Source organism: Arthrobacter sp. 10N43, assembly GCF_056394525.1.
Window position 1 is genome coordinate 342,165 of record NZ_JBFTIA010000002.1, and the last position, 55,911, is coordinate 398,075.

At 66.7% G+C, this 55,911-nt stretch carries 55 protein-coding genes, 1 pseudogene and 1 riboswitch (2 of these 57 running past the window's edge); of the genes and pseudogenes, 36 read left to right on the plus strand and 20 right to left on the minus strand.

Annotated elements, in window-relative coordinates; genetic code table 11:
- From AC1DDO_RS04170 to AC1DDO_RS04200, 7 genes are all read left to right on the plus strand, one after another.
- Window positions 1–134, plus strand: partial view of a mycoredoxin gene (locus AC1DDO_RS04170; RefSeq protein ID WP_011692168.1) — the 3' portion only. Its footprint begins 124 nt before the window's first position; only the last 134 of its 258 coding nucleotides appear in the window; its start codon lies beyond the left edge, outside the window; its stop codon occupies window positions 132–134.
- A 120-nt stretch (window positions 135–254) separates the two neighbouring features.
- The gene (locus AC1DDO_RS04175) at window positions 255–1,340 is read left to right on the plus strand and encodes an S-(hydroxymethyl)mycothiol dehydrogenase (RefSeq protein WP_476971474.1); all 1,086 of its coding nucleotides are present in this window, start codon (window positions 255–257) and stop codon (window positions 1,338–1,340) included.
- Entirely contained in the window at window positions 1,337–1,996 is a 660-nt protein-coding gene (locus AC1DDO_RS04180) for an MBL fold metallo-hydrolase (protein WP_476971475.1), read from the plus strand. Before AC1DDO_RS04175 ends, AC1DDO_RS04180 begins: the two co-directional genes overlap by 4 nt.
- A 100-nt stretch (window positions 1,997–2,096) precedes the next feature.
- Complete coding sequence (locus tag AC1DDO_RS04185; RefSeq protein ID WP_476971476.1) at window positions 2,097–2,597, plus strand: DinB family protein; 501 nt, start codon at window positions 2,097–2,099, stop codon at window positions 2,595–2,597.
- A 606-nt stretch (window positions 2,598–3,203) separates the two neighbouring features.
- On the plus strand, window positions 3,204–3,569 hold the full coding sequence (locus AC1DDO_RS04190) for a hypothetical protein (RefSeq protein WP_476971477.1): 366 nt from the start codon (window positions 3,204–3,206) through the stop codon (window positions 3,567–3,569).
- Between the two features lie 459 nt (window positions 3,570–4,028).
- Complete coding sequence (locus AC1DDO_RS04195) at window positions 4,029–4,787, plus strand: VOC family protein (protein WP_476971478.1); 759 nt, start codon at window positions 4,029–4,031, stop codon at window positions 4,785–4,787.
- Window positions 4,788–4,846: 59 nt separating this feature from the next.
- Window positions 4,847–6,289 (plus strand): AAA family ATPase, encoded by a 1,443-nt coding sequence (locus tag AC1DDO_RS04200; protein ID WP_476971479.1) that lies wholly within the window; start codon window positions 4,847–4,849, stop codon window positions 6,287–6,289.
- A gap of 61 nt (window positions 6,290–6,350) precedes the next feature.
- Here AC1DDO_RS04200 and AC1DDO_RS04205 read toward each other — a convergent pair whose 3' ends face one another.
- Together AC1DDO_RS04205 and AC1DDO_RS04210 are read right to left on the minus strand one after the other, a co-directional pair.
- Window positions 6,351–7,139 carry a GNAT family N-acetyltransferase gene (locus tag AC1DDO_RS04205; RefSeq protein WP_476869537.1) on the minus strand — a complete coding sequence of 263 codons (789 nt, stop codon included), beginning with the start codon at window positions 7,137–7,139 and terminating at the stop codon, window positions 6,351–6,353.
- Window positions 7,140–7,226: 87 nt separating this feature from the next.
- Window positions 7,227–7,715: a hypothetical protein gene (locus AC1DDO_RS04210; protein WP_476971480.1), complete on the minus strand. Its 489-nt coding sequence runs from the start codon at window positions 7,713–7,715 to the stop codon at window positions 7,227–7,229.
- A 432-nt stretch (window positions 7,716–8,147) separates the two neighbouring features.
- Here AC1DDO_RS04210 and AC1DDO_RS04215 point away from each other — a divergent pair.
- A pseudogene (locus tag AC1DDO_RS04215) lies at window positions 8,148–8,474 on the plus strand (alpha/beta hydrolase-fold protein); the annotation flags it as partial.
- On the opposite strand, the gene AC1DDO_RS04220 reads toward AC1DDO_RS04215, so the two are convergent.
- Entirely contained in the window at window positions 8,358–11,261 is a 2,904-nt protein-coding gene (locus AC1DDO_RS04220; protein WP_476971481.1) for an AMP-binding protein, read from the minus strand. The pseudogene AC1DDO_RS04215 and the gene AC1DDO_RS04220 sit on opposite strands and share 117 nt — an antisense overlap.
- Before the next feature lie 180 nt (window positions 11,262–11,441).
- Here AC1DDO_RS04220 and efeO point away from each other — a divergent pair, with 180 nt between their 5' ends.
- From efeO to AC1DDO_RS04235, 3 genes are read left to right on the plus strand one after another with little or no spacing between them, the layout of a single operon-like run.
- Entirely contained in the window at window positions 11,442–12,662 is a 1,221-nt protein-coding gene (gene efeO / locus AC1DDO_RS04225; protein ID WP_476971482.1) for an iron uptake system protein EfeO, read from the plus strand.
- Window positions 12,659–14,032: an iron uptake transporter deferrochelatase/peroxidase subunit gene (gene efeB / locus AC1DDO_RS04230; RefSeq protein WP_476971483.1), complete on the plus strand. Its 1,374-nt coding sequence runs from the start codon at window positions 12,659–12,661 to the stop codon at window positions 14,030–14,032. The genes efeO and efeB overlap by 4 nt, the downstream gene beginning before the upstream one ends.
- A complete protein-coding gene (locus tag AC1DDO_RS04235) occupies window positions 14,029–14,700 on the plus strand; it encodes a hypothetical protein (RefSeq protein ID WP_476971484.1) in 672 nt (223 codons plus the stop codon). The genes efeB and AC1DDO_RS04235 overlap by 4 nt, the downstream gene beginning before the upstream one ends.
- Before the next feature lie 18 nt (window positions 14,701–14,718).
- Here the strand turns inward: AC1DDO_RS04235 and AC1DDO_RS04240 are convergent, their stop codons facing one another.
- Both AC1DDO_RS04240 and AC1DDO_RS04245 read right to left on the minus strand, forming a co-directional pair.
- Complete coding sequence (locus AC1DDO_RS04240; protein ID WP_476971485.1) at window positions 14,719–15,252, minus strand: N-acetyltransferase family protein; 534 nt, start codon at window positions 15,250–15,252, stop codon at window positions 14,719–14,721.
- Between the two features lie 23 nt (window positions 15,253–15,275).
- Window positions 15,276–15,536 carry a hypothetical protein gene (locus AC1DDO_RS04245; protein WP_476869755.1) on the minus strand — a complete coding sequence of 87 codons (261 nt, stop codon included), beginning with the start codon at window positions 15,534–15,536 and terminating at the stop codon, window positions 15,276–15,278.
- A 154-nt stretch (window positions 15,537–15,690) separates the two neighbouring features.
- On the opposite strand from AC1DDO_RS04245, the gene AC1DDO_RS04250 reads away from it, so the two are divergent.
- From AC1DDO_RS04250 to AC1DDO_RS04260, 3 genes are all read left to right on the plus strand, one after another.
- Window positions 15,691–15,867: a hypothetical protein gene (locus AC1DDO_RS04250; protein ID WP_476971486.1), complete on the plus strand. Its 177-nt coding sequence runs from the start codon at window positions 15,691–15,693 to the stop codon at window positions 15,865–15,867.
- 48 nt (window positions 15,868–15,915) lie between these two features.
- Entirely contained in the window at window positions 15,916–16,086 is a 171-nt protein-coding gene (locus tag AC1DDO_RS04255) for a hypothetical protein (protein ID WP_476869756.1), read from the plus strand.
- A gap of 130 nt (window positions 16,087–16,216) precedes the next feature.
- On the plus strand, window positions 16,217–16,924 hold the full coding sequence (locus tag AC1DDO_RS04260; RefSeq protein ID WP_476869757.1) for a hypothetical protein: 708 nt from the start codon (window positions 16,217–16,219) through the stop codon (window positions 16,922–16,924).
- 30 nt (window positions 16,925–16,954) lie between these two features.
- Here AC1DDO_RS04260 and AC1DDO_RS04265 read toward each other — a convergent pair whose 3' ends face one another.
- The 3 genes from AC1DDO_RS04265 to AC1DDO_RS04275 form a co-directional block, all read right to left on the minus strand.
- Window positions 16,955–17,869, minus strand: coding sequence for a helix-turn-helix transcriptional regulator (locus AC1DDO_RS04265; protein WP_476971487.1), 915 nt, complete (start codon window positions 17,867–17,869; stop codon window positions 16,955–16,957).
- A gap of 105 nt (window positions 17,870–17,974) precedes the next feature.
- Window positions 17,975–19,300 carry a carboxylesterase family protein gene (locus AC1DDO_RS04270; RefSeq protein ID WP_476869759.1) on the minus strand — a complete coding sequence of 442 codons (1,326 nt, stop codon included), beginning with the start codon at window positions 19,298–19,300 and terminating at the stop codon, window positions 17,975–17,977.
- A gap of 6 nt (window positions 19,301–19,306) precedes the next feature.
- On the minus strand, window positions 19,307–20,014 hold the full coding sequence (locus AC1DDO_RS04275; RefSeq protein ID WP_476869760.1) for a FadR/GntR family transcriptional regulator: 708 nt from the start codon (window positions 20,012–20,014) through the stop codon (window positions 19,307–19,309).
- A gap of 145 nt (window positions 20,015–20,159) precedes the next feature.
- Here AC1DDO_RS04275 and AC1DDO_RS04280 point away from each other — a divergent pair, with 145 nt between their 5' ends.
- Window positions 20,160–21,413, plus strand: a complete 1,254-nt coding sequence (locus AC1DDO_RS04280) for a CaiB/BaiF CoA transferase family protein (protein WP_476869761.1) — start codon at window positions 20,160–20,162, stop codon at window positions 21,411–21,413.
- Window positions 21,407–22,987: a carboxyl transferase domain-containing protein gene (locus AC1DDO_RS04285; RefSeq protein WP_476869762.1), complete on the plus strand. Its 1,581-nt coding sequence runs from the start codon at window positions 21,407–21,409 to the stop codon at window positions 22,985–22,987. The genes AC1DDO_RS04280 and AC1DDO_RS04285 overlap by 7 nt, the downstream gene beginning before the upstream one ends.
- A gap of 40 nt (window positions 22,988–23,027) precedes the next feature.
- Here the strand turns inward: AC1DDO_RS04285 and AC1DDO_RS04290 are convergent, their stop codons facing one another.
- Together AC1DDO_RS04290 and AC1DDO_RS04295 are read right to left on the minus strand one after the other, a co-directional pair.
- Window positions 23,028–24,464 (minus strand): MFS transporter, encoded by a 1,437-nt coding sequence (locus AC1DDO_RS04290; RefSeq protein WP_476869763.1) that lies wholly within the window; start codon window positions 24,462–24,464, stop codon window positions 23,028–23,030.
- Window positions 24,465–24,627: 163 nt separating this feature from the next.
- Window positions 24,628–25,374, minus strand: a complete 747-nt coding sequence (locus AC1DDO_RS04295; RefSeq protein WP_476869764.1) for a lipoate--protein ligase family protein — start codon at window positions 25,372–25,374, stop codon at window positions 24,628–24,630.
- 16 nt (window positions 25,375–25,390) lie between these two features.
- Between AC1DDO_RS04295 and AC1DDO_RS04300 the strand changes: the two genes are divergently transcribed.
- Window positions 25,391–25,780: a DUF2177 family protein gene (locus AC1DDO_RS04300; RefSeq protein WP_476869765.1), complete on the plus strand. Its 390-nt coding sequence runs from the start codon at window positions 25,391–25,393 to the stop codon at window positions 25,778–25,780.
- A gap of 83 nt (window positions 25,781–25,863) precedes the next feature.
- On the opposite strand, the gene AC1DDO_RS04305 is transcribed toward AC1DDO_RS04300, so the two are convergent.
- Entirely contained in the window at window positions 25,864–26,667 is an 804-nt protein-coding gene (locus AC1DDO_RS04305) for a thioesterase family protein (RefSeq protein ID WP_476869766.1), read from the minus strand.
- A gap of 210 nt (window positions 26,668–26,877) precedes the next feature.
- On the opposite strand from AC1DDO_RS04305, the gene AC1DDO_RS04310 reads away from it, so the two are divergent.
- The 3 genes from AC1DDO_RS04310 (at window position 26,878) to AC1DDO_RS04320 (ending at window position 30,155) form a co-directional block, all read left to right on the plus strand.
- Window positions 26,878–27,585 (plus strand): endonuclease/exonuclease/phosphatase family protein, encoded by a 708-nt coding sequence (locus AC1DDO_RS04310; protein ID WP_441408885.1) that lies wholly within the window; start codon window positions 26,878–26,880, stop codon window positions 27,583–27,585.
- A gap of 102 nt (window positions 27,586–27,687) precedes the next feature.
- The gene (locus AC1DDO_RS04315) at window positions 27,688–28,947 is read left to right on the plus strand and encodes an alkaline phosphatase family protein (RefSeq protein WP_476971488.1); all 1,260 of its coding nucleotides are present in this window, start codon (window positions 27,688–27,690) and stop codon (window positions 28,945–28,947) included.
- Window positions 28,944–30,155, plus strand: coding sequence for an alkaline phosphatase family protein (locus AC1DDO_RS04320; RefSeq protein ID WP_476971489.1), 1,212 nt, complete (start codon window positions 28,944–28,946; stop codon window positions 30,153–30,155). Before AC1DDO_RS04315 ends, AC1DDO_RS04320 begins: the two co-directional genes overlap by 4 nt.
- Before the next feature lie 38 nt (window positions 30,156–30,193).
- On the opposite strand, the gene AC1DDO_RS04325 is transcribed toward AC1DDO_RS04320, so the two are convergent.
- From AC1DDO_RS04325 to AC1DDO_RS04335, 3 genes are all read right to left on the minus strand, one after another.
- Window positions 30,194–31,135, minus strand: a complete 942-nt coding sequence (locus tag AC1DDO_RS04325) for an alkaline phosphatase family protein (RefSeq protein WP_476869661.1) — start codon at window positions 31,133–31,135, stop codon at window positions 30,194–30,196.
- 381 nt (window positions 31,136–31,516) lie between these two features.
- Window positions 31,517–31,984: an SRPBCC family protein gene (locus AC1DDO_RS04330; RefSeq protein ID WP_476971490.1), complete on the minus strand. Its 468-nt coding sequence runs from the start codon at window positions 31,982–31,984 to the stop codon at window positions 31,517–31,519.
- Window positions 31,985–32,034: 50 nt separating this feature from the next.
- Window positions 32,035–32,232 carry a YegP family protein gene (locus AC1DDO_RS04335; RefSeq protein ID WP_441408846.1) on the minus strand — a complete coding sequence of 66 codons (198 nt, stop codon included), beginning with the start codon at window positions 32,230–32,232 and terminating at the stop codon, window positions 32,035–32,037.
- 198 nt (window positions 32,233–32,430) lie between these two features.
- On the opposite strand from AC1DDO_RS04335, the gene AC1DDO_RS04340 reads away from it, so the two are divergent.
- Window positions 32,431–33,885: a DUF5129 domain-containing protein gene (locus tag AC1DDO_RS04340; RefSeq protein ID WP_476869663.1), complete on the plus strand. Its 1,455-nt coding sequence runs from the start codon at window positions 32,431–32,433 to the stop codon at window positions 33,883–33,885.
- Here AC1DDO_RS04340 and AC1DDO_RS04345 read toward each other — a convergent pair.
- Complete coding sequence (locus AC1DDO_RS04345; RefSeq protein WP_441408844.1) at window positions 33,882–34,076, minus strand: DUF1918 domain-containing protein; 195 nt, start codon at window positions 34,074–34,076, stop codon at window positions 33,882–33,884. The two genes, AC1DDO_RS04340 and AC1DDO_RS04345, sit on opposite strands and share 4 nt — an antisense overlap.
- Before the next feature lie 296 nt (window positions 34,077–34,372).
- On the opposite strand from AC1DDO_RS04345, the gene AC1DDO_RS04350 reads away from it, so the two are divergent.
- The 4 genes from AC1DDO_RS04350 to AC1DDO_RS04365 are packed head-to-tail and all read left to right on the plus strand — an operon-like array spanning window position 34,373 to window position 42,146.
- Window positions 34,373–37,585: an efflux RND transporter permease subunit gene (locus AC1DDO_RS04350; RefSeq protein WP_476869664.1), complete on the plus strand. Its 3,213-nt coding sequence runs from the start codon at window positions 34,373–34,375 to the stop codon at window positions 37,583–37,585.
- A complete protein-coding gene (locus AC1DDO_RS04355; RefSeq protein WP_476869665.1) occupies window positions 37,582–38,049 on the plus strand; it encodes a hypothetical protein in 468 nt (155 codons plus the stop codon). The genes AC1DDO_RS04350 and AC1DDO_RS04355 overlap by 4 nt, the downstream gene beginning before the upstream one ends.
- Window position 38,050: 1 nt before the next feature.
- Window positions 38,051–41,191, plus strand: coding sequence for an efflux RND transporter permease subunit (locus AC1DDO_RS04360; RefSeq protein ID WP_476971491.1), 3,141 nt, complete (start codon window positions 38,051–38,053; stop codon window positions 41,189–41,191).
- Window positions 41,192–41,234: 43 nt separating this feature from the next.
- Entirely contained in the window at window positions 41,235–42,146 is a 912-nt protein-coding gene (locus AC1DDO_RS04365) for a hypothetical protein (RefSeq protein ID WP_476971492.1), read from the plus strand.
- A 15-nt stretch (window positions 42,147–42,161) separates the two neighbouring features.
- Here AC1DDO_RS04365 and AC1DDO_RS04370 read toward each other — a convergent pair whose 3' ends face one another.
- A complete protein-coding gene (locus tag AC1DDO_RS04370) occupies window positions 42,162–42,914 on the minus strand; it encodes a serine hydrolase (protein WP_476971493.1) in 753 nt (250 codons plus the stop codon).
- A 594-nt stretch (window positions 42,915–43,508) separates the two neighbouring features.
- Here AC1DDO_RS04370 and AC1DDO_RS04375 point away from each other — a divergent pair.
- The 5 genes from AC1DDO_RS04375 to AC1DDO_RS04395 all read left to right on the plus strand — a co-directional run bounded on the left by AC1DDO_RS04375 (window position 43,509) and on the right by AC1DDO_RS04395 (window position 47,452).
- Window positions 43,509–44,066, plus strand: a complete 558-nt coding sequence (locus tag AC1DDO_RS04375) for a dihydrofolate reductase family protein (protein WP_476869669.1) — start codon at window positions 43,509–43,511, stop codon at window positions 44,064–44,066.
- Between the two features lie 99 nt (window positions 44,067–44,165).
- Window positions 44,166–45,023, plus strand: a complete 858-nt coding sequence (locus AC1DDO_RS04380) for a phosphatase PAP2 family protein (RefSeq protein ID WP_476971494.1) — start codon at window positions 44,166–44,168, stop codon at window positions 45,021–45,023.
- Window positions 45,024–45,025: 2 nt separating this feature from the next.
- Window positions 45,026–45,769 carry a DedA family protein gene (locus AC1DDO_RS04385; RefSeq protein WP_476971495.1) on the plus strand — a complete coding sequence of 248 codons (744 nt, stop codon included), beginning with the start codon at window positions 45,026–45,028 and terminating at the stop codon, window positions 45,767–45,769.
- A 5-nt stretch (window positions 45,770–45,774) separates the two neighbouring features.
- On the plus strand, window positions 45,775–46,452 hold the full coding sequence (locus AC1DDO_RS04390; protein WP_476971496.1) for a response regulator transcription factor: 678 nt from the start codon (window positions 45,775–45,777) through the stop codon (window positions 46,450–46,452).
- On the plus strand, window positions 46,445–47,452 hold the full coding sequence (locus tag AC1DDO_RS04395; protein ID WP_476869673.1) for a sensor histidine kinase: 1,008 nt from the start codon (window positions 46,445–46,447) through the stop codon (window positions 47,450–47,452). The genes AC1DDO_RS04390 and AC1DDO_RS04395 overlap by 8 nt, the downstream gene beginning before the upstream one ends.
- A 177-nt stretch (window positions 47,453–47,629) precedes the next feature.
- On the opposite strand, the gene AC1DDO_RS04400 is transcribed toward AC1DDO_RS04395, so the two are convergent.
- A complete protein-coding gene (locus AC1DDO_RS04400) occupies window positions 47,630–48,304 on the minus strand; it encodes a hypothetical protein (RefSeq protein WP_476971497.1) in 675 nt (224 codons plus the stop codon).
- 4 nt (window positions 48,305–48,308) lie between these two features.
- Window positions 48,309–48,508, minus strand: a riboswitch (cyclic di-AMP (ydaO/yuaA leader).
- A gap of 173 nt (window positions 48,509–48,681) precedes the next feature.
- Here AC1DDO_RS04400 and AC1DDO_RS04405 point away from each other — a divergent pair.
- Together AC1DDO_RS04405 and AC1DDO_RS04410 are read left to right on the plus strand one after the other, a co-directional pair.
- Window positions 48,682–48,960 carry a hypothetical protein gene (locus AC1DDO_RS04405; RefSeq protein WP_476971498.1) on the plus strand — a complete coding sequence of 93 codons (279 nt, stop codon included), beginning with the start codon at window positions 48,682–48,684 and terminating at the stop codon, window positions 48,958–48,960.
- On the plus strand, window positions 48,957–50,180 hold the full coding sequence (locus AC1DDO_RS04410) for a cation:proton antiporter (protein ID WP_476971499.1): 1,224 nt from the start codon (window positions 48,957–48,959) through the stop codon (window positions 50,178–50,180). Before AC1DDO_RS04405 ends, AC1DDO_RS04410 begins: the two co-directional genes overlap by 4 nt.
- Window positions 50,181–50,248: 68 nt before the next feature.
- Here the strand turns inward: AC1DDO_RS04410 and AC1DDO_RS04415 are convergent, their stop codons facing one another.
- A complete protein-coding gene (locus AC1DDO_RS04415) occupies window positions 50,249–50,941 on the minus strand; it encodes a DNA alkylation repair protein (protein WP_476971500.1) in 693 nt (230 codons plus the stop codon).
- A 125-nt stretch (window positions 50,942–51,066) separates the two neighbouring features.
- Between AC1DDO_RS04415 and AC1DDO_RS04420 the strand changes: the two genes are divergently transcribed.
- From AC1DDO_RS04420 to AC1DDO_RS04430, 3 genes are all read left to right on the plus strand, one after another.
- Window positions 51,067–51,684 carry a DUF4430 domain-containing protein gene (locus tag AC1DDO_RS04420; RefSeq protein WP_476971501.1) on the plus strand — a complete coding sequence of 206 codons (618 nt, stop codon included), beginning with the start codon at window positions 51,067–51,069 and terminating at the stop codon, window positions 51,682–51,684.
- A gap of 336 nt (window positions 51,685–52,020) precedes the next feature.
- Window positions 52,021–52,818 carry an esterase/lipase family protein gene (locus AC1DDO_RS04425; protein ID WP_476971560.1) on the plus strand — a complete coding sequence of 266 codons (798 nt, stop codon included), beginning with the start codon at window positions 52,021–52,023 and terminating at the stop codon, window positions 52,816–52,818.
- Window positions 52,819–53,122: 304 nt separating this feature from the next.
- Complete coding sequence (locus tag AC1DDO_RS04430) at window positions 53,123–54,223, plus strand: glycoside hydrolase family 16 protein (protein ID WP_476971502.1); 1,101 nt, start codon at window positions 53,123–53,125, stop codon at window positions 54,221–54,223.
- 86 nt (window positions 54,224–54,309) lie between these two features.
- On the opposite strand, the gene AC1DDO_RS04435 is transcribed toward AC1DDO_RS04430, so the two are convergent.
- Window positions 54,310–54,963 carry an aspartate/glutamate racemase family protein gene (locus AC1DDO_RS04435; RefSeq protein WP_476869411.1) on the minus strand — a complete coding sequence of 218 codons (654 nt, stop codon included), beginning with the start codon at window positions 54,961–54,963 and terminating at the stop codon, window positions 54,310–54,312.
- A 283-nt stretch (window positions 54,964–55,246) separates the two neighbouring features.
- Here AC1DDO_RS04435 and AC1DDO_RS04440 point away from each other — a divergent pair, with 283 nt between their 5' ends.
- Window positions 55,247–55,567, plus strand: a complete 321-nt coding sequence (locus tag AC1DDO_RS04440) for a hypothetical protein (RefSeq protein WP_476869410.1) — start codon at window positions 55,247–55,249, stop codon at window positions 55,565–55,567.
- Window positions 55,568–55,576: 9 nt separating this feature from the next.
- Here the strand turns inward: AC1DDO_RS04440 and AC1DDO_RS04445 are convergent, their stop codons facing one another.
- A protein-coding gene (locus AC1DDO_RS04445; RefSeq protein ID WP_476971503.1) for a glycoside hydrolase family 16 protein crosses the window boundary here: on the minus strand, window positions 55,577–55,911 show its 3' end. It continues 511 nt past the right edge of the window; 335 of the gene's 846 nt are visible here — the last part of the coding sequence; the start codon falls outside the window, past its right edge; it ends in the stop codon at window positions 55,577–55,579.

The following is a 55,911-nucleotide window of genomic DNA, read 5'->3' on the forward strand; positions in this document are numbered from 1 at the left end:
AAGTCGAAGGCACCGCCGATCTCGTCGAGCAGCTCAACGGCGGCAACCGCACCGTCCCCACGGTGCTGTTCCCGGACGGCACCGCCGCCACCAACCCCTCTGCAGCAGAGGTCAAGAGCCGGCTCGCGGCCTAGTCCCTGCCTGTAACCAAGACACCAAACCACGACGGCGCGGCCTCCCAAGGGCCGCGCCGCCGCCCGTTGTGCCAGTAAGTTGTGCGAGAAATCCGCGTCCAGAGCAGAGGAGCTTGTTTCATGGTCCATAAAGTCAAAGCAGCAGTAGTCCGTTCCAAGAATGCCGACGTCACCCTGGAGACGATCCTGGTGCCGGACCCGGGCCCCGGCGAGGCACTCGTTGACATCCTGACCTGCGGCGTCTGCCACACAGATCTGCACTACAAGCAGGGCGCCATCAACGACGACTTCCCGTTCCTGCTCGGCCACGAAGCCACCGGCGTTGTCAGTGCGGTGGGGCCGGACGTCACGGACGTCGCCCCCGGCGACCGCGTGGTGCTGAACTGGCGTGCCGTCTGCGGCGAGTGCCGGGCCTGCCGCCGCGGTGAGCCTCAGTACTGCTTCAACACCCACAACGCAACCCAGAAGATGACGCTGGAGGACGGCACGGAGCTGGCCCCCGCACTTGGCATCGGCGCCTTCGCCGAAAAGACCCTCGTTGCCGCAGGCCAGTGCACCAAGGTGGACCCCGCCGCCGACCCCGCCGCCGTCGGACTGCTCGGCTGCGGCGTCATGGCAGGCATCGGCGCGGCAATCAACACCGGCAACGTCCAGCGCGGCGATTCGGTTGCCGTGATCGGCTGCGGCGGAGTGGGCGTGGCGGCCGTCGCCGGCGCAGCGCTTGCCGGCGCCACCACGGTGATCGCCGTCGACATCGATGCCAAGAAGCTCCAGCGCGCCAAGGACCTCGGCGCCACCCACACGGTGGACTCCTCGGCCGTCGACCCCGTCGAGGCGATCCGCAAGCTGACCGGCGGCTTCGGCGCCGATGTGGTGATCGACGCCGTCGGCCGCCCGGAAACGTACAAGCAGGCCTTCTACGCCCGTGACCTCGCCGGCACCGTGGTCCTGGTGGGCGTCCCGAGCCCCGAAATGACGCTGGAGTTGCCCTTGCTGGACGTGTTCGGCCGCGGCGGCTCGCTGAAGTCCTCCTGGTACGGCGACTGCCTGCCCTCGCGGGACTTCCCCATGCTCATCAGCCTCTACCGGCAGGGCAAGCTGGACCTGGACGCCTTCGTGACCGAGCGGATCACGATCGAGCAGATCGAGGAAGCGTTCGGCAAGATGCATGCCGGCTCGGTGCTGCGCTCGGTGGTGGAACTGTGAGCCTCCGGATCGACCGGCTGGTCACCTCCGGAACGTTTTCGCTCGACGGCGGGACCTGGGACGTGGACAACAACGTCTGGATCATCGGCGACGACACCGAATGCGTCATCATCGACCCCGCCCACGATCCCGTTGCGGTGGCCGCCGCCGTCGCGGGCAGGACGGTCAAGGCGATCCTGCTAACGCACGGCCATGATGACCACATCCGCGCCGTGGGCGAGGTCCGGACGCTCGTGGACGCGCCCGTTTACCTGCACCGGGCGGACTGGATGCTCTGGGAGCAGGTGTTCCCCGGCACCGCGCCGGACCACGCCATTGCCGACGGCGACACGTTCGACGTCGCCGGTGCCGGGCTGGTGGCACTCCACACCCCCGGTCATTCCCCCGGCTCCGTGTGCTTCCTGACCGGGTTCGAGGGCTCCGGGAACGAGGGCACCGGGTTGGAAAACACCGTGTTCAGCGGCGACACGCTGTTCAAGGGCGGTCCGGGAGCGACCGGACGTTCCTTCAGCGACTTTCCCACCATTATCGAATCCATCCGGAACCGGCTCCTGCCGTTGCCCGCGGACACGGTGGTCCGCACCGGCCACGGTGATCCGACGACGATCGGTGAAGAGGCCGGCCACCTCGAGGACTGGATCGCGCGGGGACACTGACGGCTCCTCATTCCGCCGGACCGGATTCGTGGGGACCTGGACCGCACTGGCGTGTCCGGGTCCCCCGATACCCGGCCGCCGGGTACTAGGCTGTGGGGCCATGAGACCAAACCCCAGCATGGAACCCGCAACCTTCACCGCAGACATGCGGACCCAGTTCGACGCGTTCCTCGATGAGCACCGTGCAGATCTGCTCGCCTGCCTCGACGGACTGACCGAACAGGAGGCCCGGGCGTCCCTGGTGCCGTCAAGAACCACCCTCCTGGGACTTCTCAAGCACGCCACCGTCGTGGAAAAGGTCTGGTTTGACGAGGCCATCACGTGCAGGACGCGGCAGGAAATCGGTATCCCGGCCACTCCGGATGAATCGTTCATCCTCGAAGAGGGCGACACCATCGCCGGTCTACAGGCCACCTACGTCCAGGCCTGCGAGGATTCACGCCGTCAGGCTGCTTCCCTCGACCTGGACGACCTGGTCAGGGGCAACAGGCGCGGTCCGCTGCCCCTGCGCTGGGTCTACCTGCACATGCTCCGGGAACTCGCCCAGCACTGCGGCCACGCGGACATCCTGCGCGAGCAGATCCTCGCCGCGCGCTCCTGACGGTGCCAAATCGCGGTTCCCGGAATGTCCCTACACGTTTGCCCGGCGGGTGCAGGTTTAGCGCGGATGCGGCCCACCCCCGATGCGTTTTCACAGGGTCGCATCCGCGCTGGTCTATGGGAGCCCCGGATCGGGGCTGTTGCCCTGCCTGCCTGGGCGGCAGCGTCCGCGCAAGGAACCGGGCAGGCCGGCCGCAGTGGGGGTGCTGGAGCCTGGGACTGGGCCTGGGACTGGGAGCAGGGCGACGGCACTGCGGGCGGCCAGTCGGACGGCAGCAACCGCCAGCAAGCCGGCGCCGGGGCTGACTGTGACATCGGTTCTGGTGGGCATGGGGCTGGGACTCCCGCAACGAAAAGGGCGGCCGCTTCCTGACCAAATTCAGGGTATCAATCGCGTTTGCCGCATGAAAGGAAAAGAGAGTAACAATTCATATGCAACTATTCCGTCGACACTTACCTGAGTTCCCGCAATCCGTTCCAGTGTGAGTGGACCAAACCCTGCGTGTGGATTACCAGCCGTTTGAGACTGCGCCGTGTAGGCTCCGGACTCAGAAACTTTAATGGCCGAAGTGACCCTGGACCACTACCCGTTGCGAGCGTGATTTCGGTGAGGAACGACATACATCCGGTGCTCTCCATCGGGATGATCGTGGGTGGCCAGACGCCAGAAAGTAAAATCTGGACAGAGACGATCCAACGCCTCAGCATTGCCGTGCGGGAGATCAGGGGTGAAATTGACTCCAGCCTTCGGATCAACATTGAGTTCCATATCCCGGGACCCATTCTCACTCCAGAATTTGAGGGCGTTCGAACCGGATACTTCAGCAGGAAAGCCGGGGTTCTCAAGGTCCAAGTTGCGGTGCCGGCAGTCCCTCCTTCAGATCCCTACGCGCACGCCGTCAAGTCAATGCGGGACGCTGTCCGCAAGAGGTCCTCGGCACGCTATTTCGTGCCTGGAGAATACTCCGGGTAGTATCGCCGGATTTCTTGAACGGTCCTGCCGGCCTCAATCATTTGCTCAACGGAGATCATGCTCCGGACTTCCTCGTCGGAGGACTTGGTGCTGTTCCAAGGACCCATTGTCCGGTAGCAGAAGTCGTTCGGATCGCTCAGCCTCGCCTCGTTGTAGCACTCGGGATGCTCAAGTCCGCCAGAGGCAGTGTCAACAGGACTGGAAGTTGAAGAACCGAAGACAGAAGACAACCCCAGCGCGAGCAGTGGTGTGAGCGAAACAGCTCCAATTCCAATTTTTATTCGCTTATTCATGGTCCCCCCAATTGGCCATATTGTTTTGCGAGCCTACCGTACTGGTCCATGAGCTCTCCACGAGCGGAGAAACCCATGGGACTTGCCCCGGTTCGGTCTTGCCTCAATGCGCCGGCCTGGGAAACAATGTTTCCGCCTAGTCCGGCCCGCCGAAAGGGTTTGATCAATGACAGTGCGAGATATCTCTTCAATCGGCGCGCCTTGCTGGGTCGACGCCTGGCAGCCCGATCCCCGGGCGGCCAAAGAATTCTATGGTTCGCTCTTCGGCTGGAGTTTTGACGAGCCGACGCCGATGCCGGCCGGTCTCGACGGCGACTATTACGCCGCGCGCTTGCGCGGGAAGCTGGTGGCGGGCATCGGGCAGGCGCCGCCGCAGTCGCCGGCGGGGTGGATCACCCACGTGCGGGTCGACGACGTCGGGGAAACCCTGACTCGTGCCGAACGGGCTGGAGGCAAGCGCCTGGAGCCGTTTGATGCCGGCCCGGGCGACCAAATTGCTGTGCTCACCGATGCCACCGGCGTCCCGTTCTGCCTGCGGCAGGCGGGCGGGAACGACGGCGCCGAGCTGGCCAATGAGCCGAACTGCTGGGCCATGAGCTCCCTTCACACCACAGATCCCGAGCGTGCCCAGGCATTCTATGGCGCACTGTTCGGCTGGGAAGTCGATTCGGGGACCGACGCGCCTTTCTCGCGGTGGCTCCGCAAGGGCCGGGTCGTGGCCGTTGTGGCGGCCACAGACGGCCTCGCGGTTCCGCCGCATTGGAGCGTCAATTTCGCCGTCCACGACGCGGACGCCATCGCCCGGCACGCCGTCGCTCTCGGTGGCGGCATCTTGATGGCGCCCACGGACACACCGGGATTTCGCAGCGCCGTGATCAGTGACCCGCAAGGCGGCGTCATCGCGGTCAGCGCCACCACCGGCTGACTCTGGTCTTGCCGTTCATAGGCGTCAGCACCCCAAGACGGTACTGGTAGGGTCAGCCCATGGATGAAATTTTGGGGAAGTTCATCGACAATTTCGCGCGTCTGGTGGAGCTCGCACAGTCCGGGCAGCATCGGGTGCAGCCGGGAACCCAGCTGCTGACCACGCTCACCGACCATTTGGGGGTCCAGGCAGAATCAGTGGCTGTGGTGGTGGAGGAAATTCCGCCGCATCGGTTCGTGGACTCGGACATCCTTATGGAAGAGCTCGCCGCAGAGGACCCCGAGTTCCGGCTCGTGGGCATCGGCGGAGGAGACCAACGGCACCATCATTCGCTGAGCGACATGCTGCAGCAGTCCCAGCTATATCCTCAATACCCGCTGTCCCAGCCGGACTACACCAACCTCGCTGTCGGCCCGGACCAGCAGCGGCAGGCCGTGGCACTGGGACTATGGCTATTCAGCCACGAAGGCAGTCCACTCGCGGTGCTGCAGCGGGACGCCAACCCACGGTATGGCCGACAGTCAGCGTCCCTCGAGGTCTTGGCCGGCGCCACCGATCAGGCCGCACGCTTCCTCTCGGAGTTCCGCCGTCGTATGCAGCACCGCAGCGTACTTAAGGGGCAGGTCATTTCGTTGGTGATGGGCGAGTATGGTCCTAGCGCGGCCGGGGTGACCTTTCACCCCCGGCCGGCCCTTGCCGCGTCCGATGTCATCCTGCCCGATGGGCTGCTGGGGAAAGTGTCGGACCACGCCCTAGGTATCGCCGAGCACCGGGACTCGCTGGACAAGTACGGCCAGCACCTCAAACGCGGGATCCTGCTCTACGGCAGGCCGGGGACCGGAAAGACCCACACGGTGCGGTATTTGTTGAGTCGAAGCGAAGATGTCACCGCAATCCTCCTTTCGGGGGGATCGCTCGCCAGGATCTCAGAAGCCGCCACCATGGCCCGGGCCCTGCAGCCGTCCATCGTCGTTCTGGAGGACTGTGATCTCATCGCCGAGGACCGCAGCTTCGGGCACGGACCCCAGCCGCTGCTGTTCGAGGTGCTGGACGCCATGGACGGTTTGGCCAGCGACGCCGACGTGGCGTTCGTCCTCACCACCAACCGCGTGGACATGCTCGAACGTGCCCTCGCACAGCGTCCCGGACGTGTGGACCTGGCCGTGGAAATCCCCCTGCCGGCCCAGGCGGAGCGGGTCTCGCTGATCAAACTGTATGCCCGCGGTATTCCCTTCACCCCGGACGCAATTGACGATGCCGCGGCCCGCACCGACGGCACCACTGCCTCGTTCGCGCGCGAACTCGTCCGCCGGGCGGTGGTTGCCGGCGCGTTGGAAGGCGCGCCCGTGGCGGACCCTCATCTGGTGAAGGCTGTGGATGACCTGATGGCCGACAGCGCCGCCCTCACCCGAAGCCTCCTCGGCAGCGGCAGCGGGGGCGACCCTGGGGGCAATGGAGGACCATTTCCCGGGCCGCCGGCACCTTTTTATCCCGGGGGCTAGTTCAATTCCCCTCCGGCAGTCATGCCGGGTGACGGCAATGCCGGCGGACGTGCGTGGGCCGTCAACGCCGCCAGCGGTAGGGAGTGGTTGTTGACACCCGGTGCAAGCCGGAGCGTTCCAGGATTGGCCGCGAATAGTCTGTCGAGTCGCTGTGGATGAGTGTCTTGCCCAGCGCCAGCGCTGCTCGGGCCCGGGCCGCGGTGAGAGCCCGATAAATACCCTGGCCGCGCCATTGTGCACGTGTTGCCCCGCCCCAGATGCCCGCGAAGTCCGTGTTCGGTACTGGCTCGAGGCGGCCCGCGCTCACAATCGCCCCATCATGCTCGGCCACCCACAGTTCCATACCGTCGTCCAGGGCCACGCGATGCAGGATTGCATCAGCATTGCCGTCAGAAACGGAATCACCGAAAACCTCATCCTGCATCGCGCTCATGGCGCGGATATCCCGTTCTTCGGTGAACCGCCGCAGGCTGATGCCGGGCGGGAGCGGCACCTCCGCATTCAGCGCGCTGGCAGGACCGATCATGATCGATTCGGTCTCATCGGGCTCAAATCCGTTTGCGAGCAGCGCATCGTGGAGTCCAGGCGCGTGATCGTGGCCACGGGTTTTCCATTCGATCCGCACGATTTTGGGATCGTTGCGGTAGAACGCGAGCGCCTCGGCCACCCAATGCGCGATTGTCTGGGCGCTGGCCCCCTCGAGGTCCTGATAGGTCACGAAGCCCCTGCCGCCGGGAAAGGTCACCAGGCGCAGCGGGCCGAGCCGTTCACCGGCGACGGCGCTTGGAGTCTCGGCATCTGTGCGGAGCTGCTGGTCGTAGGCAATGAGAAGTTCTTCAGAAAGAGTCATCGGGACCCACGGTACAGGGTCCGGACTCGGACTCGGACTCGGACTCGGAGATCATTCCGGGGCCAGGGCGTGAGCCGGAAGCGTCCCTTAGTGGGTGATTGTCAGGGGTTTCACCGGCATTGCACACGAGACGCGCACGGCCTGGGCGTCCCCTGCTCCCGCCACGCGGTTGTTCCGGCCCGTGTCATCGCACCAGTCAATGTTGTAGGGCATTGCGGTTACGGCGGCAGCCCCCACGGCCGTCCGGGCGGGTAGGACGAATGTGTACGTGAACCCACCGGCGTCGTTCATGGCGGAGGTGGTGTTGACCACCTCCGCACCTGCGGCGTCGGTGACGCTCACTTGGATTCGTGCGTTCTGGCCGTAGCGTGGATTGCAGGCAGCGTCCGGCGCTGACACCGTGACGCTTTGCCCCGGTTTGGCTTCCGTCGGGCTCAGCGAATAGGCGGGCGGGAAACAAGGCGGTTCCTGGCCAGCGGTGGACGAACACCCCGAAACCGAGGCAACCAGCACCAGCGCGCCAACCGTGGCGCCTATCGCGGCGCGCCGGTCACGGTCCTTCAGGTCTAAAGCCATACCGAGAGTGTCGCCGATCCAGGAAGCTATGCCTACTAATGCCCCGAATTCGTACCCGAACTGTTGCCTGGTGCGCCAGAGGCCAAAATTGGGGCTCAGATTGGGGCCCAGCCCGCACAGCTACGACTCCCGCACGCACGTCGGGCCTATGATCGGGCCATGGGATCACCCGGAATTACCCGACGGGCCCTTCTGGGGCTCGGGGTCGGCACCGTGGCGGCGGCGTCGGTCGCGGGGTGCGCCGGCCCTGGCACGTCGAGCCAGGCACCACCAACGCAACCCATCGCCATGCGCTCCGGCAGCTTTACCTCGCGGTTCCGGCCGCAGGAACCCACGGGCTGGTCGCTGGCCGTGCCGGAATCCCCCGGCGACACCCCTGCCGTTCCCTTGCCCGTTGCCCTGTTCCTGCATGGCACGGGCGCGGACCACCGCATGGTCTTCGACGAACTGGATGCAGGTGGAGTCCTGGCTCGCCATGTGGCCCGCGGAGGGACGCCGTTCGCGATCGCTGCCATTGACGGAGGCGAAACGTGGTGGCATCGCCGGGACTCCGGAACCGACACGCAGTCCATGCTGGTCGAGGACTTCCTCCCCCTCCTGGCCAGCCAGGGAGTCGACACCGGCAGGCTCGCCGTGTTCGGCCTATCGATGGGCGGCTTCGGCGCCCTGCTCCTGGCCTCCCAGCACCGGGTCCCCGGCCTCCGCGCCGTCGCCGCGATGAGCCCGGCAGTCTGGAGCCTTTACGACGCCGGCCGGTCCGACAACTTCGACAGCGCCGCGGACTTTGCCGCCAACGACATCTTCGCGCTGCGGCCGGAGCTGGAGCCGCTGCCGAAGAGAATCGACTGCGGCACGGCGGACAACCTGCTGTTCAGCGTGAAGGACTATGTGAAGGACCTGCCAGGGGCACACGAGGGAGCCTTCCAAGAGGGCGGCCACGACAGCGGCTACTGGCGTTCCATCCTCCCGGAGGTCATTTCCTTCCTGGGCAGGAACCTCACGTGAAGCCGGCCGCGACCCTGTGGCGCCGGCGGCACTGGAGCGTGCCCGCCGCCGGCTGAGTGTTCCCGCCACACGCATGCAGAGCACCCAGTAGGCTACCCCGACGGCGAGTGAGACAACGACGGCGAGCGCGGGACTTATCTCCGCCAGCGGCGGGTAGACCAGCCAGTGCACCAGGTATGCGTAGAGGGAGGCGCTGGCCAGCATCACCGTGAGCCGGCGCAAGCCCATCGGCACCGGGATGCTGGGCAGCCAGATAAGCAGCAGGATTCCGGCCAGGAGCGTCCACTCCCGGCCCGGGTTCTCAAAGAATCCCGGAACGGTCAGAGCAGCAATGGCCGAGACCAGGCAACGCTGGGCAATGGTCCGGGACCGGGCGATAGCCCACCCCAGTGCGAAGAGCCAGAGGGCGGGCGCCGTGTGCGGCACCCCGGGGTTGACCAGTTCATAGCGGGTCAGGAGACCCAGGCCGGTCAGCGCCAGCGGAAAGAGCAGGGGGAAGCGCCGCTCGGCTCGGTCAGCCCACGGAATGGCCAGCAGCGCCGTCGCCGCCACCAGCAGGTAGACAAGGACTTCGATGAACCAGAAATGCCATTGGGTGGTCACCGCCTCCGGTCCGAGGATGGCGTTAAGCAGCAGGATGTTGACCGGTGTGTAGTTGTCGGTGACCAGGTAGGCCAGCGCGATGAACGCCATGCTCGGCACCACGATCCTTGCCCCGCTGGCCAACTGCCGCCGCAGCCGCGGGATACGCTTCCCGGAGAGCTGGAAGCGCGCGAAGTTGTACCCGGCCACGGCCATGAGCACGTGGGCCGCACCCTGCCAGCTGAACAGGCCGACGTGTGTGCTGACGATCAGGACGATCCCCACCGCCCGCAGCACGATGCTCGTTTCAAGTGGTGCAAAGAGCCGCCGCCGCTTCCGGACCGGGGCAGCCTGGGGCCGAGGTTCCAGGTCCCGGACCGGAGTGACATGCCAATCCGGCGGGAGGTGACCCAAGGCTTGTTCGAGCCGGACCGATGCAGCCACGTAGGACAGCGAGTCCCCACCCAGCGAGACAAAGGTGTCCTCGTCCCCAATGCCGGCGCACTCCAGGGCGTCCTCGAAGATCTTCCGGACGCTGTCCGGCGCACCGCTTCCCGTCGTCGGCTCAGGTGCCGGCCCGGGTTTCGGCCCAGACAGGGCCAGGACAGCCCGGTAGTCCAGTTTGCCCGTGGGCAAACGCGGGAGATGCTCGACGGCGTGCACCTCAAGGGCCGCTCGCGGCAAGCCCACGCCCTGGGCGAGCACCTTGGCCAGCAGCTGAGTGTCGTGGTCGCCTTCAACGGCGACAACGACGCCGTCGTCCGTCCCTGCGCTGGCGGCCCGCACCCCGAGGTCCGCCAGGAGCCGCTCCACCTGTCCAAGGTCAACGCGAAGCCCGACGATCTTGACGAACCGGCTGCGCCGGCCCACCACTTCGTAGACACCTGCCGGGTGTTTCCGGGCGAGGTCGCCGGTGCGGAGTTCGGTGATGGTCCGCCCAGCGGCGAGGTCCGACGGGCTCTCGGCGTAGCCCAGCATGACGTTGGGGCCGGTGTAGACGAGTTCGCCGTGCTCCAGCCCCGGCACCGGGTCGATGCGGAACGATCCGCCGGGCACCGGGATGCCGACAGCGCCCGGGACTTCGGCCGCCAGTTCCGGAGGGAGGTACGCCATGCGGGCTGTCGCCTCGGTCTGGCCGTACATCACGAAGAATTCCCAACCGTGGCGGCGGCCCAGTTCGGCGTATTTCCTCACCGATTCCGGCGCCAGCCTCCCCCCGGCCTGCGTGATGTAGCGCAGGCTGGGCAGGTCCATGTCCGCGAACCCGACCCGTTCCAGCAGTTCAAAGGTGTAGGGAACGGCCGCCAGGGACGTGGCCCCCTGGCGCCGGAAGAGCTCCCAAAAGCATGGATCAACCACGGAAAGGTCGGTGAGCACCAGTCCGGCTCCACGGAGCAGGTAGCTGTTGATTACGGACAGTCCGTAGCAGTAGGACATGGGCAGCGTCGTCGCCGCGCGGTCATCCGGGCCGATGTTCAGGTACTCCGAGATCGACTCGGCGTTGGATTGCAGGTTGGCGTGCGAGAGGCGAACGAGTTTCGGCGAGCCCGTGGATCCGGACGTGCTCAGCAGGAGCGCCAGGTCCGGATGCAGCTCGTGGCGGGTGCCGGGCCGGCGCTCTTCAAGTACCGTCCGCCCGTTCCCGGGCCGCATGACGACGTCAGGGTCGTAAGCGGCCACCATGGATTCCAAGGCCGCAGGCTTGTCCTCGGGCAGGAGGATCAGGGGGTGGCCAGCCGTCAGCGCGGCCAGGTAGGCCACGATCGAATCGAGGTCGTTGCTCGCGGCCAGCGCGACGAGGCGCCGTTCCGGGCCGAGCCGCAACGCCAATTCATCGACGCGCCCCGCCAGCTCCCGGTAGGTCAGTGCGTAGTGGTCCGTGAGGATGGCGGGCTCGTCCCCGTAGCTCGCAAGATCGGCGGCAAAGGGCACCCGCTTGAAATCAAGCTGCGTGGTCACCAAACCATGCTATTAGATTAGGCTTACCTAATCAAAATTAGGGTATGAAATGTTTGCGTAATCGCCCGGAATGAGTATCCTCCTTATTTAGGTGCCCCTAACTAAGGGTTTCCTCAACGGCGTCGTTGGGGAAGTCCACCGCGCCACGGCACCGCCCCCACCGACACGAAGGACTCCCCCATGCCCAGTATCACCCTGCCTAAAAACGCTCTACCCAAAAACACCCCGCCCAAAAACACTCTGCGGTTCCGGAAGATGCTTGCCTTGGTTGCTGCGGCAACCGCGGCTCCGCTGGCCCTGACCGGCTGCATGGACAACGCAAAAACTGCGGCCGCAGCGGACGGAACGATCCAGGTCACCAGCACCCAGACAGAATGCAAGGTCTCCACCGGTCAGGTCCCCAGCGGCAACCTGACCTTCGCTGTCAAGAACGACGGATCACAGGCCACAGACTTCTACCTCCTGGCCGAAGACGGGCTGCGGGTCATCGGCGAAGTCGAGAACATCGGTCCCGGCCTGAGCCGCAACCTGGTGGTCACGGCGGCTGCCGGCAAGTACACCACGGCCTGCAAGCCCGGAACGCAGGGCGACGGAATCCGCGCAGGCTTTAGCGTCACGGACTCCGGGACGAATGCCGCCGTCGACGCCGGCCTGCAGGAGCTCGCGGACACCGGCACGCGGCAATACACCGCGTACGTGAAGGACCAGACCAATCAGCTGGTGGACGGAACGAAGGCGTTCGCGGAGGCCTACGCTGCAGGAGACCTGGAGAAGGCCCGCGGACTCTACGCCGCAACCCGCATGCACTGGGAACGCATTGAGCCGGTAGCCGAGTCCTTCGGGGACCTCGACCCCAAGCTCGATGCCCGCGAAGCCGACCTGGAACCGGGCCAGGCCTGGACGGGCTGGCACCGGGCCGAAAAGGACCTGTTCCCGCCCGCCGGCTACACTCCCCTGACTGTCGCGGAACGCGCCGGCCTGGCCAAACAGCTCGTTGCAGACACCGAAGACCTGGCCCAGCGGACGCGCACGGTGGAACTCACCGCAGACAAGATCGGCAACGGCGCCAAGGAACTCCTGGACGAAGTGGCCACCGGCAAAGTCACCGGTGAGGAAGAAATCTGGTCCCACACGGATCTCTGGGACTTCCAGGCCAACGTTGACGGAGCCCGGATCGCCTTCGAGAGCCTGAAGCCCGTGCTGCAGCGCAAGGACCCGGCCCTCGCCGACACCCTGGAGGCAAAGTTCGCGGCCTTGCAGACCGGGCTCAAGCAGCACTCCGCCGGCGACGGCTTCGCCTACTACAACGAGCTCAGCCAGGCCCAGGTCCAGCAGCTCGCTGCCCTGGTGGATGCCCTGGGCGAGCCGCTCGCCAAGCTCACGTCCGCGGTAGTCCTGTGAGCGGCTGCCCCTTCAGCGGCAGCCCCGGGCACACTCCCGACGACGGCGCGCCGGAGTCCGAAGCTGCCGCAGGACCGCCGGCCGCCGGCGGCTCGGCCAACCGTGGGCTGTCCCGCCGCTGGCTCCTGTCCCTCGCCGGCGCCGGCGGCGCGGGCGCCGTCGCCGGCCTGGCGGCCGGCTTCCTCGGCCACGACGCCGTAGCGGCAGCAGCACCTCCGCCGGCAGCGGAGGACATCATCGCCTTCCACGGCGACCGCCAGGCAGGCATCGTCACGCCGGCCCAGGACCGCCTTCACATTGCGGCCTTCGACGTCGTCACGGAGGACCGCGCGGAGCTCATCCGGCTGCTGAAGGACTGGACCGCGGCCGCCGCGGCGATGACCGCGGGGCGCGGCACGGGCAGCAGCGGCGCCGTCGACGGCCCCTACGATGCGCCGCCGGAGGACACGGGCGAAACGCTGGACCTTGGGGCCGGAAAGCTCACCCTCACCTTTGGGTTTGGCCCGGGCCTGTTCGAGAAGGACGGCAAGGCCCGCTTCGGCCTGGATGGCCGGCGCCCGGACGCCCTGATCGACCTGCCGCACTTCCCCGGCGATGATCTCCAACCGGGGCGCACCGGCGGCGACATAGTGGTCCAGGCCTGCGCCGACGACCCGCAGGTGGCTGTCCATGCGATCCGGAACCTGGCGCGGATCGGGTTCGGGCAGACACGCGTCCGCTGGTCGCAGCTGGGATTCGGCCGGACCTCCTCCACGTCCAGGGCCCAGACCACGCCGCGGAACCTCTTCGGCTTCAAGGACGGCATCAGCAACCTCAAAGCCGAGGACACCGCACTGCTGGACGAGCACGTCTGGGCCGGCCCGGGAACCCGCCCGGGAGAAGCCTGGATGGCCGGCGGCACCTACCTCGTGGCGCGCCGGATCCGGATGCACATCGAAATCTGGGACCGGACCTCACTGCGCGAACAGGAAGGCCTGATCGGCCGGACCAAGGGCTCGGGCGCACCGCTCTCCGGCGGCGAGGAATTCACCACCCCAAACTTCGACATCACCGGCAGCGGCGGCGAACCGCTGATCCCGCTGGACGCCCACGTCCGCCTCGCGCACTCGAGCCGGAACGACGGCGTCAAGATGCTCCGGCGCGGGTACAACTACACTGACGGATCGGACGGCCTGGGACACCTCGACGCCGGCCTGTTCTTCATCGCTTTCGTGACTGACCCCCGGACCCACTACGTACCCATGCAGCTGGCCATGGCGAAGGAAGACACCCTGGCTCTGGAATACCTCAAGCACACCGGTTCGGGCCTGTTCGCGGTTCCCCCGGGAACCGCGACGGGAGGCTTCATCGGCGAGGGGCTCTTCACGTGACGGCGGCCCTCACCGACGCCGGGCGGCCGCCGGGCGCTGACGGAACAGGTGTACCTCACAGCACGGAACCCAACGGCACGGAACTGCCGGGACCCGGCATCGTCAAGCCCGCCAGCCCGAGCGGAAAACCCGCCCTGAAACTCGTGCTGCTGGGCGTGGGGTGTTCGGCGGCGTGGCTGGCATCGGTGCTGGTTGGCGGGTTCCTGGACCCCGGGGTGGTGGTCCACCGGGTTGCCCTCGCCGCCCACATCCTGGCCCTCGTGCTGTCCTTCGGGGCCATCCTGGTGCTTGACTGGGTCGGCCTGCTGTGGCTGCTGGGCCGCCGCGACGTCCACGACACCCGGCGGCTCGATTCCGCCGCGCAGCCGCTGATCTGGGGCGGGCTGGCGATCCTGCTCATCTCCGGGGCGCTGCTGCACCCGGACCTGTCCAGCCCTCCGACCCAAATCAAACTTGTGAGCATCTTGGTGCTCATTCTCAACGGACTGGTCCTGACCCGGACCATGAAGCAACTGCACCTGCTGCCGCCGGCAACGCTGTTCACCGCAATGGCGGCCGGGCTGCGGGCACGCTTGCTCGCCGCCCTATGTGTCTCGCAAGCCTGCTGGTGGACCAGTGTGCTGGTGGGACTGCTCAACAGCACGCTGCGGCGCTGGACGGGCGGATGAGGCGCGTGAGTCCCTTGGCTACCGCGAGTGAGGGAAGATCCGGCTGTGGCGGTTCTCGGACACGGGCGGATCGAATCTGGGGTCTTCCAGGGTCGCTCCGTCGTCGTGCCAGCCGCGCTTGCTGTAGAAGCTGATGGCTCGATTGTTGCCAGCCGCCACCCAGAGACAGGCACGGTCGTAGCCGAGGTCGATGAACTTCTGCTCGGCAGCCGCAAACAGGACGGAGCCTGCGCCCCGTGCCCACCAGTCCGGATGCACATTGATCGCGTGGAGCTGGCCGGTTCCGGCGTCCGCGTCGCCCGTGGCGGGACCGAGGATGGCGAAGCCCGCAACCACGTGGCCGGTTTGGACGACGAGGTGGATAGTCCCGCCCCGGGGCTCCAGGATGTTTCGGCGCCACGCCTTCGCTGCCCGCCCGACGTCGAGCCCGTCAAGGTATTCATCGGTCATCACGCCACGGTAGGTAGCCCGCCATGCTGCGATGTGAATCTCGGCCAGCCGCGCGGCGTCGAGATCGGTCGCGGCCCTGACGCTGAAATCCGGAGGGGTCATGTGCCCGAACCTATCAACCAGGGTCACGGCCGCCGCGCGGCGCGCCAGAAGCGGCGCGCAAGGTAAGCGATGAGAAGGACACTGACCGCGGCCAGGAGCCATGTGCCTTCCAGCCCGAGGAGCGGGCCGGTGGAACAGGCGCTGACTGCACCAGATTCCGGCGCATAGTCGATGCACTCGCCTGTCCGAAAGCCGATTAGCAAGGCGTCGACGGCAACCACCAGCAGAATGGCCCCCGCCCAGGGCCATCCCGGACGCCGGCGCAGCTGAGGCGATTCCTCCACGACACCCCCTCCGCCGCTGCAGGGCCCGGCTGGCCGCTACAACACTTGGCCCTCACACTACGGCCGGATCCTCCAGCGCGGTAGGCACGCAGCCCTGCCCGTCCCGGACGAGTAAATCGCTAAACAGCCCCATTATGACAAAGAATCCACACCCGTGACGGATCTGGTTAAATTCGCTTTCTCTGGTTACTCTCAGGCCATGGGGTCAATTAATCAATCGAAGTTACTGATTGTTGGGCCACGAAGCGAGCACATCGGCGAAGTCATGACCCCTGCGGGCGCAAGCGGCAACCGTCTCAAGGATTTACATGACTCCGTCAATGTTCGCTGAAGCCTCTATGCTTCGCAGAGTCGCGAACGTGGCATTGACATTGGGGGTTTGAAATTGGATATTGGCCTGCTCGCTGCAATTCTTTATTGGGCTTTTCCCGCCGCAGTGATATTTGTTCTGGCACGTACGGTGTTCCGGCTGAACACATTTCTGAAGTTGCGGATCGCGCAACTTCGAGCGGAGGCCGCGGCCCTTGAAGCGGCAGACCTGCGGCGATAGTTCCAGTTCGCCCGCATGTTCGACTGGTCCCGGGCCCGGCCACAGCCGGCGGCTTTGACCGCCGGGTCGAACAGCGCATGCGGTAGATTGCACTGATCCCGACGACGACGCGGGCAATGGAGGGGGACCATTGAAAGCAACACAGGAGAAGCAGCATCAGCCGCGGTCGGGCCGCTCAGTGTCCGTGCGGCGTTCGGCGCGGCAGGTCAAAACGTACCGCTCGCCGTCGGGCCGCCCTGTCGCCGCAACCGCATGGGCCGCAGCGGCCGGCACCCTGTGCTGGCTGGCGGGCAGCGGAGAACCCGGGGCGGCCCTGGAGGCAGCCCCGTGGCTGGTTCTGGGGTCCTGGTTCGTCTACGCAGCCCAGTGGCGGCCGTGCCTCCGCGCGGACAGCGACGGGTTCGAACTGATCAACGGACTCCGCGACCACCAGATACCCTTCAATGCCGTCATGGACATCGAGATCGGCTACGCGGTCGTGGTCAGGGCCGCGGGCAGAAAGTACGTGAGCTGGGGCGCCCCTACTCCGCCGGGCTCGTTCGAGTCGGGTTTTGGGCATGTCAGCGACCTGAAGAGCCGGCCCTTCAGCATCCTCCCGAGCAATGAACGCATAAGCCAGCCTGTGCCGCCCAGCGGCCGGGACGAGATCGCGCAGGCGTGGCAAGATGCCCGCGCGGCCAGTTTACCCTCCTCCGGAGGCACCGTGGCAGCCGGCAGCACCGTGACATCCGACAGCACACTGGCATCCGGCAGCACAGTCACATCCACATGCAACCGCCCGCTGATCGCACTCGGGGTCATCGCAATCCTCTGGGTGATCGCTGCCGTCGTGTTCTAGGCGGCCGAGATACCAAGCGCGGTCGATGGCTCAGCGGGAATTGTCCCCTTGCGGGGCCGGTGCCGGGGCCTGTGCTGCTACGGCGGAAACCGGTATATCGGCACTGTTGGTGGCTGTCCGGCTCTCGAGCATTTTCAGTGCATCCGCCGAGGCCGAACCCGGCTCGGCACTGTAGACAATGAGGGAGAGCCCGATATCGGCCGGCAGGTCCATCGCCTCAAACGCCAGATGAAGGTCTCCCACCACGGGATGGTGGATGTCCTTGAGCCCGGTCTGGTGAAAGCGCACGTTGTGCGAGGCCCACAGGGCGCGGAACTCCCCGCTGTGCACCGAGAGCTCTCCCACCAGGTCCGTCAGGGCGCGGTCATAAGGGTTCCGGCCCGCTTCGGTGCGCAGATTGGCCACGAGATCGCCGGCGGCACGCTCCCAGTCGAGGAAGAAGCTACGGGCACGCGGATTCAGGAACACGAACCTGGCCACGTTCACGGGCCGGACCGGGTCGGCATAGAGCTCGGAATACAGTGCATAGCCCAGCCGGTTGGCGCCAAGTATGTCCCGGCGACCGTTGCGCACATAGGCCGGCGCATCGCTCATGGAGTCGAGGATCCTCTGCACGGTCGGCCGGACCTGTTGCTGCATGGGTCGCCGGGGCCGCGGCGCGGGCACGGCGGCCCTGGCAAGGTCGAACAAGTGCGCGCGCTCCGGTTCATCCAACTGCAGCGCACGGGCGACGGCGTCGAGCACGCTGTCGGAGACTCCCCCCAGGTTTCCACGCTCGAGCCGGATGTAGTAATCGATGCTGACTCCGGCGAGGAGGGCAACTTCTTCCCTGCGAAGACCGGGAACGCGCCGGTTTCCGCCGTAGGCAGGCAGGCCCGCATGCTCCGGGCTGATCCGCGCACGGCGCGAGGCCAGGAACTCGCTGACTTCTTTCCGATTGTCCATACAGCAACCCTATGAGGCGCCGTCCCCTTGTGGGAGGCCCTGCCGGTACCTGCCCCAACAATGGTTCCCGCAGCCGCGCACCACGCCGAGGACCCCCCGGCGGGTTCAGACCGAGTGGTACCGCAGTGAGCCGGGAATCTCGCCTCGGGTCCCCAGGCTTTCCCCGCGCGCGAACTGCGCCCAGAGTGCACGCATCGCCCGGCCGTCGGCATGGATGTCGTCCCAGGTGGCGCCATCAAGAAGCCCGGCGCCCCGCCAGGTGCCCTGATCGCCGAACAGCAGGGGCAGGTCAACGGTGTGCGCTGCGCCGTAGAGGTTTCCCGGTGCGCGCCAGGACAGCACGTAGCGGTGGGCCCGTCCTCCCGCGCGCACATGCCGTTTGGAAAACTGCCTTGTTGCTTTGCCGTACACCAGTTCCGTGACCACCCACGTCACCGCTTTGAGCACTGCGCTGCCGACGACGGGAATCCTCGCCACGCGGCTCAGCTGCGGGCTTCGGGGCAGGAACAGCCGGGCCTCCTCCGCCGTATGGCCGATCAGGATGTCGATCCCGGGGGCAGTGGCATTCCAGGCACCGTCCAGGTCGGATTCCTTGGGCAGCGGTGAATGCCCATACTGGATCCCGAACGGCATGGCAGCCATCAGCCCGAACTTCCGGGCCGCCCGCGCGACGTCCTCCTCGAGGGCAACGACGTCCATCGCCGGGGTGGCCTCGGTGACCACCTCCGCAGCGGCACCCATGGCGGCGTTCATCTTTTCCCTCCCCCGGGTAATGCCAAGCGGGGCACTTTGAATGATGGCCCTCTGGAAGAGCGACGCCGCATCCGGCGTTGCCATGAGGTGCGCCACGGCGTCGCCCCCGGCGGATTGCCCGAACGCGGTGACCCTGCCCGGGTCTCCGCCAAACGATCCGATGTTGCGCTGCACCCAGCGGAACGCCTCGAGCTGGTCCAGCAGGCCCAGGTTGGCGGGCCTGCCGCTGCTGGTGGACAGGTAACCGAACAGGCCCAGCCGGTAGGTCACCGAGACAACAATGACGCGGGTCTCGGCAACCAGCGCCGCCGGGTCGAAAATCGCCAGATCCCCGGAACCTGAGGTGTAGGACCCGCCGTGCAGCCACACCATCACCGGGAGCCGCTCGCCGTCGTCGAGGTCGGCGGGCAGGGTGATCGAGAGGCGCTGGCAGTGCTCGTCGCCGGGGAGTTCTCCGTAGCGGGTGCCGAGCACGTCGTCCAGGAAGGGCACCGGGGCCTGCGGGCACGCCGGGGACAGGGAGGTCGCCGCGAGCACCTCGGACCAGTCGGGTGCCGGCGCAGGCGGCTCAAACCGTTCCGCGGTGGCATACGGAATGCCGGTGGCACGCACGACGGCGCCGTCGCGCCACCCGGTGACAGGGCCACACGGCGGTTCGAAGGAAAGGTCCACGTTCATGCCCGTTCAGCTGTTTTTCAGCAGGGCAACATCGGAGACAAGGTCAAGGTGTTCCAGCATCGCCGCCGCGGCGGCCGCCGAATCCTGGGCCCGGATCGCCTCGGCAATTTTGCGGTGGGAGGCCAGCGATTGCTCCGGACGGCCCGGTTGCCCGAGGGATTCGAGCCGCGTTTCCAGGACCATGCCGGCAATGAATGTCATCAGCTGCGCCAGGACTGCCGAGTGCGCCGCGGCCGTGACAGCCTGGTGGAACAGCTCGTCGCCGCGCGCACCCCGCTCACCGGAGGCAACCTCGGCCGCCATCTCGTCGAGCGCGCGATCGATGGCGTTCATGTCCTGCCCGGTGCGCCGGGCCGCGGCCAGCTCGGCGAGCTTGACCTCAAGCGTGCTCCGCGCTTCAACGATCTCCGGCAAACGGCTGCGGTGCTCGCGGAGTCCCTTGATCACTGACGGAACGTTGGGCCGGTAGACCAGCACCGCTCCGGTGCCGTGCTGGACGTCGATCACGCCGAGCACTTCGAGGGCCACCAAAGCTTGAGCCAGGGTTGCCCGCGAAACCCCCAGCCGCTCGGCAAGTTCCCGTTCAGCCGGCAGCGTGTCGCCGGGACCCAGCTCGGCGGACTCGATGAAGTCCATGATCTGCTCCACCAGCTGTTCATAGAGCCGGGGCCGCGAAACGCGGGAAATCTGATGCGTTGCCGCCTGCTTTGCCATGCGCGTCCTTCCAGCCTGTCCTGACCCCTAAGACTACCGGAGAACTATTGACAAAGACACCTAGTGTCTAGGAGGCTAGGCCACTAATCCAGCTAGCCAAGCCATACACGCTCCCGCAAAGACCCGCCAGAGAAGGATCAGCCCCATGAGCACAGAACCCACGCCCGACGTCGAAGGCCCCCTGACCGGCTACCTCGTGGTGGACCTGAGCCGTGCCCTCGCCGGCCCGCATGCCGGGATGATGCTGGCCGACCTCGGCGCCCGGGTGATCAAGGTGGAGAACCCCGGCACCGGCGACGACACCCGCGGCTGGGGCCCGCCGTTCGTGGGCCCCGAGGACGATCCCCAGGCCACGTACTTCCTGTCCTGCAACCGCAACAAGGAATCCATTGCGCTGGACTTGAAGAGCGACGACGGGCGAAACGTTCTGCGGGAACTGCTGGAACGCGCCGATGTGCTCATCGAGAACTTCCGTCCCGGAGTCCTGGACCGGCTCGGCTTCTCCGCAGCGCGCATGCATGAACTGAATCCGGCGCTGGTGGTCCTGTCCATCACCGGGTTCGGGCACGATGGACCCGAGTCCCGGCGCAGCGGCTACGACCAGATCCTGCAGGGCGAGGCCGGCCTGATGTCGCTGACCGGGTCCGGGCCGGATGATCCGCAGCGTGTCGGGGTCCCCATCGCCGACCTCCTCTCCGGCATGTACGGGGCGTTCGGCACCCTGGCGGCTCTGCTGCAGCGTGAGCGCACAGGGCAGGGCCAGATTGTCCGCACCTCACTGCTTGCGGCGCTTATCGGGGTCCACGCGTTCCAGGGCACCCGGGCCACTGTTGCCGGGGAGGTTCCGCGCGCCCAGGGCAACCACCACCCGTCCATCGCCCCCTACGGACTGTTCCACTGCCGGCAGGGCCGGGTCCAGATCAGCGTGGGCAGCGAGAAACTCTGGCGCACGTTCGCCGCCACGTTCGGGATCGACGCCGAGCGGCCGGAGTTCGCCACCAATGCGGACCGGGTGCGGAACCGCGAGAAAGTCATCGAAGAAGTGGAGCGGGTGTTCTCCGACTTCGAGGCTGCGCCGCTCCTCGCCAAACTCAACGACGCCGGCATCCCGGCCGGGAAGGTCAGGACCCTGGACGAGGTCTACGCCTGGGACCAGGTCCATTCACAGGGCCTGCTGATCGACGTCGAGCACAAGATTCTCGGCAAGGTGAGCCTGCCCGGTCCCCCGCTGCGGTTCTTCGGCCCCGCCGGGACCGCCGAGACGACCCTGACCTCGCACACCGCCCCGCCGCTGCTGGACCAGCACGGCGAGCAGATCCGGTCGTGGCTTGGCCTGGCGACGGCCAACGGCGCCGGCGCGGAAGCCGGCCGGTACCACGAAGGCCGCCCGGCGTGCTGACCGAGCAGAAGGTCCGGCACCTGGATGCCACCGAACTCATCACCGCGGTCCTGGACCCCGGGTCCTACCGGAGCTGGGATGCCCCTGTCACGGACCCCGGCCCGGACCCGGAGTACCGGCGGGAGCTGGCCGCAGCCCGGGCCAAGACCGGCGTGGACGAATCCGTCCTCACCGGCGAAGGCCTCATCCGGGGACGCCGAGTGGCCGTCATCATCAGCGAATTCCGGTTCCTCGCCGGCTCCATCGGCCAGGCCGCGGCCGAACGCATCGTGAACGCCGTCGAACGGGCCACCCGCGAGGGCCTGCCCCTGCTCGCCGGACCCGCCTCGGGCGGGACCCGAATGCAGGAAGGAACCATCGCGTTTCTCTCCATGGTCAAAATCAGCGCCGCGGTCCGGACCCACCGGAAGACCGGGCTGCCGTACCTGGTCTACCTGCGGCATCCCACCACGGGAGGCGTCATGGCCTCATGGGGGTCCCTCGGCCACATCACAGCCGCCGAGCCCGGAGCCCTGCTTGGTTTCCTCGGCCCCCGGGTCTACGAGGCCCTCCACGGAACCCCGTTTCCGGAAAACGTCCAGACGGCCGAGAACCTCTTCGACAAAGGGCTGGTCGACGCGGTGGTCCCGCCCTCGCAACTGTCCGACGTCGTCGACCGCGCCTTGAGCATCCTGGTCGCCCGGCCCCACGCGCCGATCGCCGCTCCGGCGACGCTGTCCGTGAAGCCGTCCGGCGCCACCGCCTGGGAATCGATCGGCATCTCCCGCAATCCGCGCCGGCCGGATGTGCGGCAGCTGCTGGCGCACGGCGCCCGGGACGTGCTGCCGCTCAACGGCACCGGCCAGGGCGAAAAGGACCCCGGCCTGCATCTGGCCCTGGCCCGATTCGGCCAGGAATCCTGCGTGGTGATCGGCCACACCCGGCCCCGGCCGACGTGGCCGACGGGCAGAGAACAGACAGACATGGGACAGACGGGCAGAGGACACACTGTAGTGGGGCAGACGGCGATGGGGCCGGCATCCCTCCGCGAGGCCCGGCGCGGGATGCGCCTCGCCGGGGAACTCGGGCTGCCGCTCGTCACGATTATCGACACCGCCGGCGCCGCCCTGTCCCAGGAGGCCGAGGAAGGAGGCCTGGCCGGCGAGATCGCCCGCTCCCTGCACGACCTCATTGGCCTCAACGCACCGACCGTGTCCGTGCTGCTCGGACAGGGCGCCGGCGGCGGTGCACTGGCCCTGCTGCCCGCGGATCGCACCATCGCCGCCCAGCACGCCTGGCTCTCGCCGCTGCCGCCCGAGGGCGCCAGCGCAATCGTCCACCGGAACACGGACTTCGCCCCGGCCATGTCCGAGGCCCAGGGCGTCAACGTCGCAGCCCTGCACGCCAACGGACTCGTGGAGCACATCGTGGACGAACGCCCCGATGCCGCGCACGAGGCACAAGCCTTCTGCCGGCGCCTCAGCCGGGCCATCGAATACGAACTCGCCACCCTCTCCGGCGTCGAAGTCAACGAGCTGCTCCCCCCGCGGCTCGAAAAATACCGCAACCTGGGCAGCCTCTCCCGGCGGCGGTGACGGGCCGGAGACTGCCCGACCCCTCAGCAGGACTTTCGGATTACTTTCGCGCGCCGGCGTAGGCCTGTTTGACCGGCTTGGTAGCGGGCATCGCGACGACGGCGAGGACCGTGAGTACGGCGCAGATCATGACGGCCAGGAACACGGCGGACGAGGCCGCCACGATGGTATGCGGATCCGTCTCGCCGTGCGGGGAGCTGGCGTAGACCGCGTTCGCAATCGCCCCGAAAACGGCGACGCCGATGGAACTGCCAATCGACCGGGCGAAAAGGTTGGTCCCGGTGACCACGCCGCGCTCGTTCCATTCGACGCTCGACTGGGCGGCGATGAGAGTCGGGGTCGCAACGAGCCCGAGTCCAAGCCCGATAATGAAGCAACTGCCCGCAACCAGCGCAACGTTCGGCGCGGAGGCGGTGAGGGCAAGGACGGCTGTGCCGATGACGGTGATCGTGACGCCGATCAAGGCAGTGTTCCGGAACCCGATCCGAAGATACAGGCGGCCCGATTGGGACGCGCTGATCGGCCAGCCGATGGTCAGCGCCGCCAGGGCGAGCCCGGCCAGGATCGGAGAGGTCGAGAGGGCTCCTACCAGGAAGGTGGGAACGTAGGAGGTCAGACCAAGCAAGACCGCTCCCACGCCGAAGGCGATCATCGCCGTCGTCGCCAGCAGCCGCCGGGACACAACCCAGGGCGGCAGGACCGGCTCCGCCGCCCTTCGCTCGACGAGGATAAACGCGGCGAACAAGACGGCGCCGCCGGCGAACACTGCGGTGCTGATCGCGGAGTTCCAGGCCCAGGCCTGGCCGCCTTCGAGGGCCCCAAGGATGAGCAGGGTCAGTGAGGTGGTGAGCAGCCCCGCCCCCAGATAGTCCACCTGGTGCTTCACGGGCTCGATATCCTCGTGGAACGACCGGACCAGCATCCACCCTGCCACCAGGCACAGCGGAATGTTCACGAGGAAAATGCCGCGCCAGATGCCGAGTGAGGCAAACACTCCCCCGAGCGTCGGGCCAACCACAGAGGAGACCGCCCACACACTGGCCAGGTAGCCCTGAACTTTTGCCCGCTCCGCCAGCGTGTAGATGTCGCCGGCGATCGTGATGGCCATCGGCTGGACCGCACCCGCCCCCAGGCCCTGCACCACGCGGAACGCGATGAGCGCCGGCATGCTCCACGCGACTCCGCAGAGGACCGAGCCGAGCAGGAACAGCCCGATGCCGAGGAGCATGATCGGCTTGCGGCCGATGGTGTCGGAGAGCTTCGCGTAGACGGGAACCGAGACGGCCTGGGCCAGCAGGTAGGCCGAGAAAAGCCACGGGAAAGACGTGAACCCGCCGATGTCATGCACAATCGAAGGCACGGCCGTCGCCACAATCGTCGCGTCGATCGCCACCAGACCGGTCGAAAGCATCAGGGCGATGAGGACGGGTCCGCGTTTGGAGCGGAAGCCGACTCCCTCGGCAGGCGTTGTCGTCACGTGGTCTCGTTCCCGTCGGCGCCCAAACAGCGCGTTCCGTGCAGAACCGGTTCCGGGTCCCAACTGCATAACTGCACCATTTGCCGAATTAGTCCCGGATGCCGGTATTTATCCGGCGGTGGACCATTTATCCGGCGGTGGACCGGGGAAGCTGCGGACCTTCCTAGAGCAGGCTCGGGAACTCCGCGTAGCTGAGCGGGGCGTAGCGTCCGTACGCGGCGATCACCGCGGCCTCAACGGCGTCGACGTCGAGGCCCGGCACGAGGTCATCGGCCGCGCCGGCCGTCGCCGGATCCCATTCCAGGCCAAGGGCGGCGTAACTGGCCTCCAGGACAGCGCGGATCGGAGCTGAGTCCGCCACCACGATCACGGAGCTGAAAAGCCAGCCGCCGGCAACCACCCGCTGGGCAGTGCCGACGAGTTTGATCCGCCGCTCCGGGATCAGCGGGTCGCTGCCGTGCACGCTGAACTCACCGGGGCAGTATTCCCCCGGGATCTCACCGACGCCGGCCTCCACGCCGGCGTCGCGCAGTGCCCCGGCGAGCAGTTCGCCAAAGCGCGAAAACCGTCCCTTGGCCCCAGCGATGGCGTCCGCTTCGGGTTCCAGGTGATCGATGACGAGCGTTCGCTCGTGGTAGGCCGCGGCGCGGCCGCCGGCCTTGCGGACCAGCGGCTCGAAGCCCAGTTCCCGGCAGGCGGCGGCAGCGGCCTCAAAGCCGGGCAGGTGGGTGTCTCGCTGTCCGAAGGCGACGGTCGGAACCGGCCGGTAGAGCCTGAGCATGGGCCCCAGCGAACCCGTCTTGACCTTCTGGAGGAGCTCGAGCGCGAGGCCGAGGTCGGCCGCGGCGCCCAGGGATTCCTCCTGCCGCACCACCGTCAGTGTCCGGGGTCCGGCTGGCGCCTGCGGCATGTTGTTATGCTCCCTTATGGTCATTCTGCAATTCCTCGTCGTAGCCGCCGCATTCGCCGTCATCGACGCCATCTGGCTCAAGACGATGAACCCGTTCTACCGCCGCCAGATCGGTGATCTCCTGGCCGACAAGCCCAATCTAGGGTACGCGGTGGTGTTCTACGTGATCTACATTGCCGGGATCGTGTTCTTCGCGCTGACGCCGGCGCTCGACGGCGGCAGCTGGCTAAGCGCCGTCGGCTATGGTGCCGCCCTCGGCACGTTTGCCTACGCCACCTACGATCTGACCAACGCGGCCACGCTCAAGACCTGGCCGTGGCAACTGATTGTTGTCGACATCCTCTGGGGTGCCGCGCTGACGGCGCTGGCCACCCTGGCCGGCTGGCTCGTCTTCCATACAAGCTAGGGCCCGCCACACGAACCCGGACTTGCACGGCCTTAGGATCTGCGCAGTGTCAGGATTTACGCAGTGTCAGGATTTACGCAGTGTCAGGATTTACGCAGTGTCAGGATCTGTTCCGCGCGGCCAAACGGGCCGGTGAGGTCATGGAGCACCGTGGACGTCAGCCCGATCCCGTCGGTGCCGAAGGACACTTCATTGTCCAGCCCCAGCCATTCACCCTCAGGCTGGCGGTACATGTGGATCTGCAGGTCCAGGTTGGGGAAGGCGTAGCTGCCCTTGCCCGGCGGGACGCGGGCCGCAATCCCGTTGGCCGTGTCCACCAGGCCGACCAGCCGGGCGAGGTCGCCGCTGTCCGCCTGGTCTGTCAGCGGGTGGTCGGTGTGGAGCCAGACCGTTCCCGAGCCCGCCCGGTGGCCCTCAGCCATCCGCATCTGCAGCGAGGCAATATAGCCGCCGGGCCAGACACTGGCGGCGTCGTACGGTTCGCAGTCCGCCGGCGCCGGGATCCGGGGATCCTCAAAGGCCGCGATGGCTGAGGTGTCCGAGGTAATCATCCGCCACGCCGTGGCGCGGATGGCCGTGCGGCCGGCCGCGACGAGCTCGGCCTGGACCAGCTCGATGGTCCGGCCCGGGCGGAGCGTGGTGGTGAAGACCTCGAACTCGCCGCCGGGGATCAGCCCGAGGATTTCGTAGCTGAGCCGCGCCATGCGCATGTCTTCGCGGGGTTCATGCCTGGCCAGGCAATCGGCCATGAGGCCGGACGCGGGGGCCATGTGCTGCTCGTGTTCGTTCCAGGCACCCTGGGCGTGCACGGTGGAGCGGAACCGTCCGCCGCCTAGCACTTCATAGTAGAAATCGCCCTCGGCAAGTTCCGGTAGTACAGCAGTCAACGCCCCGCCCTTTCGCAGCTTCCATCGGAGAATTCCACCACCCTATCGCCTCGAGCATCCGCCACCGCCCGCTCCAGCAGCGGGCCCCGACCGGGCGGCAGAACCCGACCGCGGCGGCAGACGCCGGCTCAATAGTCCATGATCGGACAGCCGGACTGGGTAGACTCGGTCAGAGCTTACGCAACTATCATCCGAAGAGGTGCTCCCCTGATTCGAGTCATCAGCTACAACCTCCGCAAGCACGCGGCCAGCGGTGAACTGGTCGATTTGGCCGGCGATTTCGAGCTTGACGCTTTGTGCCTCCAGGAGTGCGATACCGAGGACCTGCCGGACACCATCGGCGACCTGCACCTGGCCGACGCCACCCGGGGGAACCGTCTTGGCCTGGCCATCTACTACCGCAAGGACCGCTTCACGGCCTACGACACCCAGACGTTCGCCCTGAAGAAGTCCCTCCACGACCGTGTCCTGGCCCCCGCGCACGAGCGGCTCATCGGCACGCGTGTGACCGACAACGAGACCGACCACGAACTCGTTATCGCCTCCTTCCATGCGGCACCGCTGACGGCGTCGAATTCGCTGCGGCGCAACCAGATCCACGCCGCGCACGCCGAGCTGCTCAGCATGGGCGGCGGCCTGATGTCGCTGATGGTGGGCGACTTCAACTACCCGTTCTTCACCAAGTCCCTGACCGCGCAGATGAAGGACGCCGGCTACGACCTCACCATGAGTGACCGCCGGACCTACACCCGGTACAAGGTGTTCAAGGGCCATTTCGATTTCGCCACCTCCCAGGGGCTGGAGATTGAAAGCGTCGAGACTCTCCCCCGCGGCGCCTCGGACCACCTTCCCATCCTGATCACGGCCGAATACGGCCAGGAGGCATCCGGAAACGGTTCGGCACCAGCGGCTGGCTAGCGGCAGCGGCAGTTTTGGCGCCCAAGAACACCCGGTGAACAAACAGTGAACCCGGGATCGAAAGCAGGCTTACCTTAACCTTGCTGTGATCTACTGCTGGGCGTGAACTTCTCCAGACGCACGTTCCTGACCGCCGCCGGAGCGGCCACAGCCACCGCCGGGATCAGCCTGCGGTCCGCCGCGGCCGCGGTGCCCGCCCTGCCCCCGGCTGCCGCATCCGGCATCGACCACATCATCGTGCTCATGATGGAAAACCGCTCCTTCGACCACTTCATGGGCTGGCTGCCCGGCGCCGACGGCCAACAAGCCGGCCTGAGCTACACGGACCGGTACGGGATCCCGCACACCACGCACCACCTCACGGACTACCAGGGCTGCGGCCACCCGGACCCGGACCATTCCTATGAAGGCGGCCGGATCCAGTACAACAACGGCAAGAACGACGGCTGGCTCCGCGCCGGCGAAAACGACGAATTCGCCGTCGGATACTACGAGGCAGCAGACCTCGATTTCTGGCGGCAGGCCGCTCCGGACTGGACCGTCTGCGACCGCTACTTTGCCGCCACCATGGCCGAGACGTACCCGAACCGGTTCTACCAGCACTCGGCCGCCACGGACCGGACCCATAATTCCACCGTTACCAGCACCCTGCCCACCATCTGGGACCGGCTGGCCGAGGCCGGTGTGGAGGGCAAGTACTACTACGGCGACATCCCCTTCACCGCCCTCTGGGGATCCAAGTACGTGGGCATCTCCCACCACTATTCGCAGTTCCTCGCCGACGCGGGCTCCGGGAACCTCCCCGCCGTGTCTTTCGTCGATCCCCGCTTCACGGACGAGGGTTCGGGAACCTCTGGTGATGACCACCCCCACGCGGACATCCGGTCCGGCGAGCTCTTCCTGGCCGAGGTCTATGACGCCGTCACCACAAGCCCGGCGTGGGCGAACACCATGCTGGTCATCAACTATGACGAGTGGGGCGGCTTCTACGACCACGTCCCGCCGGCAACTGCTCCGGACACCAGCCCGGAGACCGCTTTGCGCGGCTTCCGGGTGCCGTCCGTGGTCATTTCCCCACGCGCCCGACGCCGGTATGTCGCCCACGATGTCTACGACCACACGTCCGTCTTGAAAGCCATCGAATGGCGGTGGAACCTGCCACCGCTGACGCCCAGGGACCAGGCGGCACGCAACATCGCCGAGGTCCTCGACTTCGCGGCCCCGCCCAACGTCAGTGCGCCCAAGTACTTGGTTCCGCCCTTCGCAGCCGGGCCCGCCTGCACGCCCGCCGGGCCGCCGCCCGCCGAGGAATGGTCCGGACTGAAAGAAAAAGCCCTCGCCGACGGATGGAAACTGCCTTGATCCCTAACTCCCACACGAAGCCCGTTTTCCCGCCGGCAGGCCCGCGCCGGCCAGCGAGGTCCCGTACCCTGCGGCGGCTCGCCTCGGCCACCCTCGTGTTGCTGGCAGCCGCGACCCTGGGCTCCGGCCCGGTGGCCGCAACGGCCGGCACGGCCGCCGGCGCGGCGGCTGCGGCACCGGCCGCGGCCGCCGCCGGCCAGGGATTTCTCCCGGGCGCCCAGCACGTCTTTGTGATCAATCTCGAAAACAAGGGCTACGACTCGACCTGGGGCCCTGGTTCTCCGGCGCCGTATCTGTCCACAACATTGCGGTCCCAGGGAGTGCTGCTGAACCAGTATTACGGCACGGCGCACAATTCCCAGCCGAACTACGTCGCCCAGATTTCCGGGCAGGGTCCCAACCCGCAAATGCAGGCCGACTGCCAGACCTACTCGCCGTTCGCCGGAACCGGGACGGCCAGCCAGGGCCAAGCCATCGGTGACGGCTGTGTCTTCCCGGCCAGCGTGCCCACGGTCGCCGGGCAGCTGACCGGAGCCGGCAAGACGTGGAAAGGCTATATGGAAGACATGGGAACTCCATGCCGCCACCCGGCCCTCGGCGCTGTGGACGATACCCAGAAGGCCAAGCCGGGTGACCAATACGCCTCACGCCACAACCCGTTCGTCTATTTTGCCGGGATCACCGGCTCGCCGGACTGCGCCAAAAACGTCCTCGACCTCGCTGCGCTGAAGACCGACCTCGCCTCGGCGGCCACCACCCCCAACCTGTCCATGATCACCCCGAACCTCTGCCACGACGGCCACGACGCCCCGTGCGTGGACGGGCAGCCGGGCGGCCTGGCGAGCGCGGACGAGTGGCTCAAACAATGGGTTCCGGCCATCACCTCGTCCCCGGCGTTCAAGCAGGACGGCGTCCTGGTGATCACGTTCGACGAATCCGACGGGCCGCAGTCCGACGCGAGCGCCTGCTGCGGCGAAACCGCCGGGCCCAACTCCCCCGCGCCGGGCATCACCGGCCCCGGCGGAGGCCGCGTCGGCGCATTGGTGATCTCGCCCTTCACCAGGGGCGGCACCTGGTCCACCACTCCCTACAACCACTACAGCCTGTTGGGCAGCATCGAAGAGACCTTTGGACTGCCGTACTTGGGCTTCGCGGGGGCGCCCGGCCTCAACCGCTTCGGACTCGACGTCTACAACGCAGGCGCCTAGGGGTGATCGACGGCGAGTCAAGGCAGGCGGCGCTCCGGCTACGACTTCGCGTTGAAGACATCCGCGCCGAAGCTGTTCAGGCCCGGCGCCCCCGCGTAGCCCAGGCGCGGCAGGGAGAACGCGTCTTCGATGCTGGCGAGGAGGCTGAAATGGTTGTACGCACGGTCCGACGTCGTACCGCCGTGGGTGAACGGCGAGAGCACCAGCGCACCAATCTTGCCGCCGGCCGTTCCGCCGGGCAGCAGTCCCGACGGCCCCACCGTCTTGCCTTCGGATTCATCGAAGGTGATGACCAGCATCCCGTCCTTCTGGAAGGCCGGGGAATTCAGGATTGCCGGGACCTGCTGGCTCAACCAGCTGTCGGAGGCGGCCAGTCCGCCTTCGCTGCCATCGACGCAGGGGTTGTCGTGGCCGTCGTTGCAAAGATTGGGCGAAATGTAGGACAGGTTCGGCGTGGTGTCCACGGACTGGAGGTCGGTCTGCAGTTCACCAAAGTCCACCACATTGCTCTGGCAATCCGGTGACGAGGTGATGGCCTCGAAGTATACGAACGGATTGTGCCGTGTGGCGTATTGATCGCCCACCTTGGCGCCCTGGCTGGAGTCCTTGCCGCCAAGTTTGGGATGGCGGCAAGGCGTCCCCATGTCTTCCATGTAGCCCTTCCAGGTCTTTCCGGCGGCGCTCAGCTGCCCGGCCACCGTGGGGACCGACGCCGGATAGACACAGCCGGTCCCTTCCGCCTGGCCCAGCGCGGCCGTCCCGGTCATTTGGAACGCCGCATATGTTGGGCAGTCCTCACGGGTCATGGGGTTTGAGGCCTGCCCGGAAATCTGGGCAAGGTAGTTCGGGTTCGAGTTGTGGGCGATCCCGTAGTAATCGGACAGCAGGACGCCCTGGCTTCGAAGAGTCTCCGACAGGTAAGGGGCCTTGGAGCCGGCGCCCCACACTTCGTTGTAGCCCTTGTTTTCCAGATTAATCACGAACACGTGCCCTGGCTTCGACCTGGTCCCCGCCGTGGCCGTGCCTCCGGCGGTGGGAGTCGGACCGCCCGCGGTCGGAGTCGAACCCCCGCCGGCGGTCGGAGCCGTGCCCCCGCCTGTCGGAGTCGGACCACCGCCTGGCGGAGTCGGCTGGCAGGCCGCAGCCGACACCACCAGGAGGGCTGCTACCAGCAGCCGTGCAGCGATTCGAGGGCGGGATATCGTGACATTCCGGCTCATGGATTCCGGCTTTCTGATTGACCGATCAGCGTGGCATTTGCGGTTCAGTGGTTGAACTCTTTCACGCGGCGATCAAGAAAACCCGGAAGGTCCCTCCACAGTCGCTGGGAATGAGCCGCCGGAAAACATTGCCCGGCGGTCTCAGGCCTTTCGCTGGGCGACGGCGCCGGCGAGCGAGGCCAGGCCCTTTTCGAAGTCGGAGCCGACCATCTTGTCCATGTTCATGAACAGGGCGAAGACCTTGCCGATGCCCTTATTTTCCCCGGTCATGGTCCAGGTAACCTCGGTGCCGTTGGCTGAAGGCGCGAACGTGAACGAGGTGGGATTGACTGCCTTGAAAGGCTTGCTGAATTCCAGGCGGATCTTGATGGTGCGGGGCTCGGCGGAATCGACGATTTCCATCGTGCCCGCGCCGGCCTTGCGGTTCCCGCTCCAGGCGTACTTGGCCCCTACTCCGGAATCGCTGCCGGAGTAGCTCCGTTCCATGGCAGGATCCACGGCCTCCCAGGGGGACCATTTGGTCCATTCGTGGAAGCTGTTGACCAGCGGAAAGATGTCCTGGGCCGGGGCGGCAATGACTGTGCTGCGGGTGACTTCATAGGTAGACATGCCGTAATCCTAGGCGGTTACCGGCCAAATTAGACACCTGACCTGCGGATTTATGCCGTCTCGGCCGGCGCCTCCGTCAGGTCGACCACTTGCGATGCCGCATTCTTTTTGACTGACTCGACACCGCCCATGGCGCTTGCCTTGGTCTTATAGCTCTGCGACGAGGCGATCACCTCGCCGTTGGCGGCCTTGAGCCGGAACCGGAATCCGCCGGATTTGTCCTTATAGACCTCATATTTGCCAGCCATGGTGCATCCCTGATTTCTCCATGAGTGTGGCCGGCCGGGGAAGCCGGCACGGGAAAGACTATCGCTGCCGGATTCCCCTGACCAGAGTCAATCGGCTCGCGGCTTCTCAGCCCTTCAGGACACCCACCGGCACCCGGAAGTCCCGCGTTCCGCGGCGCCGGCTTCGACTGAACCCGAGCCAGCCACTACGCTCGGAAAATGGGAATCATGCGCAAGGCACTCGCCGCCGTCGTTGTGCTGATGGCCGGCCTTCTCGGCGGAACTTCCGCCGCGCTCGCCGTGACGCCGACCGCCGTCGTGGTTGAAGACCGTGCGGGGGTTTTGGACCAGCGGACGCTGCTGCCGGCAGTACAGTCCACCGACTTTTACGAGCCGACCAAAGTCGCGATCTACACGTACAACGGCACGGCCACAGACAACCTGAACGAGGAAGTGCTGCGTTTCGCCCGCACCGAACACCCCGAATGGATCAGCGCCGACGGGCAGAAGTGGGCGGACGGGCTGTTCATCTTTGCCCTCGATCCGGTGGGCCGGCATGTGGGGACGTACATGGGTGAGGACCGCAAAGTCTCGCCCGAACAGCGCGAGGACATCCAGAATGCCTCCAAGGAGCTGCTCCGCGACGCGCAATGGACCGACGGCACCATTGCCGGGATACGCCGCGGCGCCGAACTGATCAACCAGCCGTGGTATCGCTCCACAGCCTTCCTTGTCACGGCGTGGGCGGCCGTGATTGCCGCAGTCTGCGGTGCCGCAGCGTGGCTGATCGTGCGGTGGCGGACCCGGGTGTCCAGCCGGACGGAACTTGCCCGGGGCGACGCCAGCTACGCCAACGTCAGCATGGACCTGCAGGTCACCGAGCTGAACGCCAGTACCATCCCCGAGTCGTCCCGGTATGGGGGCACGGTCCTGGAGAAACACCGCACGTTCGTGAACCGTTACAACACAACCACCGAACTTTCCAACCACGTGCATGCCTTCAGCAGCCGGGACCTTAGCCGCAGGCAGAACCTCAAACTGGTCCGAAGCTACGCCGACGCCGCGGCCGAACTCGACGCGCTGGACGACGTGATCGCCGATACCAATGCCCTGCTCAACCGTGGCTCATCCTGGCCTGCAGCCTGGGACCGCCAGCTCGCACCTTTCCGCAGGGACCTCGACGGCCTGGAAGAGGTGCTCAGCCAGCGCCGCGCAGAGGGAAGCTCGGCCTCGGCCGCTGCACTGAGGTCCTTCCGCGATGAAAGCCGGCGTGAACTAGAAAGCTGGTCCTCGGAACTGGCGGACGGTTCAATCACACCCGAGACAGCCCTGGACCGGCTGCGTGACGCCCGGACCCACCTGTCGGAGCTCCTGAAGAATCACGCCGACACCCTGATCGGCGCCTTTGCACGCAACGACAAGGAAGCCGGGCTCATGCGCCAGGAAATGGAAAGCGCGCAGGCGGGAAGCAAGGCCAGATACGGCCGCGCGTACGAGCCGAGCATCCTCGGAACGGTATACCCGTCCTACTACTTCTTTTCGGTCCCGAGCTTCAACACCGGCTTCCACACCGGCGTCAGCAGCGTCAGCTCCGCGCGCGGCGGTGCCGCCACCACCGGGTACGGGTCCAGCGGCGGCAGCTTCTCCGGGTCCGGGAGTTCCTCGAGTTTCTAGGGCCCGCTCGCGGCCCGCTCGACGACGAAATCACCACCCGGGAACATGATGGTCTCGTGGCCGTCGTCGAACCTGACGAGGTACGGCGGCGCACCCTCGGACCCCCTCACTTCAAGGATCAGGCCGTGCCGGTCCGTGGACTCGACCGTGGTTCCCCGAATGATGATGCGGTCCCCTGCGACTGCTTTCATGGCGATCACCTGTATCCCTATTGACGCCTGCGTGCCCGAAGATCATTATGACTCTTGACGGCTGGGGGGCGCTATGGCATTGGATTGAGGAGCCGCGCCGTGAATACCAACCGGGCATTTTGCCAAGCAGCAAAAGCGTTAAGCACCCTTTTCACGGAGATCGGTTCCGCGGCCCCATCGCGCCGCCGGCTCCCCTCGTTGACCGGGCCCGTCGGCCCCGGCCACAGGCGACGCCGACGCCCTGATATTCACTCCGCCAGCCCGGGCAGCACTGTGGGACCAGCGGGGTACCGGCCATGATGGCCGCAATCGTCCGCTGGACTCTGCAGTTCCGGCTCCTGGTGCTGGCCGCCGCGGCAGGAATCCTTGCCCTGGGGCTCACCAACCTGCCGAGCATGTCCGTGGACGCCTTCCCGGAATTCGCCCCGCCGCAGGTGGAGATCCAGACTGAAGCCCTGGGACTCTCGGCCGCCGAGGTTGAGCAACTCATCACCTCCCCCATGGAGGCCGACCTGCTGAACGGGGTGGCCTGGGTTGAGGCGATCAGGTCCAAGTCCGTTCCAGGCCTGTCGTCGATCCAGATGGTTTTCAAGCCGGGGACCGATATCTTGCGGGCACGCCAGCTCGTCTCTGAACGGCTGACGCAGGCCCGCGCTCTGCCCAATGTTTCGGCGGCTCCAGTGCTCATGCAGCCGCTGTCCTCGACCAGCCGGGTCATGATGGTCCGGCTGACATCCAAGAACATGTCGGCGATCGACATGTCCGTCCTGGCCCGCTGGACGATGAAACCCGGACTCCTTGCCGTTCCCGGCGTCGCGAACGTGGCGATCTGGGGCCTTCGCGACCAGCAGCTTCAAGTCCTGGTGGATCCGGCGCAGCTCGAGGCCAAGGGCGTCACGCTTGACGAAGTCATCAAGACAACCGGCAACTCCGTCTGGGTTTCGCCATTGAGCTACCTTGAGGCATCGACGCCGGGCACCGGCGGCTTCTTCGAAACAGGCCACCAGCGGATCGGCGTCCAGCACGTCCTGCCAATCACCACGCCGGAGGACCTGGGACAGGTTCCCCTCCAGGGGCCGGCCGGCCATCTCCTGCTTAAGGACGTGGCCACGGTATCCACCGACCACCAACCCCTGATCGGCGACGCGCTGCTCGGCAACGAAGCCGAGCTGCTGCTGGTGATCGAGAAGTTCCCGGAGACCAACACGATGGACGTGACCCGGGGCGTTGACGAGGTCCTCCAGGAGCTCCAGCCCGGCTTGCCCGGAGTCACGGTCGATACCAGCGTCTACCGGCAGGCGTCGTTCATCGACGAAGAGGTCGGGACGCTCGGCGTCGCTGCGCTGATCTCACTGCTGCTGATCGTTGCCATGTTTGGCGCGTTCTTCCGTTCGTGGCGGACGGCGCTGATCAGCCTGATCACGATTCCCGTGTCGCTGACCGCGGCAGCGCTTGTGCTCGATCTGCGCGGCACCGGGATGAACACCATGGTCCTGGCCGGCATGGTGCTGGCCCTGGCCGTCATGGTAGGCGACGTTGCCGAAGACCTGAACGGCATTGCCCGGGCACGCAGTGCCGCCGCCAGGGCATCCGCTGGGGCAGATACCGCATCCGGGGACGGCAGACCCGAGACCGGCCAGGCACCGGCCCAGGACCAGGCCCGCCGCGACTCAGTGATCCCTGGCGCCCTGCGGGCAGCCCGCACGCCAATCCTGTACTCGCTGCTGATCATGGCGCTGGCCGTCGTGCCTGCGTTCTTCATTGCCGGTGAGAACGGCGCCCTGTTCGGACCTTTGGTCCAGAGCTACCTGCTCGCGCTGGTCGTCTCGATGATCGTGGCATTGACGGTCACGGCTGCACTCGCGTTCGTCCTTCCGGTCGGTTCCAAGGCTCCGGAACGCCGTTCCCTGGCGCGGCTGCAAGGCGCGTACGGCCGGGCCGTGACGCGCCTCATGCGAAAGACGCGGTGGGTATTCGCCGCGGCGGCGGTGGTTGCGCTGGCCGGACTGGCCCTAGCACCCCAGCTGGCCGGGACACAGCCCGTGGTGCCGGTGCTGGCTGACAAGACCCTGGTGGTGCACTGGAGCGCCATGGCCGGCACGTCGGACCAGGAAATGAGCCGGATCACCGAGGCCGCAGCCACGGAACTGCGCTCGGTGCAGGGCGTTGCCAACGTCGGAGGACACATCGGGCGTGCGATCACCTCGGACCAGGTCGGTGACGTCAGCTCCGGCGAGCTCTGGGTGACGGTGGCCCCCGACGCGTCCTACGCCGACACGGCCGCCGCCGTCGACCGCGTGATCGCCGGCTATGCCGGCCTGACCAGCAAAGTCTCCACGTACCCGCAGGAACGCATCGACCAGATCCGGGAAGAAGCGGACAGCGGCTTTGCCGTCCGGGTCTTTGGCCTGGACCCGGCGATCCTGCGGCAGAAGGCCGGGGAGGTGAAGCAGATTCTTGAGCACACAGCCGGTGTGGTCAATCCCCACATCGACCTGCCCCCCGAACAGCCGATCGCCGAGGTCAAGGTGGACCTCGCCGCTGCCCAAAAGGCCGGGGTCGTCCCCGGTGATGTACGGCGCGCGGCGGCCGCTTTGCTGCAGGGCATCGAAGTCGGCAACCTCTACGAACAGCAGAAGGTCTTCTCGGTCATCGTCAAGGGCAATGCTGCCACGCACAGCAGCCTGGACAGCGTCCGCAACCTGATCATCGACACCCCCAGCGGCGGGCACGCCCGCCTCGGCGACATCGCGCAAGTGACCATGGTGGGCAACGAGTCCGTGATCCTGCACGATGACACCTCCCGGCGCGTCGATGTGAAGGCCGAGATCCAGGGCCGCCCGCTGGACGACATCCAGAAGGACATCAACACGGCCCTGCAGCAGATGCAGTTCCCGATTTCCTACCACGCGGAGGTCCTCGCCCAGTACGCCCAGCAGCAAAGCAACTACCAGTGGCTATGGCTGCTCGCGGCGGTCGCCGCGGCCGGCATCCTGGTGTTGCTGCAGACGGCGACGGGGAGCTGGCGGCTCGCCGCCCCGCTCTTCCTGGGCCTGATCCTGGCATTGTCCGGTGGCGTGCTGGCCGCCCAGGCCACGGGCGGAATCAACTCCCTTGTGGCCCTGGTCGCCTTCGCCGCGGTGCTGGGAATCGCCGTCCGCGGCGCCCTCCTGCTGACAGGCCAGGTCCGGAGCCTGCGGGCAACGGACGCTTCGGCGCCGTGGCCGGCGCTGGTGGTCCGCGGAACCAAGGAGAGACTGGGACCCGTCCTGATGTCGACCGTGATTACAGCCCTGGCGCTGCTGCCCCTGGTCCTTCTGGGTGGCGTGGTCGGAACTGAAATTATCCTGCCGCTCGCCGTGATCATCTGGGGCGGCCTGCTGACAACAACCTTCTTCACCCTGTTTGTTGTGCCTGCTGTCCTGCTTCGGTTCGAGCCGAAGGAAGCACCCAGCGCGCGGAGCGGCCAGGGCAAAGCTGCACGGACTGAAAGCCAGGATGCGTCATGAACTCCATACCATCGCCGCGGGGCAACAAGGCCGCGGGAGTCATCATTGCAGCGTTCGTGACCGTATTCATGGCATTCGGGGTCGCAGGCTGCGCCCAGGCGCCGGCGGCCGCACCGTCCGAGGGCGAACCGGCGGCGATCGCCGAAGTCCCCGGCACGGACCTTCACCGGCTCACCCTCACCGAGCACGCGATCGAACGGGTCGGGATCGCGACAGCGGTGATTGCCACGGATCCCCAAACCGGAAAGCTCACTGTCCCCTACGGGGCCGTACTCTACGACAGTTCGGGCAAGGCGTGGGTCTATGCCAACCCTGAACCGCGGGTCTATGTCCGCCAATCGATCACGGTCCAGCGCATCAACGGCGACGTCGCCGTCCTGACGGACGGGCCGCCGGCCGGGACCGTAGTGGTCACCACAGGTGCGGAGGAACTTCTCGGCACCGAATTTGATACGGCCGAGTGACATGCGCTGGCTCATCGGGATCAGCCTCCGTTTCAAGACGGTCGTTGTTGCCCTCGCGTGCGCCGTGATGCTGCTCGGTTCCCTGCAGCTCGGTTCCGCGTCTGTGGATGTCTTCCCGGAATTCGCCCCGCCACGGGTGGAAATCCAGACAGCGTGCCTCGGGTTGACCGCCCAGGAAGTCGAAGAGCTCGTCAGCGTGCCGATCGAGGCCGCGGTGAGCGGGATGCCCGGCCTGGACGAGATACGGTCCAAGTCCGTGCCCCAGCTGTCCTCGATCGTGCTGCTCTTCCATCAGGGCACTGACCTGCTCAACGCCCGCCAGCTCGTCTCGGAACGGATGGCCTCGGTAACCGCGGCGCTGCCCACCTGGGCGGCACCGCCGGTGATGCTCCAGCCGCTGTCCGCGACCAGCCGCGTGATGAAGATCGGCATGACGTCCTCGGAACATTCGCTCATCGAAATGTCCATGCTCTCCTACTGGACCATCCGGGCCCGGCTGCTGCGGGTGCCCGGCGTGGCCAATGTGGCCATCTGGGGCGAGCGGCTCCAGATGCTTCAGGTCCAGGTGGAACCGGACAAGCTCAAGGCCCAGAACGTCTCCCTCAACCAGGTGATGGAAGTCACTGCCGGCGCTCTCGACGCCGGGCTGCTGAAATACTCGCCTGGCCGGTTCATCGGAACGGGCGGCTTCATCGACAGCCCGACCCAGAGAATGGGGATCCGCCACGTCCAGCCGATCCAGACGCCCGCTGATCTGGCCCAGGTGACCATCCGGGAAAAGGACGGGGTCGCACTGCATCTGGGCGATGTGGCCCAGGTTGTTGAGGACCATCAGCCACTGATCGGTGACGCCGTGATCAACAACGGGCACGGGCTCATGTTGATCGTCGAGAAGCTGCCGTGGGGCAACACGCTCGACGTGACCAAGGGCGTGGAGGAGGCTCTCCACGAGCTGCAGCCGGGCCTGAGTGGCATCAACTTCGACACCACGATCTTCCGGCCCGCCAGCTTTGTTGAGGAGGCGATCTCCAACCTCAGCATTGCGCTGCTGCTGGGCTGCCTGCTGGTTGTCATGATCCTTGTGGCGTTCCTCTTCCAGTGGCGCACGGCCCTGATCAGCATCGTCGCCATTCCGTTGTCCCTGCTCACCGCGGCCCTGGTGCTCTACTACACCTCCAGTGCGATTAACACGATGGTGCTCGCGGGGCTGGTCATCGCCGTCGGCGTCGTGGTCGATGACGCGATCATCGACGTCGAGAACATCATGCGCCGGCTCCGGCAGAGACGCGCCGAAGGCAGTGACGAATCGTCCGCATCGGTGGTCTTGAAGGCCTCCCTGGAGATGCGGAGCCCGATCGTCTACGCGACCCTGATCATTGTGGTCGCCGCGGTGCCGATCTTCTTCCTCGACGGGCTGACCGGCGTCTTCTTCCGGCCCCTGGCCGTCTCTTACACACTGGCTGTCCTGGCCTCCATGCTCGTGGCGCTGACCGTGACGCCGGCCCTCGCGCTGATTCTGCTGGGCAACGCCAAACTGCAAGAACGCGACGCGCCGCTGGTCCGCGTGCTCAAACGCGGCTACCACGCTGCCCTCTCCAAGGCCATGAACCGGCCCCGGCTCGGCTACGCAGGCTTTGGCGTGCTGGCGGTGGTGGGCCTTGTTCTCGCTCCCCTGATGGGCTCGTCCCTGTTCCCCACGTTCAAGGAGCGGGACTTCCTGATGCACTGGATCGCGGAACCGGGAACCTCGGCCGCGGAAGAGTTCAGGATCTCCCAGCGTGGCTGTGAGGAATTCCTGAAGGTCCCCGGCGTCCTGAACTGCGGCACGCATATCGGGCAGGCATTCGCCGCGGACGAGATCGTCGGTGTCAACGCCGGCGAACACTGGATCAGCATCGACCGCCACGCCGACTACGACGAGACGGTGGCCGCTGTGGAGGAAGTAGTCAAGGGATACCCGGGGCTGCACCGTGACGTCCAGACGTATCTGAAGGAGCGGATCGAAGAGGTCATCACCGGCGCCAGCGATCCCATACTGGTCCGGGTCTACGGAGACGATCTCAACGTCCTCCGGGAACAGGCTCAGCGGGTCAAGACCATCATGGACTCGATCCAGGGCACCCATAACCCGCATGTCTCCCTTGAAGTGGAAGTCCCCCAGATCGCCGTCACGGTCAACCTGGCCGCGGCGCAGAAGTACGGCCTCAAACCGGGTGACGTCCGGCGCGCGGCCGCGACGCTCGTGGCGGGCGAGGAAGTCGGCGACGTCTTCCGGGACGGCCGGGCTTACGACGTCCAGGTCTGGAGCACCCCGGCCACCCGATCCTCCATCACCAGCATCGAGGACCTGCCCATCGACACCCCCAGTGGAACGCGGGTGCGGCTCGCCGACGTCGCGGACGTGAGCCTGCAGGCGACGCCGAACCAGATCGACCGCACGAACGGTTCCCGCCGTGTGGAGGTGGGGTCCTTCCTGGCCGATGGAGCAGACCTGGGAACCGTGGCCAGTGAGCTGAAGTCGCGGCTGGCCACCATGGATCTGCCGACCGGCTACAGCGTGCAGCTGCTGGGCGAATACACCGAGCGCGAGGCGGCGACGAACCGTCTGATGATCTACTCCGCGGCGGCACTTGTCCTGATCCTCCTGCTGCTGCAGGCGTCCTTCCGGAGCTGGCGACTGGCAGTCCTGTCGCTGCTCACGCTGCCGGTAGCCCTGGTGGGCGGGGTCATTGCCGCCTACATGACCGGCGGGGTCCTGTCCCTGGGGTCCCTGGTTGGCTTCCTTACGGTGATGGGGATCGCCGCGCGCAACGGTATCCTGCTGATCAACCACTGCCAGCATCTGGAAACCTATGAAGGCGAGACTTTTGGCCGGGCCTTGGTGATGCGGGGGGCGGCCGAGCGGCTGTCGCCGATTCTTATGACCACCCTGGCCACCGGCCTGGCCCTAGTGCCCCTGGTTGTCATGGGCAATATCCCGGGCCATGAAATCGAACACCCCATGGCCGTTGTGATCCTGGGCGGCCTGATCACCTCCACCCTGCTGAACCTGTTCATCGTTCCCTCGCTCTACCTCCGATTCGCCAAGTCGAAGAAGACTCGTGAGCGGGAACGCGCAGCCGCCGGGCCGGTGACCGTCTGACCGCGGCCAGAGTCCGCACCGGAACGCCTTAAAGGAAAATCCGATGTTCCGCAAGAGCATTGCCGTTCTCAGTTGTCTCGTAGCACTGCCGCTGTCACTCGTCACGGCCGGCACCGCACAGGCCGGGACGGCACCGGCCGGCACCGCACCGGCCGGTGCCGCGAGCGACTGCGGACCGGGCTCACTCCCCGACTTCCGTGCTGATCTGTTCCCTCACGATCCGGAGGTGGACAACACCTGGCTGCCCATGAAACCGGGAACCCGCTCCGAGTTCACCGGCAAGGTCACAGACCTCACCACGAGCCCGCCGGAGGTCCACACCCACCGTGTGGTGTCCATCGTCACGGGCCTGACCAAAGTGGTGGATGGAGTCCGCGCGGTAGTCCTGTGGGACCGCGACTACTCCGACGGTGCCCTGGAAGAATCCGAACTGGCCTTCTTCGCCCAGACCAGGAAGGGCGCGGTCTGGCTGTTTGGCGAGTATCCGGAGGAGTTTGAATCCGGAAAATTTGCCGGCGCCCCCAGCACATTCATCGCAGGAGTCGCGAAGGCCCGGGCCGGCATTGCCATGCTGGCGCACCCCTCCAAGGAATTTGGTACCTATACAGAGGGGTCAGCACCCTCCATTGATTTCCTGGACTGCGGGCAGGTGGTCAGCAAGAAGGCCAACATCCTCAAGGTCGACGAGTTCAACCCCCTCGAGGGAGCGGCGGCCGGTCACCAGCAGAAGTACTACCGCGCCGGGGAGGGCAGTTTCAAGGTAACGGCTTCCGGTGGGGACAGCCAGGAATCCCTGGACCTCACCTCCATCACGACGCTGGATGAGTCTGCCCTGGCCGCCGACGACAATCGGGCGCTGGCGCAGGACCGCCACGGCTACCAAGTGAGCCCTGACGTGTACGGCACCACGGAAAGAGCGACCGAAAGGTCCACCGGATCCTGTGGCCGGTCCTGAAGGCCGCGGGCACTCTCAGAACAACGCGGCGGTCACGGTCCGGGTGAGTTCCTGGATGATCCGGGTCCGCGGGCCCATGTCCGAGTAGTTCTTGCCGCAGGTGTACACGACGAACACGAAGGCCCGGCCGTCCTTGACCAGGACACTGGAATCGTGGAGGTTTCCAAACAGCAGCCCGTACTTGTGAAAAACCCCGACGCCCGGCGGAACTGCCGGAGGTATCAGCGTCTCGAAGTTGGTGTTCTGCATGTAGGACAGGAGCTGGGCGGTGTGAGCCGGGTTGAGCAGCTCCCCGGTGTAGAGCAGCTGGAGGGTCCGGGCCATTTCTGCGGGGGTCAGCAGGTTCACCGTAAAGTCGTACGTGATCTCGATCGAGGCCGCGTAGTCCGTGATACCCCGCTGGCCGACCGCACGCAGGATCAGCGTCCATGAATCGTTGTTGCTTTGCTGGACCATCTGCCGGATCTGGGCCCCTGCGGTCGAGCCACCCAGCGGAGCGGCCAGTGAGGCCCGCCCGGTCTCGACCAGGTGGTAGTAGGCCGACGCGGCGAGGATCTTGGCCGTACTGGCCGCCACAAACTTTTCCTGGACCCCGTAGCCGTGGACCACGCCGTCCGAAAGATCGATCAATGACACCCCCAGCGCATACGCGCTGTTGGCCTGGATGATCCCGCTGATCTGGGCGTCGAGTTCGGGGCCGATGGCCGGCACCGCGACGACGGCGGCAGGCAGTTCAGCCGGCTTCGTCGCGGCCGGTGCTTGGGCCACAGCCGCCGGGGCGGGGCTTGCAACCGGTGAAGCACCCGCAGGCGCGGGAAGGTCAGACGGCGCAGATCCACGGGGCGCGGTCAAGGGGGACGCTACGACGTTCACATCTGCGGCGGTCCCAGCTGCGGTGGCACCAGGCGTGGCCGCGGCTGCCGCCAAATCGGTTGGCACCCCCGCCTGGACGGTCGCAAAAACGCTGCCGGCAGCCACAAGAGCAACCGCGACGGCGGCCGCCGTCAGGTGCTGCGGGCGGAACCTCCACTTGTGTGGTCGTACGGGCCGGGATCCGGCCTGCGATCCGTCGTCCGCGCGGTGGCCGCCGGACCCATAGTGGCGTGGCGGCGGTTCAGTCATCCGGACCTGCCCCGGGCATCTGCGCGGAATCGTGCGCCGGCATCATTCCTCCCCCGAAAGGTGATGGACCGCGGTGGGGCCATAGAGTTCCTGCATTGTGCACGGTCCCGGCATCCCGCACAAGAGCCGGCTCTTGGGAAAAACTGGGCCATCAAACCTGATTCCTGCCCGGAAAAATTCTCCGTTGCAGGTCAGCGCGCTAAAGCCGCGGCGTACTCTGGAGAAAACCGAGGAGCGAAGATGCGAAAAATCGTCATGGTCATGCAGGTGTCACTTGACGGATTCTTCGAGGGGCCGGACCGCGACATCAGCTGGCACATGGTGGACGAAGAATTGCACCGCCACATGAACGAAAAGCTGGCCCCCATGGGCGCCTTCCTGGAGGGCCGCGTCACATACGAACTGATGGAAGGCTACTGGCCGACCGCGGACGAGGACCCCGACATCAGTCCAGTGATGGCCGACTTCGCCCGCATCTGGCGGGACATGCCCAAGTTCGTCTACTCCCGGACTCTGACCACGGCCGGCCCGAACGCAACTGTGGTCCGGGAGGTAGTGCCGGAAGAAGTCCTGGCCCTGAAGTCGCAGCCGGGCGGGGACATGGCGGTCGGCGGGGCGGACCTGGGCGATACGTTCCGGCGGCTCGGGCTGATCGACGAATACTGGGTGTACGTCCAACCGGTTCTGATTGGACGGGGCAGGCCCATGTTCAAGGATGCAGGCAGCAGGGCCCAGCTCCGGCTGCTGGAGACGCACACTTTTGGCAACGGCGTGACGCTGCTGCGCTACGCCCCCTAGCCGGGGGCCGGTTCTTTCTTAAGCGTTTCTTAAACGCCTGGCGGGAGAGTGGGAGTCGGTGCCTTTTCGGGCGCCCGTTGTCCCGACCCGGAGGTTCCCATGACTGGACCCGTCCCTGTTAGACGCCTTGAACGCGATGCAGCACCAAACAGCGCAGCACCAAACAGCGCAGCACCAAACAGCGCAGCACCAACTAGCGCAGCACCAAACCCCGAAGCACCGCACCGCCGCGACGTTACGCGTCCCGCCGCGGAGCCGCAGCTGTGGGCCCTCCCCCACATCCGCCATTGGCTGCTGTGGGGCGTCCTGCTGTCCGCTGCCGTCCTGGCACTGGGCTTGGGGGCGCAGCTGACGCCGGGCTTTAGCGCCACGGAGATCGGAGTGGACCAGGACCTCAGCCAGCATCACTCCCCGGCCCTGACCGCCGTGGCGATGGCGCTGAATGTCGTCTTTGGTCCGGTGGTGGGCCTCGCACTGATCGGCGCCGCAGCTCTGTGCATCTGGCTCTTCCGCGGCGGCCTGCTCAAGGCGGTAGCGTTCGGGCTCGTGGCAATTTCCGGCTGGGTGGCCAGTGAAATCTTCAAGATCATCGTGGCCCGCCAGCGGCCAAACCCCGCCCTGCTGTTCGATCCCCTGGCTCCGGAAACGGGCTCGGACAGTTTCCCGAGCGGCCATGTGTCCTGTGCGGTGGCCGTTGGTTTCGCGCTCTTCTTCCTGGCCCGCGGAACCCGCTGGGCCAAAATCACCGCGTTCGGTGCGGCTGCGCTGGCACTCGTCGTCGCCTGGTCGCGGCTGTACATCGGTGTCCACTACCCCACCGATGTGGCAGCTTCATTTCTGGCCACGAGCGCCGCAGTTGTCCTGCTCACGGGACTCTGGAACGTTGTGACGCCCTGGCTGGCGGCCCGGCGTCGCGCCCCTTCCACCGTGCGGTCGCTGAAGACTGAGAGGAACTGAGAATGCACGCTGTGGACGTTTTTGCCCTCCTTCCGGCCGCCCACGCCGCCGGGACACCCTCGCTGCTGGACCCGGCAAGCCTGCTCGCCGGGCTGGGCCCGGCCGCCTTGGGTGTCATCGCGCTCATGGTCTTCATCGAATCGGGCGTGCTTTTTCCCTTTCTGCCCGGGGACTCGTTGCTGTTCACCGCAGGCCTGCTGCACCAGCAGCTGCACGTGACGTTGCCGGTGCTGATCGGCGTCGTCACCGCGGCTGCCGTCGCCGGGGACCAGGTCGGTTATATGCTGGGGCGGAAATTTGGCCGGCGGTGGTTCAAGGACGATGCCCGCATCCTGAAGACAGCACACCTGACCTCCACGGAAGACTTCTTCCGCCGCCACGGCGGCGCCGCCGTCGTGCTGGCCCGCTTCGTCCCCATGGTCAGGACGTTTGCTCCGCTGACCGCCGGGATCGCGCGCTATGAGTACAAGTACTTCACCCTCTGGAACGTCATTGGCGCGGTGGCATGGTCCGTCTCCGTGACGATGCTGGGCACCTGGCTGGGACACTTTGACATCATCGCCCGCAATATCGACGTCATCGCCGTCGCCATGGTCCTGGTCTCGGTGGTGCCGGGGGTCGTGCATTTCCTCAAGCGCCGCCGCAACATTCGGCGCGCCGACGCCACAGCAGACGCCACTGCGGGCGACACGGCGGAGGCAACAGACGACGGACTGCGGACTGTGGAAATGGCCGCGGAAGAATAGCTGGCATGAGAACCGCTGACCGCCCGTCCCTGCTGCTCGTCGAGGACGATGCCGTCCTGGGGCCGCTCATCGCCGAGCTCCTCGATCCGGACTACCGGGTCCAATTGGTCACCAACGGCCGTGATGGCCTCCACCACGGGCTGACCGGGGCCTGGGACGTCATGGTGATCGACCGCGGGCTGCCCGTGATGGACGGCATCGCCCTCATCGCAGCGCTGCGGTCGAAAGGCATTGCCACGCCCATCCTGATCCTGACCGCCCTGGGCGACGCCGACGAGAAGGTCAGGGGCCTGGACGCGGGGGCCAACGACTACGTGACCAAGCCCTTCGACGCCGGCGAACTGGCCGCCCGCCTGCGCGCCCTGACGCGCACTTTCCCTTCTCCGGCCCCGGCTCAGGTGATGATCGGGGACTGGGAACTGGACCCGACGCAGCGCTCCGTCCGGTCCGTCTACGGGCGCACGGTGGCGCTGACCGCGAAAGAATGCCAGCTGCTGGCAGCCCTGGCAGCGGAACCCGGCCGCGTGTTCACCCGGGACGAGCTCCTCGCGGCGTACTTCCACGCCTCGGACCAGCCCGGCGTGATCGATACCTATGTTCATCACCTGCGCCGGAAGATTTCCAAGGCCGTCATCCGTACGGTTCACGGCGTCGGTTACCAGATTGGCGACGCTCATGAATAACGGCGGGATCTCCAGCGGAAACCCGGACCACTCGATACTGCGCAAAGCCTCGCTCAAAGTCGCGCTGCGGATCAGCGCCGCGTGCGCAGTCATGGTCCTCGGCCTCCTCGCCGCCACGGCGCTCTACCTCATGAATCAGCTGGCCCATCCTGAAGTGCCCGGCTCGGCAGCGGCGGGGACGGCCTACGCGTACCTGGATTCCAAGGATCTCCTCGAAGCCATGGTCATCGCCGGGGTGGCGGGAATCCTGCTGGCCGGCACTCTCGGGTGGCTCAGCGCGCGCAGCGCCATCCGCCCCCTCGGTGATGCCCTGGCCCGGCAACGGCGCTTCGTCCAGGACGCAAGCCACGAATTGCGAACACCCTTGACCATCCTGGACACCAGGATCCAACTCGCCCAGCGCAACACGGTGCCCGGCTCCAGGCAAAGCCAGGACCTGGCCCGGATCCGGGAGGACGCTGCGACGCTGACCGGCATTGTCAACGAACTGCTGCTCGCCGCGACGGCGGACGCCCCGGACCGCTCCGCACCCCCTGCCGATCTGGCCGACGCCGCCGCAGGCGTCGCCGGCAGCCTCCAATTGGTGGCAGACCAGCGCGAGGTCCGCATGGATTTCTCCGCCGACGCCCGGCCGTTGGCCCGCATCGAGAAGAACGCGCTGCGCCGTGCCGTGCTGGCCCTGGCGGACAATGCCCTCGCCCACACTCCTCCGGGCGGCCGGGTGACCATCAGGACCTCGATCGAGCAGAACAGCGCAGTGATCACCGTCGCGGACACAGGAACCGGGATTACCGGCGTGGACCAGGCCCGGATCTTTGACCGCTTCGTCCGGACCGCCAGCACCGGCGGCTCGCACGGACAGCGGAGCTTTGGCATCGGCCTGGCTTTGGTCCGGGAGATCGCCGTCGCCGCTGGCGGCGCCGTCGAGGTGGCTGCGACTGGAGCCGAGGGAACGGTCATGAAGATGACGCTTCCGCTGGCCGGAAGCGGTAATGCCTGAAGCGGTAATGCCTGAAGTGGTGTGCCCCTAGACAGCCACGGGAATGCTGGCAGATAGGACGGCAGACGCAGAAGAGACCGGCGATCGATTGCCCCCAAAGGAAATCGATCGCCGGTCTTTCCGGGTTGCCTGGCCCCGGGAGGGCTGTTTGGCCCCTACAGGAATAGGAGCGCTAGATTAGGCGCGGACGAAAGTCACGCCACCGGTCGCGGTGAGCCAGGACAGCGGGTGGACCATCGTCTGGTTCTTACCGTTCATGCCACCACTGACCACCTGGCCGTTGCCGGCGTAGATGCCAACGTGGCCGGACTGGACCACCATGTCGCCAGGCTGCGGGGTGCCAACAATGGTTCCGAGGCCAAGGAACGCCCGGGGACCGATGTCACCAACCGGCTTGCCTGCCGCGCCAAGGGCCTTTTCGACCATGGCCGTGCAGTCCTGGGTGATGCCCACCTGGCTGTAGGCGGCGGAGAGCATGATGGCGTTGCGTCCGCCGGCGGGGGCCGCGGCCGGTGCGGCGGCGGGTGCCGCCTGCACCTGCACTGTTGCCTTAGGTGCTGCTGCCGGCGCTGCCGCCGGGGCAGCTGCGGGAGCCGGTGCCGCGGCAACAGGCTGTTCGATGACCGGCGCGGCGACGGAAGCCACCGCGGGGCGGTCGAAGCTGATCTTGACGCTGGAATCGGCGTTGACGGGGGCGCTGACCTGTCCCGCTACGTCCACCTTGGAGGCCGGAGCGGAGTCCCGCTGCACGGGTGTCGAGGCGGCGTTGGCGGCCATCGAGCCCGTCAGCACCAGCCCGGAGGCGGCGGCGAGAATGGCGCTATGGCGCGCAAAAGTACTGATTGAAGACATGGATGTAGCCTCTCCCAATGCCTGCGAGGTGAGCTGTCGGATTCGGATGGGAGTCACCCGGCCGCACTCCCGGGCCCGTCATGACGGGCGCTGTGCGGCTTCACCCCAAGACCTGCGTGTCAGCAGGCCAAAAGTGGTTTCCCCGTCTCTGCCGGCGTCGATGCGAGTTACCCCCGGGGCCGCGGCAGAGTTAGGCAATCGGCTGGGGAGCGCCTGTATCGGAGAAACAGGCACCTAACCACCGTAACGCGAACCGCACGCCAATGTCACATTCAGGTAACGGAGGCCACAGTGCCGTCCGTCCGTTGCCCATGGGGCGAGGCCGCATCCGAACGTAGGATGATGCCATCAGCACCACCTCGAAGCGGAGGCCCGAAATGAACAGCCTGTGTGTCGCCATCTGCCAGTTGAGCAGCCAGCCCAAGGAGGATTTCGACGTCAATACCGAGCTGCTGATCCTGGACGGCCGGGACGTCCATGTGGCCACCTGGGATGCGGAACCTCGTGACAGGGGCTTCGACGAACACGTCCTCAATGACCGGGTGGACTCGCTAGGCTACATGGTTGTCAATGACTGGGCCTTCCTGGAGGGAAAGGCCTACGCCGTGGTGGAGCGCCGGTCAGACCCCGGGCAGGTCCGGGGCGGTGAGCCGTGACGTTCCTGTCCCTGGCGCTGATCGCCGTCGTCGCACTGGCCGGCCCGCTCCTGGCGCTGCCGGTGCGCTGGCACTTGCCGGTAGTGCTGGGCGAACTGCTGGCCGGCATCGTGATCGGGCGCTCGGGCCTGGCCCTGGTTGATCCGGCGGACCCGACGTTCAGCCTGCTGGCCAATATCGGGTTTGCGCTGATGATGTTTGTGGCCGGAACCCATGTTCCCGTGCGGGATCCGCAGATCCGCTCCGCCCTCGGCAGTGGTTCCCGCCGCGCCGCTGCGGGCGCGGCGGCAGCGGTGGCGGTCGGAACCGGCATAGGCCTGCTCTTCGGGACTGGACATGCTCCCCTCTACGCCGTCCTGCTGGCATCCTCCTCAGCCGCGCTGGTCCTGCCGATCATCGATTCCCTCCGCCTCGGCGGACCCCATGTCATCTCCATGACCGCGCAGGTGGCCATCGCGGACGTAGCCTGCATAGTGGCGCTGCCGCTCATGGTGGACCCGCCGCACGCGCTCCGGGCGGCGCTGGGCGTGCTCACGGTGACCGGCTGCGCGGTGGTTCTCTTTGTCGTACTGCGCTGGCTCGATCGCAGGGGAATCAACGGGCGCATGCACCGACTTTCCGAAAGCCGCAAGTTTGCCCTCGAGCTGCGGATCCAGCTGGTGGTTCTCTTCGCCCTGGCCGCGGTCGCGACGTGGAGCAACGTGTCCGTGATGTTGGCAGGCTTTTCCCTCGGCCTGGCGGTGGCCGCCGTCGGCGAACCGAGGCGGTTGGCCCGGCAACTGTTCGCCCTCAGCGACGGCTTCCTTGGGCCACTGTTCTTCGTCTGGCTGGGCGCATCACTGACCCTCAAGGACCTGGCCGGACATCCGGACATGATCGCCCTCGGTGTGGCGCTGGGCGTCGGCGCCCTGTTGACGCACGCCTCCCTGGTGGTACTGGGGCTCCCGCTGCCCCTCGGAGTGCTGTCGGCGGCTCAACTCGGCATACCTGCCGCGGCGGCGAGCATCGGGACGCAGCTCCAGGTCCTGCTCCCGGGCGAGGCCGCGGCCCTGCTGGTGGGCGCGCTGGTCACCATAGCCGCGAGCGCCGTCGCCGGGTCACGGGCCGCCAGGGGTTTCTCCCTGCCCGCAAAAGCCGGCGGCAGGTCCGGCGATACCGGCAGCGCCGTAGGACCAAGTGGACCAAGCGGACCGGGAGGGCCGGGAGGGCCGAAAGACTGAACGCGGCCACGGGCTGGGCGTCCGCCAGACGGCACCGTCCTGCCGTGCCGGACGGAGGGTTCCGGGAGTCACCCCACGGGTGTGAATTGCAGCTCGGGTCGCCTCTTGGCCATCTCGGCGCGGACGTGGAACACCGCTTCCCGGACCGCACCGGCGTCGTCGTCGGCGTCGAACGTCCCGGAAGGCTCGCCGAGCACCGCGGTGGCGTGACGGATGAACCGGTCCCAGTCCCCCGCCCCGGAGCGCAGCGCCAGCAACGGCGAGAGCAGCGCGGCCCGGCGCAGCCAGGTATCGGGCTCGCGCACCCAGCGGTCCAGCACGCTGTCGGCCCGCACCCTGGCCAGGACGTCGAGCCCGTCCACCAGGGGCCCGACGACGTCGACGGCGAGCGGATCCACGAGGTCCCGCAGCCGCGCCTCCCGGATGAAGCCCTCCAGCCGGGTGAGGTCGGTGTTGGTCAGCAGCTTCACATTGGCCTGCAGCAGCACCACGGCGGCCAGGCGGCGCTCGAAAACCGGCGCCGTGGACAGCTGCGAGCCCCACAGTTCGGAACTCAGCGCCGTGATCTCATCGCGGGACAGCCCGGGATAGCGGCGGCCGGCATCCCTGACGGTCCCGCGCACGGCACCCACGGAGGCACCGTAGTACCGGAGTCCACGGCCTCCCGGCTCCTGTTCCAGCCGGGACTGCAGCTCGTCGGCACGGCGCCAGGAACCCTCACGCTGCAGTGCGAGGTCAATGAATTCGCCAGCATCACTCACGCGTCCATTCTTTCCCCTCCCGGCTCGGGGTGGAAACGCGGGGCATCTTCGCCTTGATCGGCCGGCCGGGCTTATCTGCCTAGACTGATATGGCAAGTCTCCGATCGAAAGCGGTTCACGCAACCATGCACACCAAGCTGACACTCGCCGCCGCACTCTCCGCCATGACGCTGGCGGTGGCAGCGTGCGCTGGCCCCGGGCCGTCTACTGCACCCTCTACCGCACCGCCGCCTGAGTCTCCCGCGACATCCGCGGCGCCGGCCCCGGATTTTGCGCTGGACATCGCGGGGGCGCCGGGTCGGATCGCCCAGGCCGGTCTCGCGGTGCTGACGGCGGAGGGCAACGTGGACCACTATCACGCGCATCTGGACGTGCTGAAAGACGGCAAGCCTGTCGCGGTGCCGGCCAACATCGGCATAACGGCGGGACCCGACCACAGGGCCAACGGCATCTCGGCGCTGCACACCCACGACACCACAGGCGTGGTGCACATCGAATCCCCCACCGCGGGCCAGGTCTTTAGCCTCGGGCAACTCCTCACGGAATGGGGTGTCCTCGGTGGCAGCGGCGCCCCGGGCACTGGAACGGGTCCGCTGGACGGCTGGACCCTCTACGTGAACGGCGAGAAGTACAACGCCGGGATCCGGGACCTGCCTCTGAAGGCGCACGACGAGATCGTCCTGTCCTACGGCACCGCGCCGGCGAAGATCCAGGCCTCCTACGATTTCCCGCCTGGAGAGTGAAGCGAGCAAGGGCGGATGCAGGCTGCACGCCCCGCCGCGCCGTACTTATGCACAATTGTGCAGCAGTCTGACCAATTAGCCCCACTGGCAGCAGTCCCACCATAAAAGCCTGCACGAACGTGCAAAGAAGCGATATCTGCGGAACGCCCTTCCTAGCATGAAGTGATAGAAGTGAGCCGGATCACTACGGGGCTGATCCCCTACCTCACTTCCCATCACACAGACCGTCACCGATGACGCGTCCAACCGAAGAGGTACTCCGTGTCCTACCCCAGAACGCCCGCAGCACTCGCCGCGCTGGCAACCACAACCCTGGCGCTGGCTTCCGCAGCCCTGATGGGCATGCCGGCAGCCCAGGCCGCTACCACCGACGTTTCGCCACCGGGCGCCAACGACTGGACCTGCAAGCCCTCGGCAGCCCACCCCTACCCGGTAATCCTGGTACCGGGGACCTTTGAGAGCATGGCAAAAAACTGGGCCACGATGTCGCCGGCACTCAAGAACCAGGGCTACTGCGTTTACGCGCTGAACTACGGTGCCACCAACGGCATCGACGCCACCGGGCCGGTCGCAGACTCGGCCCGGCAGCTCGCCCCTTTCGTTGATAAGGTGCTGACCTCGACGGGTGCGGCCAAGGTTGATCTCGTGGGCCACAGCCAGGGCGGCATGATGCCGCGCTACTACCTTGGATTCCTTGGCGGAGCTAGCAAGGTGAACCACCTCGTGGGCATCGCGCCGTCCAACCACGGCACCCGCGGGCTGATCACCCCCGCGCCGGGCGACGTTCCGCCGGCGACTTCAGTGGGAGGGTCCAATTGCCAGGCCTGCGCCGACCAGCAGGCAGGTTCACCATTCCTCACCAAGCTCAACTCCATTGGCGACACCGTTACCGGTCCCGCGTATACGGTAATCTCCACGACGCACGACGAGGTGGTGACCCCGTACTCCAGCCAATTCCTCACCGGCCCGGCCGGGCGGGTTACCAACATCACGATCCAAGATAAGTGCCCGGCCGATGTAATTGACCATGACCAGGCCCCCAACGACCCGGTCACCCAGCGTCTCGTCTCCGACGCCCTTGGGCAGCCGGCCGGCCACCCGGGCAACCCGGCATATCAGCCCAGCTGTCTGTAGCGACGGTTTGTAGCGGCGGGGCCTCGGGGGCGCCGGCAGCCTGCGGAAGGCGGCCGTGCGTCCCCGTGCCGGGAGGTGGTTGGGAGGTTTGCGACCTAGGTAACGTTCCGGTAACGTAAGCGACTGGCCGTGAAGGCCCGGCCCGAATGCAGGGCCCCGGACGCCCATATGCCGGCCCCGGTTGCGCCGTTCGGCGTCTGCTCGCCCATGCTCTTGAGGCACGGGCCGGATGAAGCTTCCAGCACTCGCCGACGCCCTGGCTGCGACGGTTGTGTGTGCCAGTCACCAAGCCCGGAGGGGTCCGTTGTTTAAGCAAACACCGTTCAAAAAAGCACAGCCCAAGAACCAGCAGCTCAACAAGGTCGCCATCGCGCTGACCTTGGGTGCGCTGTCCTTGACCGGGTGCAGCGCCGCGCCCACGGCCGAAGCCGCAGCCGCTTCCCCGGCTACCCAGCCTTCGGGCCACGCCGCCGCTTCCACGTCCTCGGCGGCCACCAGCCCTCAGGCGGCGGCGACGCGGTCTGCCGCCAAACCCGTCAGCAGTGCCTCAGCCGCGCCGGCGGCTGCCGGAGTTGAAGCGGCAGCGTCGGCCGCCGTCGCGCCCGCGGCACCAGAAGCTCCGACCGTCGGCGCTGGCGCCCAGGCGGCACCCGCTGCGGGGTCGGCGTCGACCGCGAAGCCCGCTCCGGCCGCGGCGCCGGTTGCTGCCCAAGCCGCTCCGGTTGCTGCTCAGGCCGCCGTCGCCGCGACAGGCGATGGCTCGCAGGCCGCCACGGCGCGCGGCTGGGGTGCGGTTGTTGCGGGCGACGAGTTCACCAAGGCCGGCGCCCCCGATTCCACGAAGTGGAGCGTCTTCAAGGGGTCCGGTCATTCAGGCAAGGGCGCACGTAGCCCGCAGGCGTGGTCTGTTGCCAATGGCGTGGCCACGGTCAGCGGCGACTCGGCCGGCACCACTGGCGGCATGTCGGCCAAGTTTGCTCAGCAGAAATACGGCAAGTGGGAGACGCGCATGCGGACCAGCGCCCGGGACCCGAAGTACCACCCCGTGCTGATCCTGTGGCCCAACAACAACACGTCCCCCAACTGCGCAGAGATTGATTACGCCGAGGGCAGCACCAACACCGCGCAGATGAAGTTCTTCCTGCACTACGCCTGCGGCGGCTCGAACTTCCAGACCACCGCGGCCAAGACGATCGACACCACGCAGTGGCACAACTACGCCGTGGAGTGGACCCCGTCCGGCATCACCGGCTACATCGACGGCGTGAAGACCTTCTCCGACACGAACCCCGCGCACCTGCCCTCCGTGGGCATGCACCAGACGTTGCAGCTGGATTGGTTCCCTGACGGATCGGCCACCAAGCCTTCACAGATGCAGGTCGACTGGGTCCGCGTCTACAAGTAGGACCGGCTCGAGCTACCCGACAGCCCCGCACCCCAAAAGGGCGCGGGGCTGTCTTGTTCCTGGCCGACGGCGCGCCGCTGCCGAACTCAAACAGCCTGAAGCTCCCGGGCAACCACCGCCGCGACCAGCATGGAACCGGCTGCCGTCACGGCGTCGATGACCGGAACCCCCAGCCGGCGGCGGAGCACGTCCGCCATGCCGATGCTGCTCAGGCCAGTACTGGCCTGCACTATGACGTCGGCGCCGGCGTCAACCAGCATGTGGGCAGCGGCGAGTGCGTCGAAGATCCCGGCCGGCATGAGGAACTCGTCGGGTGTTTCAACGCGCCCGGCCCCGTCTATGAGCAGCATGCGGTCACCCAGCGTGTCCGAGATGGGGCCCGGCACATGGGCGCCGAGTCCCAGGACACCGATCCGTCCGCCAAAGGTCAGTGCGGCGGCCGCGGCAGCGGAGCCCGCCCCGATGACCGGGATATCCACGGCCGCCCTGGTGGCGGCCAGCCCGGGGTCGGACGCACAGCTGACAATCAGGGCGTCGGCGGCCCCCGCCATTTCCCGGGCCAGCTGGACTACTTTCGGTGCCGCAGATTCCAGCGACGCCTGGTCGTAGACTCCGGACGGCTGGTCCGGAATGCAGCGGGAGGTGACGGTAAATCCGAATGCCTCCTGCAGGAGTTTCCCGTGGGCGTGGAGCAGGCGTCGGTCCGACGTCGTCATCACCCGGATCAGTCCAACACGCATGACGCACTACCTTTCGAAAGGCTTCCTTGGTGCGAGGCTACCCGGCAAGTATTTCCGGGTCTTTTCGGGGAGATGACCAATCCACGTGCTGCCTCGGTGGGTCCAAACCCCGACTTGTGCATCACCTTGGCGAAAACTTCGCTCATGTTAAGGTTGCCCGCCCGGCGTCGTTGTATCGTTTGTCTCGGTGGTCCGTCTTTGGATCCGGGTCCCTGACCCGGGATGGGGAGAAGGCGGCAGACCGGTTCCGGGCTCAGCCGGAACGATGAACAAAGGAATAGCCATGTCGGTGGAGCCCTCGTCCACGCCAGGACGCCCCGAAGAACAGGGTCCAGACGGACTGAGATCCGGTGCGGAGCATGCCGCTTCTGCCGCCGGAATCCAACATCAGGCCGCCAGGATCATCGATGCCGTCCTCGCCGACACCGCCCCGGAACACGGCCGGGCCCGGGAGCTGCTTCGCCAGCATATGGCTGCGCATCCCGGCCGCCCGGAACTGGCCCTGATGGAACACCTCACGGCGTTGAAAGCCCTGAGTGGGCTGTTTGAGGGAACGCCGGACGACGCCGAACCGGTCCAGCGCGACTGGGCCTCGGGCGAGTAAGCGCACGGCTCACTGATAGACGCGGATCCAGTCAACCTGCATCTGGCTGGGTTTGGTAGGGGTCCCGTTGGGGAACCAGTCAAGTTGCACCGTTTGGTGCATCCCGACCGTAGGCTGATGCGCCGGGGTCATGTCCGCAAACCACAATGACCCGTCGACGTATCCCGTGATCCCGGCGGGGGTCCACTCCACGGCATAGTTGTGCCACTGAGTGGTGTCGATCGTCTTGGCCGCGGTGGTCTGGAAGTTTGGGCCACCGCAGGCGTAGTGCAGGAAGAACTTGATTTGGGCGGTGTTGGCGCTGCCCTCGGCGTAGTCAATCTCGGCGCACGTGGACGAGATGT

Coding starts and splice junctions, on each gene's coding strand:
- AC1DDO_RS04400 (WP_476971497.1), bottom strand. CDS start 48,304: ATGTCTTCAATCAGTACTTTTGCGCGCCATAGCGCCATTCTCGCCGCC.
- AC1DDO_RS04425 (WP_476971560.1), top strand. CDS start 52,021: ATGGGCATGCCGGCAGCCCAGGCCGCTACCACCGACGTTTCGCCACCG.
- AC1DDO_RS04280 (WP_476869761.1), top strand. CDS start 20,160: ATGAGCACAGAACCCACGCCCGACGTCGAAGGCCCCCTGACCGGCTAC.
- AC1DDO_RS04435 (WP_476869411.1), bottom strand. CDS start 54,963: ATGCGTGTTGGACTGATCCGGGTGATGACGACGTCGGACCGACGCCTG.
- AC1DDO_RS04390 (WP_476971496.1), top strand. CDS start 45,775: ATGAGAACCGCTGACCGCCCGTCCCTGCTGCTCGTCGAGGACGATGCC.
- AC1DDO_RS04375 (WP_476869669.1), top strand. CDS start 43,509: ATGCGAAAAATCGTCATGGTCATGCAGGTGTCACTTGACGGATTCTTC.
- AC1DDO_RS04335 (WP_441408846.1), bottom strand. CDS start 32,232: ATGGCTGGCAAATATGAGGTCTATAAGGACAAATCCGGCGGATTCCGG.
- AC1DDO_RS04355 (WP_476869665.1), top strand. CDS start 37,582: ATGAACTCCATACCATCGCCGCGGGGCAACAAGGCCGCGGGAGTCATC.
- AC1DDO_RS04185 (WP_476971476.1), top strand. CDS start 2,097: ATGAGACCAAACCCCAGCATGGAACCCGCAACCTTCACCGCAGACATG.
- AC1DDO_RS04270 (WP_476869759.1), bottom strand. CDS start 19,300: ATGAACGTGGACCTTTCCTTCGAACCGCCGTGTGGCCCTGTCACCGGG.
- AC1DDO_RS04440 (WP_476869410.1), top strand. CDS start 55,247: ATGTCGGTGGAGCCCTCGTCCACGCCAGGACGCCCCGAAGAACAGGGT.
- AC1DDO_RS04295 (WP_476869764.1), bottom strand. CDS start 25,374: ATGCCGCAGGCGCCAGCCGGACCCCGGACACTGACGGTGGTGCGGCAG.
- AC1DDO_RS04200 (WP_476971479.1), top strand. CDS start 4,847: ATGGATGAAATTTTGGGGAAGTTCATCGACAATTTCGCGCGTCTGGTG.
- AC1DDO_RS04350 (WP_476869664.1), top strand. CDS start 34,373: ATGATGGCCGCAATCGTCCGCTGGACTCTGCAGTTCCGGCTCCTGGTG.
- AC1DDO_RS04195 (WP_476971478.1), top strand. CDS start 4,029: ATGACAGTGCGAGATATCTCTTCAATCGGCGCGCCTTGCTGGGTCGAC.
- AC1DDO_RS04385 (WP_476971495.1), top strand. CDS start 45,026: ATGCACGCTGTGGACGTTTTTGCCCTCCTTCCGGCCGCCCACGCCGCC.
- AC1DDO_RS04205 (WP_476869537.1), bottom strand. CDS start 7,139: ATGACTCTTTCTGAAGAACTTCTCATTGCCTACGACCAGCAGCTCCGC.
- AC1DDO_RS04420 (WP_476971501.1), top strand. CDS start 51,067: ATGCACACCAAGCTGACACTCGCCGCCGCACTCTCCGCCATGACGCTG.
- efeO (WP_476971482.1), top strand. CDS start 11,442: ATGCCCAGTATCACCCTGCCTAAAAACGCTCTACCCAAAAACACCCCG.
- AC1DDO_RS04175 (WP_476971474.1), top strand. CDS start 255: ATGGTCCATAAAGTCAAAGCAGCAGTAGTCCGTTCCAAGAATGCCGAC.
- AC1DDO_RS04395 (WP_476869673.1), top strand. CDS start 46,445: ATGAATAACGGCGGGATCTCCAGCGGAAACCCGGACCACTCGATACTG.
- AC1DDO_RS04365 (WP_476971492.1), top strand. CDS start 41,235: ATGTTCCGCAAGAGCATTGCCGTTCTCAGTTGTCTCGTAGCACTGCCG.
- AC1DDO_RS04300 (WP_476869765.1), top strand. CDS start 25,391: ATGGTCATTCTGCAATTCCTCGTCGTAGCCGCCGCATTCGCCGTCATC.
- AC1DDO_RS04380 (WP_476971494.1), top strand. CDS start 44,166: ATGACTGGACCCGTCCCTGTTAGACGCCTTGAACGCGATGCAGCACCA.
- AC1DDO_RS04275 (WP_476869760.1), bottom strand. CDS start 20,014: ATGGCAAAGCAGGCGGCAACGCATCAGATTTCCCGCGTTTCGCGGCCC.
- AC1DDO_RS04240 (WP_476971485.1), bottom strand. CDS start 15,252: ATGACCCCTCCGGATTTCAGCGTCAGGGCCGCGACCGATCTCGACGCC.
- AC1DDO_RS04330 (WP_476971490.1), bottom strand. CDS start 31,984: ATGTCTACCTATGAAGTCACCCGCAGCACAGTCATTGCCGCCCCGGCC.
- AC1DDO_RS04345 (WP_441408844.1), bottom strand. CDS start 34,076: ATGAAAGCAGTCGCAGGGGACCGCATCATCATTCGGGGAACCACGGTC.
- AC1DDO_RS04210 (WP_476971480.1), bottom strand. CDS start 7,715: ATGGCTTTAGACCTGAAGGACCGTGACCGGCGCGCCGCGATAGGCGCC.
- AC1DDO_RS04360 (WP_476971491.1), top strand. CDS start 38,051: ATGCGCTGGCTCATCGGGATCAGCCTCCGTTTCAAGACGGTCGTTGTT.
- AC1DDO_RS04340 (WP_476869663.1), top strand. CDS start 32,431: ATGGGAATCATGCGCAAGGCACTCGCCGCCGTCGTTGTGCTGATGGCC.
- AC1DDO_RS04265 (WP_476971487.1), bottom strand. CDS start 17,869: ATGGACAATCGGAAAGAAGTCAGCGAGTTCCTGGCCTCGCGCCGTGCG.
- AC1DDO_RS04405 (WP_476971498.1), top strand. CDS start 48,682: ATGAACAGCCTGTGTGTCGCCATCTGCCAGTTGAGCAGCCAGCCCAAG.